The organism is Giesbergeria giesbergeri (genome assembly GCF_054779375.1).
This window is the reverse complement of the sequence record NZ_BAAGYJ010000001.1, coordinates 824,679-882,349: the sequence shown is the minus strand read 5'-3', so window position 1 is coordinate 882,349 and position 57,671 is coordinate 824,679. Positions and strand designations below refer to the sequence as shown.

Here is a 57,671-nt window from a genome sequence, read left to right as displayed (position 1 = left end):
CAGTGCCTCTAGTGGCGTGGGCACCGCGCTGGCTGTGGGGTGGTGTGCCATCAGTTGGGCAACTCCAGCCTTGAGGCCGGGCATCGATTCGGTCAGTACCACTTGGGCACCCAAGGCGTAGGAGGCCATGTCGCCGGTATTCAGGGTCAGGGCATCTTGCTGTTTGCCCAGGGTGTCGAGCACCAGTGGCAGGCGGCTGGTTAGCAGCTCAAAGGTGGCATCCAGTTCTGGATCGACGTTCAGCCGATAAACGCGGGCACTGGACTGCACTACCCCCAACATGGCATTGATGGCACCGTTCAGTACCGCAAAGCGCCGCTGTGGAGTGGCGCTGCTGTCGAGTTGTTGCACTTGTTGCCAGCGGTTGTGCAGTTGCGCCCAAGGCCCATCTGGGGTTGCCAGCGGTGGGGGGGCCAGTGGGGTGAGCGCCTGGGTAACCTGGGGCAGTGATGTCAGTGTGGTGCCGCGCACTGCCTGATCACGCAACTGCACCATTTGTGCCAGCACCTCGGCTTGGGCAGCAAAGGCCCGCAAACCCGCACGTTCCGTATCGGCGGTTTCGCGGGCTTGGCGGGCTTGTTGCCACAGTGGCATGCTCAACGAAGCCATTGCCAGCAGCACCACGATCCCGATCAGCAGGTATTTGCGGGAAAAGGTCAAGCGCCCGGACAGCCAGATGGCCGGGGCAAACAAACGCAGAGCCAGCCGTGCCGCACGGCTGGCCCATAAGCTGTCCAAGGGGCGTTGCACTGTGGGCTTACGGGGTTGAGTGGGGGTCTAACACTACCTTCACATTCCCTTCGGCACTTTTTCTGTCGATGTAGCCAATGGCGCCAGGGGTTGCTTGAACGGCCTTGCTGACATCGGCAGCGGTGGCCACTTCGCGCGGCGGAAATCCCATGCCAGTAAACGCCTGCCGTGCCCAATAGGCCCGCAATTGGCCTGGGCTACGCCCAGTCACTTTGGAGTAGAACTCCATGCGCAGGGGGGCACCTTCTTTGATATCAATAGGCTGAATGGGCTTGCCATCAGGCCAAGTCTGCACCTGTTTGAGAAAGATCTGTGTCGCTTGGCTGGGGTCGAGTTTTTCTACCGGCACAGCACGGTGGGCAATGACCACTACCGAGCCTTGTGCCAATGCTGGCAAGGGGGGCGTTAAGGCCATACTCAGAAGCGCAATATGCAAGGGTTTCATAGCCAAACCTTAGAAAACAACATCCAGCACCACACTCACCAGGTTGATCCGGTTGTTGATCGGCAGCCTCAAATTGGCAAACGGCCCGGGGTGATAAGGGTTGGGGGTTTTGAAACGGTCGTATTGCACTTTGAGGGCCATGTTGTCATGAAAATCCCAGCGCACGCCCACGGTGGCGGAACGGGAGGATTTTTGTGTGCCCGAGGCAGCCTCATCGAGGCTGCCTTTGAGTTGTGCCAGCCCTGCATCCAGTTGGGGATGCAAGCCAGTAGGCCCAAGGGCGCTGGTATCGAGGACAGGCGTTTTGCGCTGCTGGCGGGCTATGCCCACATAGGGCGTGAAATCGCCAACGCTGCGGCCCACGCTCAGGTGGTAGCTGTCGGCCCGGCCCAACATGGCCGATCCAGAGTGAAACCGTGCCCATTCTCCCATCACGGCCCAGCCATCCCAGTTGGCGTTGAAGCCCACACTGGTATAAATGGGCGAGCTGTCAAAGGGGTTGGTATAGCCCAAGGCGGCTTGGGCCTTGTTGTTGAGACTGGTACGCAAGGGGGCTGGTAGCATGGGGTTGGCAGCCAAGGCCGACAACCCGCCCGCCATTTGTGCCAGACCGGCATTGAGCTGATCTACCTGGGATGAGCGCAGTGTGGTGCTGTTGACCCAAGTGCGCGAGGCACGCAGCGTGACATGGGGCAGGGTGACACTGGCGGCCAAACCCTTGAGGCCGCTGAGTTCGTTGTCAGACTCAATCACCGGGTTGGCGCTGTTGAAGCGGATTTTGTAACTGCTGCTACCAGCATAGCCTTGCAGCAGCAATGCGGTATTGCCTAAAGAGTGGCGCCATTGCACATCGCCACCATCAATGGCAATGACACTGTTGGCAATCCAGTACACGGGCAGGGGGGGGCGTACCGTCATGTTGGCGTAGCCGATTTCGGTGATGTCGGAATCAAAGTACAGCGGACTGCGGTAGCGGCCTACCCGCACGGCCAAGTCTGGCCCCAGTTGTTGGCGCACATAGCCCATGCGCAGTTTGGGCTCCATGTTTTCGCCAGCACGGCCCACTGCTTGCAGTACCGCCGAGGTGGACTCAGCCATTTGCCAGTTTAACTGCACCCCCAGCACGGAATCCAGATTGCCTGAGATGCCACGGTGGGCTAAGGATTTTTGGTCGAACGAGAACACCATGCCCACATCGTCATTGCGGTGGTGTGTTACGCCCAAGGTGGCAAACCCCGACAGTTTGAGCGTTGGTGGAAGGGGGCTGGTCGTTTCAGACTCTTGTGAATATGCGGGTGCCAGTATGGTCAGTGACAGCAACAGGGCACTCAGAGCCAGATGGTGCGGGAGCTGTCGTGCGGAGGTTTCCTGCATGGGCGGTTTGGTGGAAAGAGGCGGCAGAGGGCAACCAGAAAGTATTGGAGCAGCGGAGACTGTAGAAAATATACGGGGCCAGCCCCACCTTGGCTAGCATAATTTGGCTACAGAATGCACACGAACCTGTGGCTGTAGCCGGTGGATGTCGTGGGGTTGGGCCAAACGGGTTCCCCCAGACAGCAGGGCCGCCGTGCCCCCAGCTACCCCCCAAGCCAGTGCCTGGGCTGGGGGGTGGTCTTGTGCCAGCGCCCAGACCAGCGCCGCCAGAAAGCAGTCACCAGCACCCGTGGTGCCCTCATCGGTAGGCACTGTCAGGGCCGCTGCTTGCCAAACGCCTGCAGGGGTGGCTAGCAAGGCGCCTTGTTCGCCCAATGACAACGCCACCATTTGCGCTTGCCCTTGCGCTACTAGGCTGTGCGCTGCAATAGCCCATTGCGCTGGCTGTGCCAGTGCTTGTCCAGTCAGTTCGCGCAGTTCGCGCAGACTGACCTTGAGCAGACCAACCCCTGCCTGCAAGGCACTGCTTAGGGCCGGGCCTGACGTGTCCAGCACCAACTGCTGGTTTTGGTGGCGGGCCTGTCGTGCCAACTGGGCGTAAAAATCATCAGGCACCCCCGGTGGTAGGCTGCCGCTGGCTACCAGCCACTGTGGTCTGGGTTGCACAGCGGCCAGGCCATGCAGGCAGGCTTGCCATTCGGCGGTTTGCACTTTGGGGCCAGGCAACACGAAGCGAAATTCCTGTCCGGTGCTGTCTTCTATGACCGAAAAGTTTTCGCGGGTTTGCCCGGCAATGGGTTGGGCTTGGGTCTGCACCCCTTCTGCTTGCAACAGGGTTTGCAAACGCTCGCCGGTGGGGCCACCTGCCAAATACCATGCCTGTACCGGGCTGCCCAGTCGGTGCAGCACCCGTGCCACATTGATACCGCCCCCGCCGGGGTAGTGCTCTGCGGTGGTGCAGCGCAGTTTGTGGGTAGGCCGCACTTGTGGGGTGCGGGTCGCCATGTCTAAGGCAGGATTGAGGGTGAGGGTCAGGAAGGTGCTCATGCCGCAGAAGGGGGGGCTGGTGCCAGCGTGTGGTGGTGGGAAATATCAAACCCTGACCAAAGCCGGATCAAATCAGGAAAGTGCCATTGTTCTGGGTCTTCTCGGGCAGTGATTTTTTCGTTGCAGCCAGGTTGACTCAGGTCTATGGTTTCTGGGGGGATACGTTGTTTGGTGCGGGTGCAGTAGAACACTTTGACCCACGGCGCTGTCAGGGTGCTCCGGTTCTGGTCAGTCACCACCCCCAGTCGCTCGGAACTCAGCCGAACCAGAGAGCCCGCCGGATAAATGCCGATGCTCTTGACGAAGGCATGAAAAAGTTGGAGGTCGAAATGGCCTTCGCTCCACTGGGCCATGCGCCGCAGCGACTCGGCGGGGTCCCAACCCGCCTTGTAGGGGCGGTTGGAGGTGATGGCATCGTAGACATCGCAGATGGCCGTCATTTTGGCGATCAGGTGGATGTGCTCACCTGTGAGTCCGTCTGGGTAGCCTGTGCCATCAATCTTTTCATGGTGGTGCCGACAAGCGTCCAGCACGGCCACATCGGTTTTGCCACCTTGGCGCAGCATCTCCCAACCCGCCACCGGGTGGTGGCGCACCACGGCAAATTCAGCATCGGTGAGCTTGCCGGGTTTGTTCAGCACATGCAACGGAATGGTGGCCTTGCCCAGATCGTGCAGCAGTCCTGCCATGCCAGCAATGCGGGTCTGTTCTGCATCCAGTTGTAGTTGGCGGGCCAGTGCAACCATCAGCGCACACACGGCCACCGAGTGCATGTAGGAATAGTCATCCGCCGTTTTGAGCCGTGCCAAGCTGATCAGTGCGCCGGGGTTGCGAATGACAGAGGAGGAGATGTCTTCCACCAGATCGCGCATGCGGTGGGTGTCGGTGGCCTTGCCCAGCCGTGCCTCGTTGAACATGGAGGCGACAGCAGTTTTGGACTGTCGGCAAATGGCCGCGGCCGTCTCCAGTTCTTGCGCCATGCTGGTGGGACGCTGGTCACGCAGTGCGGACGGTGGTGGCACAGAGGCCCGCGTTTCGGTGGTGACCGGCCCATCGTTCAGGTGCTGGAAGGTGTTTTCGACCTGGGCTTCAGCCTCTGCTTGCGAGGTGGACGCAATGCCTGGGGCAACGTCTAGCCCGCGCCCTACATCGATCCAGACTTCCTTGATGGTGGTGGCTCGGATACTGGCCAGATCTTTGGGGTCTGTCAGGGTGAACTGGGTGCGCCAGAAAGGATGCTCCATCCATGAGCCACAAAACTCATGGATGTGCATTCCCAAGGTGAGATGCTGAACATGGATGCGTTTGAGCATGGCAATTTTCTTCGGGTACGAACAGGCAGGACTTTGGGGGCATTGTGGCGCGAAAATAACAAATTGTTGCATTTGGAGCGCCATTGAATGCCAACAGAGTACTGGCCCATACGGCAGATTGTGGTGGTAGCCACCGTGGTGGTTGCTGCGCACAATTCAGGTGGCCATCGCCACTGCTTCAGCATAAGTCCATATGGTCGGGTTTGGACATCCTCTCCCCCCTAAAAGATGGCGATTCCTACGGTGGGATGGCGATGTCCCGCCGCGAGAACGTTCTGTGTTGCATTCGTATCGTGCCCCGCAGTCGCTATGGGGTCAGCAATATGGCGGTTGCGCTACCTGCTATCGGTCAGAATCTCTGTATGCCTGCCGCGCCCTCTGCTCCTGCCCACCCATCCCCTGCGCCTGCAACCTTGAGCGGGCCGCAAAAAGCGTTGCGCAAACTCGGGCTGGTGCGCTCTATTGATTTGGCGTTGCATTTGCCCCTGCGTTATGAGGATGAAACCCGCATTGTTCCATTGAGCCAAGCCCGTGATGGTCAGACGGTACAGATCGAGGCCACGGTGACCACGTCAGAAATTGTGCTGCATCCACGCCGCCAGTTGCGGGTGTTGGTCGATGATGGTACGGGCACCTGTGAGCTGCGTTTTTTCACCTTTTATCCATCGCAACAAAAGACCATGGCGGTGGGGGTGCGCTTGCGGATTCGGGGTGAAGTCAAAGGGGGCTTCTGGGGTCGGCAAATGCTGCATCCAGCCTTTCGGCTGGCGGGGGGGGAGCTGCCGGTGGCCTTGACGCCAATTTATCCGACCACTGCGGGCCTGCCCCAGCCATACCTGCGCCGCGCCATTGTTATGGCGTTGGGCCGGGTAGACCTGTCTGAAACTTTGCCCTCTAGGGCACCCTCTCCCCCTTTGCAATGGCATGACCCTATCGGTAGTGGTCAGGCTCTGTGGACTTTGCGTGAGGCACTGGTGTTTTTGCACCATCCGGCACCGGATGTGGCATTAGCCACATTAGAAGACCACAGCCACCCGGCTTGGCAACGCCTCAAGGCCGAGGAGTTGTTGGCACAGCAGCTTTCACAGGCACAGTCCCGCCGTGAACGGGCGCAGTTGCGTGCTCCGGTGTTACAGACCCGTGGGGCCGGGCCACAGACTTTGTCTCTGCCCGAGCAGCTGTTGGCGGTCTTGCCCTTTGCGTTGACGCCAGCCCAGCGCCGTGTGGGGGAAGAAATTGCCCGTGATTTGGCCCGCCCGGTGCCCATGCACCGGCTGTTGCAAGGCGATGTGGGTTCGGGAAAAACCGTTGTGGCCGCGCTGGCCGCCACCATTGCCATCGATGCGGGTTGGCAGTGCGCCCTGATGGCACCGACCGAAATTCTGGCCGAGCAGCACTTTGCCAAACTGATTGGCTGGCTAGAGCCGATTTTGGCAGCACGTGGTCAATCGGTGGCTTGGCTGGTGGGTGGGCAAAAAAAGAAAGAGCGCACAGCCATGCTCGAGCGTATTGAGAATGGAGAGGCGGCCTTGGTTGTTGGCACCCATGCTGTGATTCAGCAACAGGTGCGTTTCAAAAATCTGGCATTGGCCCTGATTGACGAGCAGCACCGTTTTGGCGTGGCCCAGCGGTTGGCATTGCGGCAAAAGTTGGCGGCGCATGGCATGGAGCCACATTTGTTGATGATGACGGCCACCCCCATTCCGCGCACTTTGGCCATGAGTTACTACGCCGATTTGGATGTATCGGTGATGGACGAGCTGCCGCCAGGGCGCACACCCATTGTGACCAAAACCATTAGTGATAGCCGCCGTGATGAACTCATTGCGCGTTTGGGGGCGCAGATTGCCGCTGGGCGGCAAGCCTATTGGGTGTGCCCGCTGATCGAAGAAAGCGAGGCACTCGACCTGTCTAATGCCACGGCCACCCATGCCGATTTGTCTGCGGCCTTGCCAGGGGTGCAGGTGGGGCTGCTGCACTCACGCATGCCCAGTGCCGAGAAAAAAGCAGTGATGGCCGCTTTCAGTGCTGGACAGATGGGGGTGTTGGTGAGCACCACCGTGATTGAGGTGGGCGTAGACGTGCCCAATGCCAGCCTGATGGTGATTGAACACGCCGAGCGTTTTGGCTTGAGCCAGTTGCACCAGTTGCGTGGCCGGGTGGGGCGGGGGGCAGTGGCTTCGGCCTGTGTGTTGCTTTATTCCACCGGCGACAGTGGCCGCTTGGGTGAGGTAGCCCGTGAACGTTTGCAGGCGATGGTTGAGACCAACGATGGCTTTGAAATTGCCCGCCGCGATTTGGAGATTCGTGGCCCTGGCGAATTTTTAGGCGCGCGCCAATCTGGGGATGCCATGTTACGCTTTGCCGACCTGCGCACAGATACCCTGCTGTTGGATTGGGCCAGAGCATTAGCACCACAGATGCTGGAGCAACACCCCGAGTTGGCCCAACGCCACATTGCCCGCTGGCTGGGTGGTAAGGCTGAGTTCCTTAAAGCCTAATGCGTGGCAGGGTTGCCCACCATGTCCCATGGTGCGGCTGCATGTCTTGTTTGCAACGCTGGGTTCAATAGGCAATCGCAGTTGGGGAGTCAGCGCAGGCCTCACCCCTTGGGCAAAGAGGTGAAGCGGTGGGCAAGTGTGGGGCTCAGCCGTCGGCGTTAATGCGCTGAATCAGCGTTTGCAACACAGCATCGGCTTGGTCGTTGCTGATTTGGCAGGTGCCCGCCGCGTTGTGACCACCGCCACCGTATTCCAGCATCAGGTTGCCCACATGGGTTTGGCTGCTGCGGTCGAGGATGGATTTGCCAGTGGCCAGAACCGTGTTTTGTTTTTGCAGTCCCCACATCACATGGATGGAGATGTTGGCGGTGGGGAACAGCGCATAAATCATGAAGCGGTTTACCGCCCAGATGGTGTCTTCGCCCCGCAAATCGAGCACGACCAAATTGCCGTGTTGGGTGGCGCAGCGCAGAATTTGTTCCTTGGCCTTTTCGGCGTGGTCAAAATACAGTTCTACCCGCTCTTGCACATCGGGCAGCGCCAGAATCTGTTCAATGCTGTGGTCACGGCAGTATTTGATCAAGTCCATCATCAGCTGGTAATTGCTGACGCGAAATTCCCGAAAGCGCCCTAGCCCGGTGCGTGAGTCCATCAGGTAGTTGAGCAGTGTCCACTTTTGTGGATTGAGCACGTCTTCGCGCGAGTATTGCGCCGAGTCGGCTTGGTCGACCGCCAGCATCATCTCGTCGGTCACGCGCGGGAAGGCAGCCTTGCCACCAAAGTGGTTGTACACCACCCGTGCTGCCGAGGGGGCATGGGCCTCAATGATGTGGTTGGCGCGTTCGCCAGTGTTGCGCACGGTTTCAGACTCGTGGTGGTCAAACACCAAGTGTGCTGCTGCCACATAGGGCAGGTTGGTGGTGATGTCACGGTTGGTGATTTCGATTTTGCCGTCCTGCATGTCTTTGGGGTGGACAAACAGAATGTCGTCAATCATCTCCAGCTCATTGAGCAGTACGGCACAGACCAAACCATCAAAATCGCTGCGGGTAACCAGTCGGTATTTGGGGGAACTCATGGTGGCATCTCCTGGAAAACAAAGAAGGGTTGTTTAAAAAACAATGTCTGTCACTGTATCGTGCCTGTAGCGCAATGGTGAGGAAACACAGTGGTTTGGCATGGCTGCCAGAGGGCTTCAAAATTGCTCGTGTGGCCCTAGGTAGCGCCATTGGCCCACAGGCAGGTTGCCCAGTACCACCCGGCCAATGCGGATACGCTTGAGGCCCACCACTTTCAGGCCGACCAGTTCGCACATGCGCCGAATCTGGCGTTTTTTGCCTTCAGTCAGGATAAAACGCAATTGCTCAGGGTTTTGCCATTCCACCTTGGCGGGTTGCAGCATCTGCCCGTCCAAACTCAAGCCATGGCGCAGGCGTTGCAGCTGCGCCCGTGGAAACACGGCCTGCACATTGGTGCTGACCGGGTCGTTTTCATGGATTTCTAGCAAGGGAGCGGCCCGCTCGTCAGGGGAGAGGGGCCGCAGTGGCCCCGGCCCTTGGTACACCACACGCACCAGGTACTCTTTTTCCATCACGGAGTCCTCCCCAATGATTTGCCGAGCCACGCGGCCATCTTGTGTGAGTACCAGCAAACCCACTGAGTCGATATCGAGCCGTCCCGCAGGTGCCAAGCCCCGCAGGTGCGGTGGCGTAAAGCGCAGGCCGCTGGCATCTTGGCGCCAGTGCGTGCGGGGGTTGATGAGGGCTACAGCAGGTTGGTGGCCATCTTCTGCTTGGCCCGATACATAGCCAATGGGCTTGTTCAGCAAGATGGTGACACGGCTGTCCTGTTGGCGCTGGGCAGCACGCTCCACAGCCACATGGTCGTGGGCGGTGACTTTGGTGCCCATGGCAGCCACCTGACCATTGACCAGCACCCAGCCTTGGGCAATCCAGTCGTCGGCCTCGCGGCGTGAACACAAGCCCAGTTCGGCCAGTCGTTTGTTCAGGCGGGTGCCTTCTGTGGTGGGCTGGGAGGCGCCAGCAGGACGCGCGGGTGGAGCCGAACGGCCAGATGGTGGCGCAGCGGCGGGCGAAGGTTTGACCGGTGCAGAGAGCACTGGGCGGCGCAACACTGGGCGGGCAGCAGTGCTGGGACGGGGCGGGCCCGAAGGGCGGGAAGTATCAGAAGACATGAACGATGGCTAAGGCTGTGCCCTCAACGGGCGGTTTCCTGGGCCCAGGCACGCTGGGCGTGCCAAGACAGGAAGGCATCCACCGGCAGTGGGCGGCTAACATGGTAGCCCTGGGCCTCGTCGCAGCGCAGGGTGCGCAGGCGTTCCAGGATGGCAGCATTCTCCACCCCTTCGGCCACCACGCTCAGGCCCAGATTGTGCGCCAGATCGATGGTGGAGCGCACAATCATGGCGTCATCTTGATCGCTCTCCATGCCCATGACAAAAGACTTGTCGATCTTGAGCTCATCCACCGGCAGTCGCTTGAGGTAGCCCAGCGAGGAATAACCCGTGCCAAAGTCGTCAATCGAGAGTTTGAAGCCCTGCTGTGACAGACGATTGAGCATGGCCTCGGCCCGTTGCGGATCGTCCATGATGGCGCTTTCGGTGATTTCGAGGCAGAAGTCGTGGGGTTGTACGTTGTGCCGTGCCAACATGGCTTGCAGGCGCTCGCACAATTCGGGGTCTAGCAGGTCGCGCGTAGAGAGGTTGACCGATACCCGCAGTCCGATGCCTTGGGTACGGGGGTCGGCCAGCAGCCGTGCCGATTCTTCAAACATCCATAACGTAAGCTGGCGCACAAAACCCGTCTGCTCGGCAAAAGGAATAAAGTCCATCGGTGGAACCAAGCCGCGCTGTGGGTGCTGCCAGCGCACCAAGGCTTCGGCGGCCATGCCGGGGCGGCCTTGCAATGGCACCTTGGGTTGCAGGTACAGGCGCAACTCATCACGTTCAATGGCGCGGCGCAGCTCGGTCAACAGCGACAAGGTTTGTGCGCTGGACGAGTCCATGATCGGGTCATAGACTTGTGGGCCGTCGAGTTTGCGTTTGGCCACATACATGGCAATCTCAGAGCGGTTGAGCAGCGTGTCTACATCGTTGGCATCGTCGGGCCAACAAGCAATGCCAATGCCTGCACTCAGGTCCACCATTTGGTCACCAAATGCCAAGGGACGCTCAAAAGATTGGGTAATGCTGCGCGCCACCACCATGGCCGCACTGGCATTGGTGCGCCGCAACAGCAGTGCAAATTCATTGCCTCCCAGTCGGGCCACCATGTCGCCATGGGCCATGATTTGCTCTCGCAGGCGCTTGGCTACGGCTTGCAACAGTTTGTCGCCAAAGGCATGGCCTAGCACATCGTTGACATGTTTGAAGCGGTCTAAGTCCAGCGTAATGACGGCCAAGGTGGTGGCCTCGGGGCCATAGTCGGCATGGGCTGCAATGGCGGCCAATACGGTGTTGCGAAATCGCTCGCGGTTGGGCAGGCCAGTCAGGCGATCCCAGTAGGCCAGATGGCGGATTTCTGCTTGTTGTTCGGCAATGTCAATGCGCATCCGATCAAAAGAGCGGGCCAGCAAGCCGATTTCGTCACGGCGGTTGGTGTGTTCGACGGGCATGTCGTACTCACCGCGTGAAATGCGCTGTGTGCCCAGCACCAGCGAACGCAACGGTGTAGTCACCCAGCGTGCCATGAGGCCATGCCCCAATGCAAACAGCAGCAGGCCCGTCAGGGTGATGCCTGCCAGCAGCCATTGCAATTGCCGGTACGGTGCCACCACGGCATCTACCGAACGCAGTAGCAGGGTTTGTGCTTGCTCGGGGCCATCCCGACCCAGAGCAATCGAGCGCACCAGCAGGGTATCGTGACCATTGGTCAGTTCAGTGATGGGGCCATGGTGTTGGCGCAGTGCCGCCAGTGCATCGTCCCCTAGGGTGCTGACCGGTACAGTCCATTGGCTGTTGTTGTTGCCATGCACACGCAAGGCCACTTGCACAGCCAGCAATTGCTGCATCTCGTCGGCCAAGGTCTGATTGATCGGAAACCCCATCAGCACCCAGCCCATGAGCACTGGCGCCCGCATGGGCACCAACACGAACTGGTATGGCAAGCCATTGACCGTGGTGATTTGGCTGTTTTGTTGCCCTGCGGACAGGGCCGGTAGCACCTGTGCCAGAGCACGGTCAAAGGCGCCCATGCCCTGCCCACTACTGACGCTGCGCACTTGCAGTTTGGTGTCTAGCAGGGCCGCCACTGCAGCGCCCATGCGTTGACCGTGGTTTTCTAGGGCAGACTGTATGGTGCGCTGATCCCCAGAGCCTACTGCAGCCCGAAAACCGTAATCTGCAGCCAGCAGTGTGGCACCTTGGCGCAAGCGTTCGGCGTTTTGCTCGAGCAAGCGGCGCCAAACGTTTTCGTCGGTGTCCAAAGTGTGGGCAATTTGGCTGCGGGCATTGCGGTCAATGCTGTTGCGCACCACGGCAAAGCCAGCTATTTGCACCATCAACAGCAACAAGAGTGAGATTCCGACCAGCCGTGCAATCAGGCTGCGAGACCAAGTAGCCAAACGCCAGTTCAAGGTGTTAACTCCTGCAACTGGACGGTGGCCGAGACGGTGTCGGTAGCTCCCACGGTGAGTGCTTGGTCTGTGGCTGGGGCATCTATTGGCAGGCGGGGGTGCCAAACCCGCAGTCGATAGTTGCCTGCAGGCACATGGTCGATTTGCACACGGCCTGTGTGGGCCGCCGTTTGTCCGTAGTATGGGGTTTCCACTACAACGATCCAGCCCACCATCTGGTCGTGGATATTGCAGCCCAGCACCACCACACCTGGTTGTTCAAAGCGTACCGGATCGGCGGGGGTGCCACTGTAGAGTTTGAGTTCGAATTTCTTGGCCGCCGAAAACGAGTACACATGGTGGCGCACGGTGTCTTGGTTGGGAAAGGAGACCTCGCTGCCCACGGGCACTACCAGCACCTGCGGGACGAAGCGTTTTTTCTCCTGTGCCATCTCCAGTCGGGGCAGTGGTTTGACCTGCCGCCGGGCTTGGGCAGACTCGAGATAGACCACGGCTTGTGCCAAAGGCAGGCCGGTAGGTGATTGCACCTCTATGTGCACACTGCCCGCTTGCGCATACCCGATGCCCAGAGTGGTGGCCCATAGCAGTGCAGTGCCATAGCGGGCGGTTTGAGGCCAAGCCTTCTTCATGGCACGATGGCGATGCCTAGCAGCGCCTCTCCATCACCCACCACTCCCAACGCTCTGGCCCGACCTGTGGCCAGGTCAATCTGGTACAGCCGGGTTGGTGCCGAGGGCGAGAGGCTGCGTATGGCAGCCAGTGCTTGGTTGGATACATCAGAGATATCCAAGCTGGCTTCAGCCAGCGCCCCCAAACCCAAGGGGCCCACCGTGTGCAGCTGCCCAGTGTTGGGTGATATGACCGGCTGGGTAGCCTCCAACGAACCCAAGACAGCCAGCGTGCCCAAGGTTTTGTCGATGGCGTAATTGGTGGTCAGTTTTTCATTTTGTTGGTTGTAGGTGTAGGCGACGGCAGTGATGTCGGGCAGCCGCCCCGCGTAGGTGTCACCGGGGGCGTAATGCAGGCGCCCATCGGTTTGCAGGCCGGGTTGGGCTGGGTCGCCATCCACCACGGCCCCTGTGTCTGGGTGCAAACGCAGGTTCAGACCATCGGGGCCAGTCACCCGCAGCCTATCGACGGTGGGGTTGAAATCAAGGCCAAAACTGCCCGTGGGCAGAGCCAACGCAGTGGAGCCGACGGCTTGCAGTGTGGCCCGTTGTGGGTGCAAGGTATAGAGCTGCCCTTGTTGTGACAAGGCATAAAGCACACCGCGAGCCACCCGAAAATCGATTCCTACCAGTGACTGGCCTGTAGGCAGCCCTTGGATGCGCTGGCGCTGCACGATCTGCCGGGGCTGGTCGGCCTGAAACCGAATCAAATCCATAGACGCCGTCACAGCCAGCAACTCTGGCGCACGCCCGAGTGGACGGGTTGGGGCGGGATTGACAGAGGCACTGCGCCCAGCATCTGCCTCGGTAGAGGGAGGAGAGTTGGCACAACCAGCCAGCACCCAAGGCAGCACAGTCAGCCAGAGCAGGCGAGATGGGGGCAGGGATGTCCGTGTCATAGGCAGAATCTATATCTTTGGCAAAGGCGTTTGTTATAACTCTTAAAGATCGACTCTGCAAACCAGTGTCCTGTGGATGTGCTCAGCGTTTTCTGCGATGGGCCTTGCGGTGTTCTCCCGCCTGAAAGACATGCCAACGCAAGGCAGCCAAATCCAACACCCGCAACCCTCCGTATTCCACCTGAATGGCCCCTTGTCGCTCTAGGGCCGTTAGGGCTTCATTGACCCGTTGGCGTGACAGGCCCACCAGATAAGCCAATTCTTGTTGTGTGATGTGTAGCACCTGCCCCACACTGGGATACAGCACCGGATTGAACAGGGCTGCCAGGCTGCGTGCCACGCGCAAATCTGGGCTGTTGAGCCGGTCAATCTCGCGTGCGGCAATAAATTGGCCCAAACGCTCATTGAGTTGGTTCATCACAAAGCGGTTAAAACCAATCGAGTGGTCCAGCAACCAGTGGAAGGTGTCAATCGGCAGTCCAGCGACTGCGCTGTTGCGCAGTGCTTGTACGTTGTAGCGGTATGGCTCGCGCTTCATGGCTGTGCCCTCACCAAACCAGCCTCCAGGGGGGAGGCCCGCAAAGGTCATGGTACCCCCATCGGGGTTGTCGTTGCTCATCTTGAGCAATCCCTCCACCACGCCAAACCAGTAGGTTACAGGGCGGCCTACCCGACAGACGTAATCGCCAGGGCTTGCATCTCCCACCTGCAGTGCGTCAATAGCCCGTTCGCGCTCACTGGTTTGCAAAGAGGCCAGCCAAGGAATGCCTTGAATTTCTTCGGTGGTGGGGGGGCGGCGGCGTTGGTGCAGAGACAATTCGTGGGTCATGGGGTAGTGGCTGGGGTCAACGGTCGATGCGGGATTTCCACGAGACACATTGTCGGCATAAAGACAGCTTTTGCTTGCACACTGGCCGATGATGCAAGACCCGTGTATGTGTTGTGGGTCACGATGCAGTCATCCCCCACCCTTCCTACCGGCAAGACCTTTTCCCTCCATTGTGGAGCTGATATCACCATGACATCCCAAGCAATTACCGAGACAGTTTCCCAACATATTCCCGTTCATTTGGCCCGTCGCCGTTTTTTGGCCGCCGCGATGGCCCTGCCGGCTTGCGCTGCCCCTGCTGTGTGGGCACAGGAAGGTGCGCTCAAAATTTGCCAATCGGTTGCATTGACGGGCCCATTGGGTGATCTGGGTTCGGCATTGCACCAAGGGGCAATGGCGGCTTTTCAGAGTATCAATGCACGCGGCGGTATTCATGGACGCCAGATCAAGCTCGAGAGTTTGGACGATGCCTACGAAGTGCCCAAGGCCATGCTGAATCTGGAAAAATTCTTGAACGATCCAGACTGCTTTGCACTGTTCAATTGTTTTGGCACGCCCATGGTGGAAGAGATGTTGCCCCGGCTCAAGGATGGCAACATCCCCTTCTTTGCGCCGTTCACCGGCGGGCAGGTTTCGCGCGTAGCGGGTGCCCGCCACCTGTTCAATATCCGTGCGAGCTATGCTGACGAGGCCGACAAACTGGTGCAACACTTGGCCACGATTGGCATTCGTCGGATTGGCATCGTCTACCAAAACAACACCTTTGGCCGGGAAGTGTTTACTGGGGCAGAACTGGCCATGCAACGGGCCAAACTGCCTGAGCCGGTAGCCACCACGGTCGAGAGCAATGCCTCCGATGCCGAGAAAGCCGCCACCTTGCTGGCCGAGGGCAATCCAGAGGCCGTGTTGGTGGGGCTGGCGGGCAAGCCGGGGCTGGAATTCATCAAGCATTTCCGCAAGTTGCGCCGGGGTGTGAGTTTGTATGCCCTGTCGGTGTTGGGCACCCCCACCAACATCAAGACCTTGGGAGCCGATGCCAAGGGCATGGCGATCTCACAGGTAGTGCCATTGCCTACCAATGCCACGACTGCGGTGGCCCGCGATTTTGTCAAGGCACTCAAGAACCTTGATGCCAATGCTGAACCCTCACACCAAGCCTTAGAGGGTTATATCAATGCGCGGGTGTTTGCCGAAGTGTTGCAACGGGCAGGCAAAGGGGCGACGCGCAGTGCGTTTATTGATGCCAGTTGGGGGCTGAAAAAGTTTGATTTGGGGGGGTTTGAGGTTCACGCCACCAGCCCAGACCGCAGTGCCTCGCGGTTTGTCGAGTTGACGGTGGTAGGCCGTGATGGCCGCCTGATTCGCTGAGACAAGCAACGAACAAGGGTTTTACCCACCAAGGATAAACCCTGCAATTGTCGTCGCAAAGACAACCTGACGTCAAATTGCTCCCTACCATTCCGGTGAAACTTGCAGGCACCCGTGGCCTGCCAACGTTGGCCCCCACCGGCCATCCCTTGAACCTTTTAGGACCCGGAATGAAGACCACGTTTCCGCAACTGCTACTTCAGCACGCTGCCGAGCGCCCCGATGCCGCGGCACTGCGCGAAAAAGAATATGGCATCTGGCAGACCCACACTTGGGCTGCCTTGGCCCGTTTGGTAGAACAGGTGGCCGCAGGCCTGCACCAGGCTGGTTTGGCCCGAGGCGAACACATGGTGGTGATCGGTGCCAATCGGCCCCATCTCTATGCCACCATGTTGGCTGCCCAATCGTTGGGGGCGATCCCGGTACCGTTGTACCAAGATGCGGTGGCCGCAGAGTGTGTCTACCCCCTGAACAATGCCGAAGTGCGCTTTGCAGTGGTGGAAGACCAGGAGCAGGTGGACAAGCTGCTGGAAATCCGTGACCGTTGCCCAGCCATTTCCCATATTTATTACGATGATCCCCGTGGCTTGCGCAAATACAGCGAGCCCGGCTTGGCCTCGTTCGATGCCCTGATCGAAGCGGGTGCTGCTTTTGCCAGCCAAAATCCACAGTGGTTCCGCAACGAAGTGAGCAAAAGCCAGCCGCAAGACGTGGCGGCCATGTTCTTTACTTCCGGCACCACGGGCAACCCCAAGGGCGTGGTGCATACCCACAGCACCTTGCTAGACCGTGCCACTGCTGGGGCCGAGTTTGACAAGCTCAATCACACCGAAGAAGTGCTGGCCTATTTGCCGTTGGCATGGATTGGGCAAAACATCTTCAGCTATGCCCAGTGGCTGGCTTGTGGCTATGTGGTGAACTGCCCTGAGTCGGCCAGCACCGTCAATATCGACCTCAAAGAGATTGGCCCCACCTACTACTTTGCGCCGCCGCGGGTGTTTGAAGGGCTGCTCACCAGTGTCACCATCCGCATGGAAGATGCAGGCAGCTTCAAGCGCAAAATGTTTGAATCTTGCATGGCACTGGCCCGGCGCGTTGGCCCGGCACTGATGAATGGCGAGAGCGTGAGCGCCATCGACAAGCTCAAGTACGCTTTGGGTGACTGGCTGGTGTATGGCCCGCTACGCAACAACCTGGGCTTCTCGCGGGTGCGTGTGGCCTACACCGCTGGTGAGGCCATCGGCCCCGATTTGTTCACCTTCTACCGCTCTATTGGTATCAACCTCAAGCAGCTCTACGGTTCCACCGAAACAGCGGTGTTTGTTTGCCTGCACCCCGATGACCAAGCCCGTGCCGACACCGTGGGCGTGCCCATTCGTGGCGTGCAAATCAAGGTGGCTGACAACGGCGAGATTTTGGTCAAGTCGGCTGGGTTACTTAAAGAGTATTACAAAAACCCCGCTGCCACAGCAGAAGTGCTCACCCCCGATGGCTGGTACCACACCAGCGATGCGGGCTTCTTGGATGCCCACGGCCACCTCAAGATCATCGACCGCGTCAAAGATGTGGGCCGCCTCAAGGGGGGCGCTCATGACGGAGCCATGTTCGCTCCCAAGTATGTGGAGAACAAACTCAAGTTCTTCCCGCATATTAAAGAAGTGGTGGCTTTAGGCGATGGCCGCGACCGCGTCTGCGTGATGATCAACATTGACTTTGAGGCCATGGGCAACTGGGCCGAGCGGCGCAATTTGCCTTATGCCGGTTATACCGATTTGGCACAAAAGCCCGAGGTCTATGAGTTCATCCGTGAGTGTGTAGAAAAGACCAATGCCGATCTGGCCAGTGATGCCCTGCTGGCAGGCAGCCAGATCAGCCGCTTCTTGATTCTGCACAAAGAGTTGGACGCCGACGATGGCGAACTCACCCGTACCAATAAAGTGCGCCGGGGCTTTATTGCCGATAAGTATTCTGTGTTGGTGGATGCGCTGTATGCGGGCCGCACCGAGCAATTTATCGAGACCGTGGTCAAGTTTGAGGATGGTCGCACTGGCAGTGTCAGTGCCACGCTCAAGCTTTCGGATGCCAAAACATTCACCCCGGTGAAAGCCGCTGCCTGAGGAAACCCATGAGCGATAAGAAGATTGGCGACGTCATCCTCGACATCCAGAACATCAGCCTGCGTTTTGGCGGCGTCAAGGCGCTGACCGATATCTCGTTCAATGTGCGTGAGCATGAAATCCGCTCCATCATTGGCCCCAACGGCGCTGGCAAGAGCTCCATGCTCAATTGCATCAACGGTGTCTACACCCCCACCGAAGGCTCCATCACCTTCCGGGGACAAAAGTTTGACCACATGAACAGCCGCCAAGTGGCGGAGATGGGCATTGGTCGCACGTTCCAGAACTTGGCATTGTTCAAGGGCATGAGCGTGATCGACAACATCATGACCGGGCGCAACCTCAAGATCAAGAGCAATCTGTTGATGCAGGCGCTGCGCATTGGCCCCGCCCAGCGCGAAGAAGAAAAACACCGCGAGTTTGTCGAACACATCATCGACTTTCTCGAAATTCAAGCCTTCCGCAAAACCCCTGTTGGCCAGTTGCCCTACGGCTTGCAAAAGCGTGTGGACTTGGGCCGCGCCTTGGCGATGGAGCCGCAAGTGCTGCTGCTTGATGAGCCGATGGCCGGTATGAACGTGGAAGAAAAGCAGGACATGTGCCGCTTCATCTTGGACGTGAACGATGAATTTGGCACCACCATCGTGCTGATTGAGCACGATATGGGTGTGGTGATGGACATCTCTGACCGTGTGGTGGTGCTGGACTACGGCAAAAAAATTGGGGACGGCCAGCCGCAAGAAGTGCGCGACAACGAAGACGTGATCCGCGCTTATCTGGGCACCAGCCACTAACCGCAGGAAGAATAAAAAATGGCCTTTTTTCTTGAAACCCTGATTGGCGGCCTGATGGCCGGCATGTTGTATGCGCTGGTGGCTCTGGGCTTTGTATTGATCTACAAGGCTTCTGGGGTGTTCAACTTCGCCCAAGGGGCGATGGTGTTGTTTGCTGCTTTGGCAATGGCACGTTTCTCCGAGTGGATTCCTAAATGGCTGGGTTTAGACAACATGCTGGTGGCTAACCTGCTGGCTTTTGTCATTGCCGGGGCCTGTATGTTTGTGGTGGCTTGGGTGATTGAGCGGTTGGTGCTGCGCCATCTGGTCAACCAAGAGGGGGCAACGCTCCTGATGGCCACATTGGGCATTACCTACTTTTTGGAAGGTTTGGGCCAAACCTTCTTTGGCAGCGACATCTACAAGATTGATGTTGGCATGCCTAAAGACCCCGTATTCCTGTTCGATTCGGTGTTTCCTGGTGGCGTGCTGGTCAACAAAGAAGACGTGATTGCTGCGGCGATTGCTGGTGGCTTGGTGATTTTGCTCAGTATCTTCTTTCAAAAGACCACCACGGGCCGCGCTTTGCGTGCAGTGGCTGATGACCATCAGGCCGCTCAGTCCATTGGCATTCCACTCAATCGTATTTGGGTGATTGTGTGGTGCGTAGCCGGTGTTGTGGCACTGGTGGCCGGGATGATTTGGGGTTCTAAGCTGGGTGTGCAGTTCTCACTGACCACCGTTGCGCTGCGGGCTTTGCCTGTGGTGATTTTGGGTGGTCTTACATCGGTGCCCGGTGCCATTATTGGTGGCTTGATCATTGGTGTGGGCGAGAAACTCTCTGAGGTCTACCTTGGCCCCTATGTGGGCGGTGGTATCGAAATCTGGTTTGCCTATGTGTTGGCACTGGTGTTTTTGCTGTTCCGTCCGCAAGGTCTGTTCGGCGAGAAGATCATCGACCGCGTGTAAACAACAAGAAAAAAGAAAAGGAGACTTTCCATGTTTTACCGCGAGAACGGCCAGTTCAAAACGTCCTACCGGGCCGACCAGCAGATTTTCCCAATCGCCCAAGACCGCATTGCCTTGGCAGTCATGTTGGCTATCGCCTTCTTGGTGGTGCCCATGTTGGCTACCGATTATTTTTACCGCGCCATTTTGATTCCACTGGTCATCATGTCGATGGCGGCGCTAGGGGTGAACATTTTGGTGGGCTACTGCGGCCAGATTTCACTCGGTTCGGGGGCGTTTATGGCGGTGGGTGCCTATGGTGCCTATAACTTCTTTGTGCGCTTTCCGGGCTTGCCACTGATTCCGGCCCTGATTCTGGGCGGCCTGTGCGCTACCTTCTTTGGCATTTTGTTTGGGCTGCCTAGCCTGCGCGTCAAGGGTTTGTATTTGGCAGTGGCTACGCTGGCGGCCCAGTTCTTTAGCGACTGGATGTTCCTGCGCATCAAGTGGTTTACCAACAACTCTGACTCGGGTTCGGTGTCGGTCAACGGCCTGCAAGTGTTGGGCATGCCCATTGAGAGTGCTACCTCCAAATACCTGTTCTGCTTGGCCCTGTTGGTGGTGATTGCGCTGTTGGCTAAAAACTTGGTGCGCGGTGCGATTGGCCGCGAGTGGATGGCGATTCGTGACATGGACGTGGCCGCCAGCGTGATTGGTATTCGCCCCATGTATGCCAAGTTGAGTGCGTTTGCGGTCAGCTCCTTCATTATCGGCATGGCTGGTGCGTTGTGGGCTTTCGTTCACCTGGGTTCTTGGGAGCCAGCTGCGTTCTCGGTCGAGATATCGTTCCGCCTGTTGTTTATGGTGATTATTGGTGGCTTGGGTTCGATCATGGGCAGCTTCTTTGGTGCCGCCTTCATTGTGCTGTTGCCCATCGTACTCAACCAGTTCCTGCCTGCTTTGATGGGCCTGTTCGGCATCGAAATCTCTACAGCGGGTGTGTCCCATGCTGAACTGATGATTTTTGGTGGCCTGATCGTTTGGTTCCTGATCGTCGAGCCGCACGGCTTGGCCAAACTGTGGTCGATTGCCAAACAGAAGCTGCGCCTGTGGCCCTTCCCGCATTGATCATTTCCCCGTACTCTGCACTCTTCACATTTCACACCAAGGAGACATCCATGAAGCTTTCGAAAATCGTGATTGCCGTGGCCGTTCTGGCCGCAGGGGCTACATCGGTCACCAGTGCTGTTGCGCAGGCAAAGGAGCAGTTCTTCCCGCTGCTGTCTTACCGCACCGGCCCTTATGCCCCTAATGGCACACCTTGGGCCAATGGCAAGCAGGATTACCTGAAGATGATCAATGCCCGCGATGGCGGTATCAATGGTGTCAAGATCACTTTTGAAGAGTGTGAAACGGGCTATGCCACCGACCGTGGTGTGGAGTGCTACGAGCGCCTCAAGAGCCGTCCCGGCGTCACCATGTTTGATCCACAAGCCACCGGGATCACTTTTGCGCTGACTGAAAAAGCCCCTGTGGACAAAATTCCGCTGATGACGCTGGGCTATGGCCTGTCGGTGGCCCAAGATGGTATGGCCTTCAAGTGGAACTTCCCCTACATGGGCAGCTACTGGACGGGCGCAGATATTTTGGTGCAACACATTGGCAAAAACGCTGGTGGCCTAGACAAGCTCAAGGGTAAGAAAATTGCGCTGGTGTACCACGACAGCCCGTTCGGTAAAGAGCCCATCCCGCTGCTGCAAGAGCGCGCCAAGATGCACGGCTTTGAGCTGCAACTGTTGCCCGTCACAGCACCCGGCGTAGAGCAAAAAGCCACCTGGCTGCAAGTGCGCCAAAGCCGTCCCGACTATGTGATGCTGTGGGGTTGGGGCGTGATGAACTCTACGGCCCTGAAAGAAGCCCAAGCCACCGGCTTCCCGCGTGACAAGCTGTATGGCGTGTGGTGGGCTGGTGCCGAACCCGATGTCCGTGACGTGGGCGATGGTGCCAAGGGCTACCAAGCACTGGCTTTGAATGGCTATGGCACCCAGTCCAAGGTCATCCAAGACATCCTCAAACATGTGCATGACAAGGGCCAAGGCACAGGCGCCAAAGATGAAGTGGGCTCTGTGCTCTACACCCGTGGCGTGATTATTCAGATGCTGGGTGTAGAAGCCGTGCGCCGTGCCCAAGAGCGTTTTGGCAAGGGCAAGGTCATGACCGGCGAGCAAGTGCGTTGGGGCATGGAAAACCTGGCCCTCGACCAGAAGAAACTGGATGCACTGGGCTTCAATGGCCTGATGCGCCCCCTCTCGACCAGCTGCTCAGACCACATGGGTTCCACTTGGGCACGCGTGCAGACTTGGGATGGCAAGAAGTGGGGCATCACTTCCGACTGGTACCAAGCCGACGAGCAAATCATCAAGCCTTTGGTCAAGTCTGGCTCGGACAAATATTTGGCCGACAAGAAGTTGACCCGCCGCGACGCTGCCGATTGCCAATCTTGATGGCATGACACCCTTCCAGCGCGGCGCAAGCCGCGCTGGGTTCTGGCGGCTGCCAGTGCAGCCGCCAACCGGCAGGGCTGGCCCGCACAGTCCTGCCGATTGGCACAGAGAGAGAAACCTTATGGAAAACCGAAACATTGTCCTGAACGTCAACGGTATCGAGGTCATTTACAACCACGTGATCTTGGTGCTCAAGGGGGTCTCGCTGCAAGTGCACGAGGGTGGCATCGTCGCCATTCTGGGCGGCAACGGCGCAGGCAAGACCACCACGTTGCGCGCCATCTCCAACCTGTTGGCGGGTGAGCGCGGTGAAGTCACCAAGGGCAGCATTGAATTTCGTGGCGAACGCATCGAAAACCTCTCGCCCGCCGATCTGGTCAAGCGTGGTGTGGTGCAGGTGATGGAAGGGCGTCACTGTTTTGCCCACTTGACCATCGAAGAAAACCTGCTGACTGGTGCCTATACCCGTGCCAGCAAAGCCGAGATCGCAGCCAATTTGGAGAAGGTCTACAACTACTTCCCGCGCCTCAAAACACGCCGCACCAGCCAAGCGGCCTATACCTCGGGTGGTGAGCAGCAAATGTGTGCCATTGGGCGCGCCATCATGACCAACCCCAACATGGTGCTCTTGGACGAGCCCTCGATGGGTTTGGCGCCGCAGATTGTGGAAGAAGTGTTCAACATCGTCAAAGACCTCAACACCAAAGAAAAGGTCACTTTCCTGCTGGCCGAGCAAAACACCAACATGGCCCTGAAGTATGCCGACTATGGCTACATCATGGAGTCGGGCCGGGTGGTGATGGATGGTACGGCAGCCGATCTGACCAGCAATGAGGACGTGAAAGAGTTCTACCTCGGTGTGGGCGGTGGTGAGCGCAAGAGCTTCAAAGACGTCAAGAGCTACAAGCGCCGTAAACGCTGGTTGGCCTAAAGGCGGTTTGTTTTTTTCCTACGCACCCACCCACCTCGCCCCACACCACCATGACCTCTTTTTACGATACGCTGGAAACCCGTACCCCTGCCGACCGTGAAGCCGCACTGTTGGCCGCGCTGCCAGCGCAGGTGGCCCATGCGCGCAATGCGGCCCCTGCCTTCGCGGCGATTTTGGCCGATGTAGATCCGGCCAGCATCACCAGCCGTGAAGCCCTGGCCCGCTTGCCTGTGACGCGCAAATATGAGCTGCTGGAGCGCCAACAGGCACACCGTGCCGACAATGTTTTTGGTGGCTTCAGTGCCGTAGGCTTTGGTGCGGCCATGCCGCGCGTGTTCTCCAGCCCTGGCCCTATTTATGAGCCAGAAGGCAAGCGTGCTGATTACTGGCGCATGGCCCGTGCTCTGCATGCGGCAGGTTTTCGGGCTGGGGAGTTGGTACACAACAGCTTTAGCTACCATTTTGTGCCTGCAGGCTCCATGATGGAAAGCGGTGCCCATGCGCTGGGTTGCACGGTGTTTCCGGGGGGCACGGGTCAAACCGAACAACAGGTGCAAGCGATGGCCGAGCTGCGCCCCGCAGGCTATATTGGGACACCCAGCTTTCTGAAGTTGATTTTGGAAAAGTCGGTGGAACTGCAACAGCCTATCTTGAGCATGAACAAGGCACTGCTGTCTGGGGAGGCCTTTCCGCCCAGCCTGCGCGATTGGTTGGCTGAGCGTGGGGTGCAGGGCTACCAGTGCTATGCCACGGCAGATTTGGGTCTGATTGCCTACGAAACGGCTGCCCGCGAGGGCTTGGTGCTGGATGAGGGCGTGATGGTGGAGATTGTGCGCCCCGGCACCGGCGACCCTGTGCCCGAGGGCGAAGTGGGCGAGTTGGTGGTGACCACGCTCAATCCCGACTATCCGCTGATCCGTTTTGGCACTGGCGATTTGTCGGCTATCTTGCCAGGCCAGTGTCCCACTGGGCGTACCAACACCCGTATCAAGGGTTGGATGGGTCGTGCGGATCAAACCACCAAGGTGCGCGGCATGTTTGTCCATCCGGGCCAAGTGGCTGCCATTGCCGCCCGCTTTCCGCAAGTGCTGCGCGCGCGCTTGGTGGTCAGCGGCGAAATGGCGAACGACCAGATGGTGCTACAGGCCGAAACAGCCGAGTTTGCCAGCGGCTTGGCCGAACGTTTACAAGACACTATCCGCGAGGTGACCAAACTGCGCGGCGAGGTAGAACTGGTTGCCCCTGGCACCTTGCCCAATGATGGCAAGGTGATTGAAGACGCACGCAGTTATCGCTAACCAGCTGCTGTTGCACCACTGAAGCCGCCTGCGTTGTGCAGGCGGCTTTTTTCGTTGGCAAGAACACCCGCATTGGCGATGCAACTCGGTGCTTGCAACGCACTGTCTTGGTGCGTTGCTGCTGCTAAGGCGTGCGGTCTCTCGGGGTGTTTAATAGGAAAAAACTATCAAAAAAACTAAATAACTTTTAGAAACCCCTTATGCAGTTTTTCTGCATATCAGGGTAAACCCCAAATTCATCTATGGCATGAAAGCTGCTGTTCCTGTCTGTTGTAAGGACATGTAAAGGAATCGGCATGAAACATCTGCATATTGCCCAACAGTTGGCTATTGGGTTTGGCTTGCTGCTCCTGTCGTTGATAGGGGTCAGTGTTTTTTCGGTGTACCAGCAAGACAAGCTTGGGGCGCTCATGGTGGCGGAGTTCAAACATCCTTTTGCCGTTACGAATGCCATTACGCGGGTGGATGCCAATATTGCCCGTATGGCACGCGCCATGCGCGATGTCACGATGGCTGAAAATGAGGCCGACATCCAAAAGTTCACCACGGATGTGCAAGCCTTAGAGCAGAAGGTTTTAGATGACATGGCACTGGTCAAAGAACGTTTTCTGAGCGACAAGGGGCATTCGGATGCGTTGGTGGGCAAGATTCGCTCATGGCAACCGATTCGTGAGCAGGTGCTTCAACTGAAGAAGGCAGGCCAGTCTGCCGAGGCGGCCCAGGTGGTGCGCACACAGGGTGTGGCTAAAGTGGCTGAAATTAATGCCGCCATCACCGAAATCCATGACATTGCTTGGAAAAAGGCCGAAGGTTTTCAGGCCAATGCTGTGCAAGTGCAACAGACTGGACGTTACATCTCGATTGTGGTCAGTGTTCTCTTTGTGGTGTTGGGGGCGGTAACAGGTGTCTTCATCACCCGCTCGCTCACCGGCCCTATCCAGCAGGCCGTGGAGGTGGCCCGCACAGTGGCTGCGGGTGATTTGAGCCACCGCTTTGAAGTGCAGGGTAAAAATGAAACGGCACAACTGTTGCAAGTGCTGCAAGAGATGCAGTGCAGCTTGGGCGGGGTGGTGCTGGCTGTGCGTACTGGGTCGGAGAGTGTGGCCTCGGCCAGTGGCCAGATTGCCTCGGGTAACCATGATCTGAACCGGCGCACCGAAGAGCAAGCGGCGATGCTGCAACAGACAGCCGCATCGATGGAGCAGTTGAGTTCTCAGGTGCAGCAAAACGCTGACAGTGCCAAGCAGGCCAACCAGTTGGCACAGGGCGCCAGCAGCGTGGCTATTCGGGGTGGCGAGGTGGTGGAGCAGGTGGTAGACACCATGAAGGGCATCAACGATGCCAGCAAGAAAATTGCCGACATCATCCAAGTGATTGATGGTATTGCTTTCCAAACCAATATCTTGGCCCTGAATGCAGCGGTAGAAGCCGCACGCGCGGGTGAGCAGGGGCGCGGCTTTGCCGTGGTGGCCTCGGAGGTGCGCAATCTAGCAGGCCGCAGTGCCGAGGCAGCCAAAGAAATCAAGGGTCTGATCCATGCCAGCGTGGAGCGGGTAGAGCAAGGGGCGGCCTTGGTCGATCAGGCGGGGGTTACCATGACCGAAGTGGTCAGCGCCATCCGCCGTGTGACGGACATGGTGGGTGAGATCACCGCTGCCAGCCATGAGCAAAGCGATGCGGTGCAGCAAGTGGGCGTTGCGGTGACGCGCATGGATCAAGTCACGCAAGAGAATGCGGCCTTGGTCGAAGAAATGGCAGCAGCCGCTGGCGGCCTGCAAAAACAGGCGCAAGAGCTGGTCGATACCGTGGTGGTGTTCAAGTTAGAGGGCCAGCCCTTGGCCGCATCTACTGTACAGCCCTTGGTGCGTGCCCACTGTCTCCAGCTCAGTGCTTAAACGCCCCGCGCCCGTTCTGCCTTAAAGCGGGCGCGGAAGGCAGAAAACTGGCCTGCATCCAGTGCCTCGCGCACCTCGCGCATCAGGTTCAGGTAGTAATGCAGGTTGTGTACCGTGGTCAGCATGGGGCTGAGCATTTCGCCACAACGGTCGAGGTGGTGCAGATAAGCCCGTGAGAAGCCGTCGCGTCCGCCTTGATCCCAACTCACGCCACTGCTGCCCGCACAGGCATAGCAGGTGCAACTGGTATCCAGCGGCTGGTGGTCGGTTTTGTGGCGGGCGTTGCGGATTTTCAAATCACCATAGCGGGTAAACAGCGTGCCGTTGCGCGCATTGCGCGTGGGCATCACGCAGTCAAACATATCCACACCGCAGGCCACGCCTTCGACCAAATCTTCGGGCGTGCCCACGCCCATCAGGTAGCGCGGTTTGTGGGCGGGCAGCCGGTGCGGCGTGTGCGCCATGATGCCGAGCATTTCTTCTTTGGGTTCTCCCACACTCACGCCACCAATGGCATAGCCGGGGAAATCCATCTCCACCAACTGCTGCAAAGACTCTTCGCGCAGGTTGAGGTACATACCACCCTGCACAATGCCAAACAGCGCGTTGGGGTTTTGCAGCCGCTCAAACTCGTTTTTGGAGCGCACCGCCCAGCGCAGGCTCATCTCCATCGAGGTGCGCGCTTCGCGTTCGGTGGTCAGGTGGCCTTTGGTCTCGTAGGGTGTGCATTCGTCCAGTTGCATCACGATGTCCGAGTTGAGTATGGTTTGGATCTGCATACTCACTTCGGGCGACATAAACAACTTATCGCCATTGACGGGGCTGGCAAAGGTCACGCCTTCTTCGGTGATTTTTCGCATGGCCCCCAAGCTCCAGACCTGAAAGCCCCCCGAGTCGGTCAGGATGGGTTTGTCCCACTTTTCAAAGGCATGCAGGCCGCCAAAGCTCTGCATGATGTCCAGACCGGGGCGCATCCAGAGGTGGAAGGTATTGCCCAAGATGATTTGTGCGCCCATGTCGTGCAGGCTGCGCGGCATCACGCCCTTGACCGTGCCATAGGTGCCCACGGGCATAAAAATCGGGGTTTGCACTACGCCGTGGTTGAGCGTGAGCTGGCCGCGCCGGGCATGGCTGGCGGAGTCGGTGTTCAAGAGTTCAAATTGCAGCATGGTGGCATTTTCGGTGATGCTGCACCGCTACACTGATCCGTATTGATCCCCATAAGGAATTCCGATGCTCAAGATCCTGATTGCCATTGATGGCTCTGAATGTTCGCTCGATGCTGTGCAGCATGCGCTGAAGTTGGTACAAAAGGGTTTGCAAGCCCAGTTTGTGCTGGCTAACGTGCAGGAGCCAGCCTCACTGTATGAGCTGGTTACTTCGCGTGATCCTGAATTGATTGCTGCCGCCAGCCTAGAGGCTGGACACCATCTGATGGCTCCTGCGTTGGCACTGTTGCAGCAAGCAGGATTAGAGTGTGAGACAGAAGTGGGCATTGGAGACCCGGCACACACACTGGTAGACATCATTGAGGACACCGGCTGCGATTTGGTGCTGATTGCTGCGCGTGGGCAGGGAGCCATTGCCAGTGCGTTGTTGGGTTCGGTATCGCAAGAACTGGCCCATGCCAGCCCGGTGCCCGTGACCATTGTGCACGCTATCGATGTGGAACCAGCACCCGAAGAGCCGCTGGAAGGGGAGTCTGCTGCCGACTGAAGCCCTCTGCATACCGGCCAGGCTGCATGTGGCAGCCTGTAGCGGCAGCGGCTCAAGCTGCGCGGCGGAACTGGTGCGTGCCGCCTTGGCGTTGGAATTTGCCGTGGGGCAGGGTGGCTAGGCGCTTGAACAGGCGTTGCACATAGCCCCGAATCCACAGGCACTTGTTGATTTCTTCTACGGGAAGCGGCCCCGAAATAACCACGATGTCATTGGCTTGGGCCTGCGCACCGGCAGCGCGCAGACGCCGACGCGTCATGGTGGCCCAAGAATGAATGCGGGTGGGATTGCCATGCTGGTGGACCTCGCCGGTATAGAGATCAAACGCAATGGCCACCGTATCTGTTTTCAACTTGAAGCGGCGCTCCCCCGTGACGGCACTGGGCGTCTCGCGCATGTCGTACAGATAATAGCTGCCAGCCTTGAGCTGGTATTGCAGATCCATGGTGCTTCTCCGTGGCAGGATTGTCGTGCAGGTCGGTGCATTTCAGGCGTGGAATAAGCCGGGCAAAAGGGCATTTATACGCAAAAAGAAACTTACCGTGGTGGCGTGGTGGAGGCAGCTTTGGCTGCAAACTCAGCGCGCAAGGCCTTGAGTTTTTCGCGGTAGTCTTCTTGCACAGTGGCTTGGTCGAGCTTCATTTCTGCAATAAAGCGGCTGGGCTGTGCTTTGACCATCTCGCGCCCTTTTTTACGCTTTTTTGTCCAACCCACGGCCAAAGTGCGTTGGGCACGGGTAATGCCCACGTACATCAGGCGGCGCTCCTCTTGCAGGCGTTGCACGATGTCTGCGTCTGCATCGGGGTTGTTGCCGTGGTCGTCGTCGAGTTTGAAGGGCAGCATGCCCTCGGTGACTCCGGCCAAAATGACATGGGGCCACTCTAGCCCCTTGGAGGCATGCAGGGTTGAGAGCGTGACCATGTCTTGGTCTTTTTCGCGCTCCGAGATGGTGGAAAGCAGGGCGATGGTTTGCGCTACTTCGAGCAGGCTTTTGCTTTGTGTGGTGATGACATCGCCCACAGTCTCGTCAATTTGGCCGCCCGCACGCTGGGCCATCCAATCACAAAACTCCAGCACATTCGTCCAACGGGCAGCGGCGACTTTCTCGCTTTCTTCGCCATCGTAGAGGTGCTTTTCATAATCTATCTCTTGCAACCAGTCTTGCAAAAATGCGCGGGCCGCTTCGGCACCGTGGGTGTGGCGGGCGCGGTATTCCAACTCGTTGATGTAACGGCCAAACTCATGCAGCCCTTCCAAGGCCCGTTTGGCAATGGCGGCAGGCAACATGCTATTGAACAGTGCCTCGAACATGCTTTGCTTGTGTTGGGTGGCAAAGTGGCCTAGTTGGCCCAGTGTGGTGTGTCCAATACCGCGCTTGGGGCTGCTGATGGCGCGCAAAAAGGCTGGATCGTCATCCGAGTTGATCCACAACCGAAACCAAGCGCACAGGTCTTTGATTTCGGCACGGTCAAAAAAGCTGGTGCCGCCCGACACTTTGTACGGAATATTGGCTTTGCGCAGTGCCTTTTCAAACGGTTTGGCTTGGTGGTTGGCACGGTACAAAATGGCAAAGCTGCGCCAGTCTGGCGGTGGGTTGCTGGCGGCGCGTAGGCTTTGGATGCGCGCTACAGCGCGCTCGGCCTCGTGCTCTTCGCTGTCGGCACCTACTACGCGCACCGGTTCACCCTCGCCCAATTCCGAAAACAGTGTTTTGGGAAACAACTTAGGGTTGGGCTCAATCACATTGTTGGCAGCGCGCAAGATGGCGCTGGTCGAGCGGTAGTTTTGCTCTAGCTTGACCACTTTGAGGGTTGGAAAGTCTTGCGGCAGTTTTTTCAGGTTGTCTAGGGTGGCGCCGCGCCAGCCGTAGATGCTTTGGTCATCATCGCCCACAGCGGTAAAGTGACCACGCTCGCCTACCAAGAGCTTGAGCAGCTCGTACTGTGTGGCGTTGGTGTCTTGGTATTCGTCCACCAGCACATGGCCCAAAAGGGTTTGCCATTTGGCGCGTACCTCTGCAAAGTCACGCAGCAGTTTGAGCGGCAGACTGATCAGGTCGTCAAAATCCACGCTTTGGTAGGCGCTCAGGCGCTCTTCGTAGCGTGCCATCAGCACGGCGGTGCTGCGCTCTTGTTCATCTTGTGCTTGGGCCAAGGCCTGCGCGGCGTTCAGACCTTGGTTTTTCCAGCGGCTGATAGTCCATTGCCATTGCCGGGCGGTGGCGGCATCGGTGGTGCCCCCAGCGGCATCTTTGAGGATGCTGGTGACATCGTCGGTATCCAAAATGCTGAATTGGGGCTTGAGGCCCAGCATTTGGCCGTCTTCGCGCACCATGCGCACACCCAGCGCATGGAAGGTGCAAATCAGTACCTCTTTGGCGCGGCGGCCAATCAAACCTTGGGCGCGCTCGCGCATTTCGGCGGCGGCTTTGTTGGTAAAGGTGATAGCGGCGATGCGGCGCGGCTCTAGCCCGTGCTCAATCAGATGGGCAATTTTGTGTGTAATGACACGGGTTTTGCCCGAGCCAGCACCCGCCAGTACCAAACAGGGGCCGTGGGTGTAGTGGACAGCCTGAAGCTGAGCGAGGTTGAGACCGGCAGACATGGAAAGAAAAGGAGCGGGGCAGGCGGGAGCGCGCGCAATGATACCGAGGCCCATCTTGTGTGCTTTTTGCCACGGTGCAAAAAATCACTGTTACGTTACGTGACACCGGATTACATTGTCAGAGATTGCTTTTTATAGGCACTCGGTGCCTGTGGGGTAGTCGTTTTCTATCGCTTTACTATTAACTTACCGTCTTCTTTTCAGAAGTATTCTCATGAAAAAGACCATTGCACTGACCGCATCCGCCTTGTGGCTGGTTTTCAGCAGCAGCGCCTTTGCCGCCACCAGCTACAACCGCCCACCGGCCGATGACGCCCAGTACCGCCAGTGTCTGCGCTACGCGGCCAAACTGTATGAGGGCGGCGATGAGGCCAGCCCCGTCAAAGGCCAAACCAAGGCCCAAGCGTGGTGCACTTGTATGTGGAATGAAACCCCCGACGATTTTGGTGGCAACTTGGTCAAGTACTCTGAATCGTCCAAAGGCAAAGCCACCAACAAGCTGTGCGAAAAGCACGCTGACTGGAGCGAATAAGACGCTGCAACCCCGGTGCTGGGTCTGACCCAGCACTGGCAGGCGGCGTCAGTCCGCCAAAAAATGGGGCGTTGGTGCCAAAGTGCTCAAGGGCAGTTGGTGCAGTTCGTGCAGCAGTTGCGCCAGTGCTTGGGCAGCGCCCTGCACCACGGCACGTCCTTTGTCTGCACTAGCGGCTGCGGCATTGCCCACGGCGCCTGCTGGATGGTAGTCTTGTATGGCCCAGCCCAGTTTGGCGCTTTTGCCGTTGCCCAGCAAAGCATAGTGCTGGGAGCGTTCGTACGAGGTAGACGGAAAGTTTTGTGCCCGCTCCATGTGTACGGTTTCTGGTGCCAGATGCAGCATCATCGAGGTCTCAATCTCCCCCGCATGGATGCCAAAGCGGTGTTCGTGGGCGCTGAACTGTCCTGCCACGCTATCGGGCAGGGGCAAGCTGAACCAGCTTGCGCTGTACACCAGCAAATTGCACTGTTGGCGCAACTGCCGAGCCACGATGTCCATCACGCTCACTTGGCCCCCGTGGCCGTTGAGGAGCAGCAGTTTCCGAATGCCTGCACGGGCTACGCATTGACCTATCTCTGTCCAAAGCGTGATCAATGTGGTGGGTGACAGGGTCAGGGTGCCTGCAAAGGCGGTGTGCTCGGTGCTGAGGCCTATATTTTGCGGTGGCAGAAACAGCACGGGCAGATCGGCGGGCAGTTGTGCCAGTGCGGTGTCAATCACCCCTTGCAACAAAGTGGCATCCACCGATAGCGGTAAATGTGGCCCATGCTGCTCTATGGCTGCCACTGGTAGCACAGCGATGATCTCATCGGTAGCGCCCGAAGCCTGAAGTTCGGCAAAGTCATGGGTAGACAGCTCGGCCCAAAAACGTGAGGGCAAAGCAGGGGCAGGGGTGAAGGGGGCAGGGCGACTCATGGGGGGGATTGTCGGCCCTCCGCTACCATGCGGCTCCCCAGAGAGTCGTGCAGCCGGAACCAAAGCGGCCCATTCGGCTCCGACCTATCACCATGCTGCATCCATTTATTTTTCGCCTTTTCTCGGTTGTGTTGTGGCTGACGGCCAGTGTCTTTAGCACGGCGGCGCTGGCCCAGACAGGTTTGTTGGTTACTGGCAGCGTGGTCACTACGCCCCATGTGCGCGCTGAATTGGTGGCCCAAGCTCCACAAGGCATTGCGCCGGGCCAGCCGCTGTGGTTGGGGCTGCAACTTACGCACCAGCCCGACTGGCACAGCTACTGGAAGAACCCGGGCGATTCGGGGCTGCCTACCGAATTGCGCTGGGAGTTGCCTGCTGGGCTGGAGGTGGGCGAGGTGGTTTGGCCTGTGCCCCATCCTATTCCAGTGGGGGAGTTGGTCAACTACGGCTATGAGGGAGAGGTATTGCTGGCTGTGCCGGTGCAGGTGACGCCGCTGTTCCAGCCACCAGTATCGGGTGCAGGTGACATCACCGTACGGTTGCGGGCCAGTTGGTTGGTGTGTCGCGTGGAATGTATCCCCGAGGAAGGTCAGTTTACTTTGACGGTGCCAGTGCAGGGCTCTACCGCTTTGCACAGTGCCGCCTTTGCTCGGCAGTGGGCTACCCAGCCGGTTGCTTTGGAGGGTGAGGCCCGCGCTCAGGTGGATGGTGAGCACCTGCAAGTGCGTGTTGCGGGTTTGCCTGCCTCGGTCAGGGGGCAAAGGCTGTTGTTGTTGCCAGAGATGCCAGCCGTGTTACAGCACTTGGCACAAGCCGCACAGGGTTGGACGCAGGCTTGGGAGGGAGAGGTTTGGACAGCCCGCGTGCCTTTGTCTCCAGACCGGGGAGAAAACATCAGCAGTCTGCCCTTGCTTTTGGTGCCTGAGGGGCGCAGTCAGCACCGTGGTGCCTTGGCGGATGTGGCGGCTTGGCGCACCGTGGCCTCTGTGCAAGGCCAGTGGACTCCTGCCGCCCGTGCCGAGATTTCTCCCGCTTTGGCCGCAGTGCTGGCGGCCAAGCCAGCCGCGCCCGCATCGGCACCTGCTCAGGTGCCGGGGTCTTGGTGGTTGGCATTGCTTGGTGGGCTGGCCGGGGGCATGTTGCTCAATCTGATGCCCTGTGTGTTTCCCATTTTGGCTTTGAAACTGGTGGGTTTTGCCCGCCACGGCCATGCCTTGCGGGCGCAGCGGTGGGCCGGTGGTGCTTATGCTGCTGGTGTGGTGCTCTCGTTTTTGGCTTTGGGGGGCTTGTTGTTGGCACTGCGTGCTGCCGGGGAGCAACTGGGCTGGGGTTTTCAGTTGCAATCGCCTGCCGTGGTGGCCGGGTTGGCGGTGTTGTTTACCCTGATGGGGCTGAATTTGGCTGGGCTGTTTGAGTTTGGTCAGGTGCTGCCGTCTGGCTTGGCCAGTATGCAGGCGCGCCATCCGGTAGCCGATGCTTTTTTGTCGGGGGTCTTGGCCGTGGCCGTGGCATCGCCTTGCACCGCACCGTTTATGGGGGTGTCGCTGGGCTTGGCGGTGGCCTTGCCCACCGGGCAGGCACTGGCTGTGTTTGCAGCCTTGGGTGTAGGGATGGCTTTGCCTTATTTGCTGGCGACCTGGGTGCCAGGGGTCGTGCGTTGTCTGCCTGCTCCTGGTGTTTGGATGCAGACTTTCCGGCAGGCACTGGCCTTTCCGATGTTTGCCACGGTGGTGTGGTTGGTGTGGGTGTTGGGCCAACAAAGCGGCATGGATGGTGCGGGTGCGCTGCTGGCGTTGTTAGTGGCGCTGGCGGCGTTGGTGTGGTCGTCGACCTTGCAGGGGCGCACCCGCTGGTGGACAGTGGCCGTGCTGCTGTGGCTCAACGCTTGGCTGCTGGTAGTGATTGGGCCTTATGTGACCCAGCCAGCGCCTGTTTCTTCCAGTAGAGACAGCGCAGCCACCGTGGATGGCGTGCGCCAACCACAGTGGCAGCCTTGGTCTGCCCAGCGGGTGGCCGAATTGACGGCGGCCGGTCAGCCGGTGTTTGTGGACTTTACGGCTGCTTGGTGTGTGACCTGTCAATACAACAAGCGCACAACTTTGGCCGATGCCACGGTGCTTGCCGACTTTGCCGCACACAAGGTGGCGCTGTTACGCGCCGACTGGACGCTGCGTGATCCGGCCATTACCGCAGCACTGACCCAGTTGGGCCGTAATGGGGTGCCGGTGTATGTGCTTTACGCTCCAGGCCGTGCGCCCGTGGTGCTCACAGAAATCTTGAGCGTGCCAGAGGTGCGAACGGCATTGAGCGCACTGTGATGAAGCACCACGCTACCATTGTCGTATCAACCCTGTGAAGTTTCGCATGTCCAGCCCTGATCTGTTGTGCGCCGCTCTGGCGCAATGTCGCACCATTGCCGTAGTGGGCCTGTCCCCCAAGCCACACCGTGACAGCTACCACGTTGCGCAGTATTTGCAGCAACAGGGCTATCGCATCGTGCCGGTCAATCCGGTGGTGGCCGCCCAAGGCGACCAGATTCTGGGCGAGCCGTGTTATGCCAGCCTGAGCGATGCCGCCCAAGCACTGGCGGCACAACAGTTGCGCATAGACATGGTGGATGTGTTTCGCAACAGTGCCGATGTGCCGCCAATTGCCGAGGAGGCTATTGCTATTGGTGCCCGATGCCTGTGGTTGCAACGTGGTATTTGCCATGAGCAGGCCGCAGCCCATGCCCATGCGGCAGGTTTGCAGGTGGTACAAGACCGTTGCACTTTGGTGGAGCACCAGCGCCTGCATGCAGCAGGGCTGCTTTGATGCTGGTTGGCTATGAGTTTTTTGTCTTTGCGGCCTTGGGGACGGTCTGCTTTTCTATGGCGGGGACGTGCCTTGCGCGCGGCTGTGGCAGGTTTATGGGCTGTGGCCATGAGCGCACCTGTCTGGGCTGTTCCACCCAATCCGGCCAAAATTCCGGCAGCAGCCTCTGTGGCATCAGAATGTCAGGCGCTGGTGCGCCGTTTGCCCAATGTCACGCTGGCGCAGTGCCAGCAGGCCGGTCTGGTAGTGAGTGCGGCCCGCTCGGTGCAGGGGCGGCGCATCTTGGTGCGTGATGTGCCCGATGCGCAGGCGCAGTTGCGGGTGTTGGTCATTGGGGGCATTCATGGTGACGAGCCTTCGTCAGCTTCGGTGGCTTTGCACTGGCTTGCTTTAGCCCGTGATAAAGCCTTTGACCTGCCCCAGCCAGTGCATTGGCGATTTATTCCGGCACTCAACCCCGATGGCCTGCTGATGGAGCGGCCCCGGCGTACGAATGCCAATGGTGTGGATTTGAACCGCAATTTCCCCACGCCCGAATGGTTGCGCGATGCCCCCCACTATTGGGCGCAGCGCACCGGGAAAGATCCACGCCGCTGGCCGGGCAAAGCGCCATTGTCTGAGCCAGAAAGCAGCTATCTGCACGAGGAGATGCAACAGTTCAAGCCCAACCTGATCGTGAGTTTGCACGCACCGTATGGCGTACTGGATTTTGATGGCCCCATCACGCCACCCTCGCGTTTGGGGCGGCTCTATCTGGATCAAGTGGGCATTTATCCCGGCAGCTTGGGGCACTATGCGGGCGTACACAAGGGGATGCCTGTGGTGACGGTGGAGCTGTCCAGCGCCAGAACGACCCCACGCGAGGCGGAGATGCGCCAGATGTGGGTAGACCTGTTGCGCTGGATGAGTGAGCGGCTGATGGCACCGGCCAACCAGCAGGCGGTGAACAAGTCCTGAGCCTGCGTTTGGGGGGCAATCATCAGCCTGCCAACTGCGCTTGCAAGCTCACATAGTCGGTTTTGCCCGAGCCTAAGACCGGGATTTGGTCTACCACCCGGATATTGCGCGCTACGGCCAGTTCTGGCGCCCCCAAGGCTTGGGCAGCCGTCACCAGTTGTGCCCGGTTCAAGGCTGCATCTGTCGTCAGCAACAGCAAACTCTCGCCTTTGGCCGGATCGGCCTGTGCCAACACCGCATGGTGGTGCAGCGGCGAAGCCTTCACCGCCACCTGCTCGGCCACATCCAAAGACACCATTTCGCCCGCCACCTTGGCAAAACGCTTGATGCGGCCTTCGATGCGGACAAAGCCATCGCTGTCTATCGAGACAATATCGCCCGTCTCGTACCAACCGGGGCGGCCCAAGGCTTGGGGCACTTCGAGCAGGCCGGGGTTCTCGTAGCGCAGATAGCCTTTCATCACGTTTGGGCCTTGCACATAGAGTGCGCCACCTTGGGCAATGCCGGGCACGGGTTCCAAATGGTATTGGATACCCGGCAGCAACTTGCCTACGGTGCCGCTGCGCGCTGCCATCGGGGTGTTGACCGCCAGCACCGGCGCACATTCTGTGGTGCCATAACCGACCAAAATGCGCACGCCAAACTTATCAAACCACAAATCGCGCACGGCATCCGACAGCTTTTCGGCCCCCGCCACGACATAGCGCAGCCGGGCAAAGTCAAATGGGTGCGCCAGCTTGCCATAAGCGCCCAAGAAAGTGCTGGTGCCAAACAGCACCGTGGCATCGCGGTCGTACACCAGTTCGGGGATGATGCGGTAATGCAGCGGACTGGGGTAGAGAAACAGTTTGCAGCCTGCCAGCACCGGCAGCAAAGCGCCACAGGTGAGGCCAAACGAGTGGAACAACGGCAGTGCCAAAAAGAACTTGTCGCTGGGTTTGAAGTCGGCACTGGCACGCACTTGGGCAATGTTGGCCAGCAGCGAGTTGTGGCTATGCACTACCCCCTTGGGTTTGCCCTCAGAGCCCGAGGTAAACAAAATCACGGCAGCGGCATCGGGGTTGCCGGGGGCAATCAGCCGCTGTGGGGCCACCATGCGGGCGGCAATCCACAGTTTGTCCGACAGGCCCATGCGTTCTTTGAGGTCTTCTACATACAAAATTTGATAATGTGGCTCCAGCCCAGCGATTAGTTTTTCCAGCCCGCCCTTGGCAATGAATTGGCGGCTGCTGACAATGGTTTTGACCTGTGCGGCATGGCAAGCGGCTTGCACACCGCCCACCCCGGCACTGTAGTTGAGTAAGGCGGGTATGCGCTCAAACGCCGTCAGACCCAAAATAGCGGCCAGCGTGCCGGTGCTGTTGGGCAACAACACGCCCACGGCCTCGCCGGGGCGGCTGTGCGGTAGCAGCAGACGCGCCGCACCCAAAGCCATCTTGAGCAGGGTGTTGTACGACTCCTCTTGCAGCCGCACATCTTCCACCAGCATATAAGCACCGCCAAAACGGGCGCGGGCTTGCAACAGGGCAGAAAACAGCGTGGTGCGTTCGCGCGACTCTAGCGTCATGTGCTGCATCACGCGGTGCAAGTCTTCTCCCGCTTTGCGCCGCGCCTCACGCGCACTGCCCTCGGCACGGGCAATGGTGTGTGGCGGGTGGATGGTCAGGGTAATTTTGGGAAACCAGCGTGTCGGAAACAGCCCTTTGACATAGCTGAAGGGGGTATGCAGTGCCCCCTCAATGCTGACGGGTACCACGCTGGCTTGGCTGCGTGCCGCCACAAAGCCGGTGCCGGGGTAAGTCTTCATCAACGAACCCGTGACCGAAATGCGCCCCTCAGGAAAAATTACCACCGGCTCGCCCTCATTGACCCGCGCCACCACGGTTTTCATGGCCAGCGGGTTGGTGGGGTCTACCGTCAGGTGGCGTGCCAAGCGCAACACTGTGCGGAAAAATGGTTTGTTGGCAATGCCCGTATTCACCACAAAGGTGGCATCTACCGGCAAAAACAGCGCCAGCAGCACCCCATCGAGCAGCGATTGGTGGTTGGCGACGATCAGGGTTTTGTCCTGATGCAAATGCCCCGGATGGCCCTTGACCTCCACCCGGTAAAGAATTCGAAAAACACCTCGCAAGGCGGTGCGCAGCAGTGGTTTGAGCATGTAGCAGAACTCCGTTGTCTGGGTATGGATGGTAGGCGAGCTGGGCTGGGCAGCCTGCGACAATGGCGTGCATGAATCCATCCGCCTTCGCCCCCCTTGTCAACGACACCTTTTTGCGCGCCTGCCGCCGTCAGGCCACTGATTACACCCCGCTGTGGCTGATGCGCCAAGCGGGCCGCTACCTGCCCGAGTACAAAGCCACGCGCGCCAAGGCGGGCAGCTTTATGGGGCTGGCTATGAATGTGGATTACGCCACCGAGGTCACCTTGCAGCCGTTGGAGCGGTTTGCGTTGGATGCCGCCATTTTGTTCTCTGACATTCTTACTGTGCCCGATGCCATGGGCCTGGGCCTGAGCTTTGCCGAGGGCGAAGGCCCACGCTTTGCCAAAACCGTACGCACCGAGGCCGATGTGGCCGCCTTGGCGGTACCCGACATGGACAAACTGCGCTACGTGTTTGATGCCGTCACCAGCATCCGCACCGCCTTACAGGGCCGTGTGCCGCTGATTGGCTTTTCTGGTAGCCCTTGGACGCTGGCTTGCTACATGGTTGAGGGCAAAGGCTCGGACGACTACCGTTTGGTCAAAACACTGATGTATTCACGCCCAGACTTAATGCACCGCATTCTGGCTGTGAATGCCGACGCCGTGGCCCAGTACCTCAATGCGCAAATTGATGCCGGAGCCCAAGCGGTTATGGTGTTTGATAGCTGGGGTGGTGTGCTGGCCGATGGTGCGTTCCAAGAATTTAGCTTGGCCTACACGGCCCGTGTGTTGGCACAGCTCAAGCGCACCGGTGTGGATGGGCAAGATGTGCCGCGCATTGTGTTTACCAAGGGTGGCGGAATTTGGCTGCCTGAGATGAAGCCGCTCGATTGCGAAGTGCTGGGGCTGGACTGGACGGCCAACCTCGGCCAAGCGCGGGCCATTGTGGGTGGTGATGTGGGCGGCCCCGGCAAAGCCTTGCAAGGCAATATCGACCCCAATGTGCTGTTTGCACCCCCAGCGCAGATTGAGGCAGAGGTAGCCAAGGTATTGCGCAGTTTTGGGGCTCCGCACACCGACCGCAACAGCACCGGCCCGACCCATATTTTTAACTTGGGCCACGGCATCAGCCAATTCACGCCACCCGAGCATGTGGCGGCCTTGGTTGAGGCGGTACACCGCCAATCACGGGCCATGCGCCAAGGGTGATTTAGCAAGGCGTTAGGTCGGGGTGCAGGCTCTGGCCTGCGCCACAATGTGCGTCAGCCCCTCTTGCAGTAGCTGCGTGCATTGTGCGGTGGGCACTGGACGGCTGAGCAGGTAGCCCTGTGCTTGGTCGCAACCAGCATCGTGCAGAAAGGCCAGATGGGCGGCAGTTTCTACCCCTTCTGCAATCACTTCCAGTTGTAGGGTGTGGCCCAACTGGATAATGGCTTTGACGATCGAGGCACCATCGTTGTCGCTCAGCATGTCGCGCACAAAGGACTGGTCAATCTTGAGTTTGTCCACGGCCAATTGCTTCAGGTAGGCCAAGCTGGAGTAGCCAGTGCCAAAATCGTCAATCGATAGTTTCACTCCCAAATCTTTCAGGCCTTGCAAGGTCTTGATGGTCTCGCTCACGTCTTGCAACAGAATGGACTCTGTGAGCTCCAGCTCTAAGCGGTCGGGTGATAAACCAGAGGCAGCCAACGCACTGGAGACCAGCTCCAGCACATTGCCCCGCTTGAACTGCACTGCCGAGAAGTTCACTGCCATCAGCGGTACATCCAAACCCTGTTCTTGCCAGCGGCGGCCTTGGCGGCAGGCTTCGTGCAAGACCCATTCACCAATTTGAATGATGTGGCCGCTGCGTTCGGCCAGTGGAATGAATTTGCCCGGTGGCACCATGCCATCGGTAGGGTGTTGCCAGCGCACCAGTGCTTCCACCCCCACAATCTGACCACTGCGGATATCGATTTGTGGTTGGTAGTGCAACAGGAATTGTTGTTGGCGCACGGCTTCGGTCAGGGCGCCGGTCAGGCGCATCTGGTCTAACAGCCCGGCATTCATGTCTCGGGTGAAGAAGCGGTAGGTGCGGCGGCCCGCCTCTTTGGCGCTGTCCACGGCTGTGTGGGCACGGTTGAGCAGGGCATCAAATTCTTCCCCGTCATTGGGAAACAGGCTGATGCCGATGGAGCAAGAAATATTCAGGGTGTGGTCGCCAATTTGCAGGGGGTTGGTCAGTGCATCCCGAATGGCGTTGGCCAAGGTGGCCGCGGTGGCTGCATCGCAGGGGTCGCTGCGCAGAATGACGAACTCATCGCTGTTGAGGCGGCTGATGGTATCGGTGGTGTCTACACATTGCTGTAGGCGCTGCACCACCTCTACCAGTACCTGATCGCCCACGGCATAGCCCAAGCTGTCGCTGATTTGCTTGAACTGATCCAGATCCAAGTACAACAAGGCCATCTCGGTTTGGCCACTGCGGGCTGCCAGTGCCGCATGTTCAAAGCGATCGCGCAGCAGCAGACGGTTGGGCAGGTGAGTGAGCGGGTCGAAATGGGCCAAGAATTCGAGTTGCTCCTTGGCCGCCGTGTGTTCGGCGCGGGCGCGCAGGGTCACGATGCCAAAGGCCAAATCTGTGGCCAGCTCTTCGAGCAGTTGCACCTCTTCTGGGTCAAAAGCATTGGCTTCGGCCGCATAAATGTTGAGTGCGCCTAGCACTTGGGTATCGCAGATCAGTGGCAAGGCCACACTGGCTTGGTAGCCCCGTTGGAGCGCAGCCTGACGCCACGGAGTCATGGCGGGGTTGTTCAGCACATTTTGGTTGATGCTGGTCTTGCCCGTGCGGATAGCGGTGCCAGTGGGGCCTTGGCCGCGCTCGTTGTTGCCCCAAGAGATAGAGATGCTGTCCAGATAGCCTTGTTCAAAGCCGCATTGCGTGAGAGGGCGCACACTGCGCCCCTCATTGTGTTCGGCATAGCCTACCCAAGCCAACAGGTAACCACCCCGCTCTACACAGAGGCGGCAGATCTCGGCCAGCAGCCGGTGCTCATCGGTGGCATGTACCAGCGTCATGTTGCAGGCGCTGAGCAGGCGCAAGGCACGGTTGAGCTTGCGCTGTGCGGCTTCGCTGTGCTGTAGTTCACGGGTCATGTCTTGGGCCAGCGCATTGGCATGTGCGCGACTGGCAACCAGCAGCCAGACCACCAGCGCCAGCAACAGGCTGATGAGGCTGCCCGTCATGGCGATGGCATTGGCCTTTTCGCTATTGAGCCGTGTATCAAAACTGGGCAGAGAATGGATGCCGATAGTCCACGGATGACCAAACAGCACGATCTGGCGCACATGGCTAAAGGCGCTGGTGTCGTGGTGGGTACGGTGGGTCGAGGAGAACATGCGCTGCTCGGCTTGAACGGCATGTCCATCGTAGATTTCCAGATGCACCGTGTCGCCCACCTCACCAAAGTGTTCCCCCAGAATGCCTGCCATCAAATCGTTCATCCGAAACGGGGCATAGGCCCAGCCCACCAATTGAGCGCGGCGCTCGGCCACGGTGGCTTGGACGTTGAACGACTGGTATACCGGCACATACATGAGAAAACCGGCTTGTATGTCTTGTTCGGTCTCCTGCATCAGTTGTACCCGGCCCGAAATTTGCGCCTTGTCCTCATCGCGGGCGCGTTCCATGGCCGCACGGCGCACGGGGTCGGCGTACATGTCGTAACCGATGGCCCGCTGGTTGCGCCAGGTGGAGGGCTCTAGGTAAACAATGGACGAGTAGAACGGGCGCTGCCCAGTGGGGTGGATGTCGTAGTGGCTGCTGCCAGTGGCGCGCACTTGGGCGATGTGGGCCTCTTTTTGTGCAGCAGTTATCCATTGCGAAAAGCCTACCCCTTGGATACCGGGGTATTTGCCCTCAAATTTCAGGCTGCGCACGTAATGGTTAAATTCTTCTGGCGTCACATGCCCCGAGGCTGCAAAAAGCCCCGCAGTGCCTTCCAGAATCTGTTCGTAACGGTCTAACCGCAGGCGGATGTTTTGAATGATTTCTTCGCTGCGGTAATCAAACTCTTCTTTGAGCGATTGGCGTACCGATTGGCGCGTGGTGTCCTGAAGCATCCATGTCAGCGCAAGCCCCACCACCAACAAGAGTCCGGGCAACAGCAAAAATTGGCGGGAAAGGTGTTCGCGGCGCAGCATGAGCCCACTGTAGCAAAACCCTTGCGGCGCGGGTCTTGGGCTGTGATAGGCTGGCCCACCTGATTGCACTGTGCCTGCCCGTGTCTTTGCCTTGCTTACCTGTTTTTCACGTTCCGGTGGTGGTTCACACACCTGTCCACAGTGCGGTGGGGGCAGTGCTGAGCTATGCCTGTGCATTGCAATTGGCGCCTGGAACGTTGGTGCGGGTGCCATTGGGTGCGCGCGAGATGCTGGGGGTGGTATGGGATGGCCTAGCCACCCCGCCCGATGGAGTCGCACTGCGCCCCATTGCAGCGGTGCTGGACGGTATTGCCCCATTGGATGGCCATTGGCGTCGATTGGTCGCTTTTGCTGCACGCTACTACCAGCGCAATCTGGGGGAGATTGCCTTGGCGGCCTTGCCACCCCAGTTGCGTGATTTGCAGCCCGAACAATTGAGCCGGCGTTTGCGCCGCCCCGCACCAAGCGATGCTGTTGTACAGGCCGCCGCACCACGGGTGGCCTTGACCGTAGAGCAGGAAGCAGCCCGGGCACAGATTGCCAACCAAGCAGGGCCGTTCCTGCTTTTTGGCAGCACTGGCAGTGGCAAAACCGAGGTTTATCTGCGCTGCGTGCAGGAGATGTTGGCTGCCGACCCCAGCGCCCAAGCGTTGGTCATGGTGCCCGAAATCAACCTGACCCCCCAGTTGGAGGAGCGTTTTACAGCCCGTTTTGGTGTGGCCAGCGTGGTGGCGCTGCACAGTGGCATGACCAATCCACAGCGTCTCAAGGGGTGGTTGGCAGCGCACAGTGGCCAAGCCCGCATTGTGTTGGGCACACGCATGGCAGTATTTGCCTCCATACCGCAGTTGCGGCTGATTGTGGTCGATGAGGAGCACGATCCCAGTTACAAACAGCAAGAAGGCGCACGTTACTCCGCCCGCGATTTGGCTATCTGGCGCGGGCGTGAGCAAGGGGCCAAGGTGATTTTGGGCAGCGCCACACCATCGCTAGAGAGTTGGTATGCCAGCCGCCCTGCTACCACAGACGACCCCGGTGGGCGCTATCTGCGCCTGCACATGCCCAGCCGTATTGGTGCTGGGGCTTTGCCGCGTCTGCGCGTGGTCAATATGAACCATCAGCCTCGGCGCACAGTGTTTTCGGCCCCATTGCTGGCAGCATTGCAAGAGCGGGTAGAGCGCGGCGAGCAGTGCATGATTTTGCTCAACCGCCGTGGTTATGCCCCAGTGTTGCACTGTGCCGACTGTGACTGGAAAAGCGATTGCCCGCATTGCAGTGCGCACCAAGTCTTTCACAAGGCAGACCGCACCTTGCGCTGCCACCATTGCGGCTTCACCGTACGGGTGCCGTGGGCCTGCCCTGGCTGTGGCAGCCCCGATATTGCCCCGATGGGCCGGGGCACCGAGCAGCTGGAGGAACAATTAACTGCCTTGCTGGCCGGGGTGCATCGCCCCGACGGCAGCCCGGTGCGCGTGGCCCGCATAGATGCGGACACCACGCGGGCCAAAGGGGCGCTGGAGGCACAACTGGCACAAGTGCATGCCGGCGAGATTGATGTGTTGGTGGGCACGCAGATGATTGCCAAGGGCCATGATTTCCGGCGCATTACGTTGGTGGCAGCGGTGCAGCCCGATGGGGCATTGTTTTCCAGTGACTTTCGTGCCCCTGAGCGGTTGTTCTGCCTGCTGATGCAGGCCGGCGGCCGTGCCGGGCGCGATGCCCAATACATCCAAACGCAGGGCAGTCGCAGCGAAATGTGGCTACAAACCTTCCACCCTGAGCACCCGATTGTGGCGGCCTTGCGCCAGCACGACTACACAGCCTTTGCCCAACAACAGTTGCAGGAGCGGCGCGATGCCGCGATGCCGCCTTTTGCCTTTCAGGCTTTGGTGCGGGCAGACGCCCGTACCCAAGAGGTAGCGCAAGGCTTTTTGTCTGCGGCCAGTGAGGCGGCCCATGCCTTGGGCTTGCCGGGCCTGGGCGACCATGTGACACTCTACCCCCCCGTGCCGTTGGCTATTCAACGGGTGGCTAATGTGGAGCGGGCACAGATGCTGTTGGAGAGCGATAGTCGGCCCGCTTTGCAGCATTTTTTAGCAGCATGGCAACCTGTATTGCTGGCTTTGCGCAGCCAACCTGCACACAAAGGATTGGTGCGGTGGCTGGTAGATGTGGACCCTTTGGCGATTTGAAACCACCAGAGAGAGGCATCCTCTGGGTCTGGTGCTGCTAAATTGGGGGATGTTTCTGTTTCTGCTCTGGATACAACCGATGGGCGTTGAATCTCTCTAAAGGCCTTTTCATGTCGCTTTCTGCACCGATGGCTACTGCCACCCCGGCAGACCACAGAACCCTGCCTCAGCGTTTTTTGGCTTTCTTTCCCGCCCATTTCAATACATCGGCACTGAGTGTGGCGATGTTTGCCGTGCTGGTATTTGGCGTTCACCTGAGCAGCCATTACAGCTATCTGTTGTTTCACAGTGTGGCTGAGTTTTTCAGTATCTTCATTGCGGTCACGCTGTTCATCATTGCCATCAACTGCGCAGCCTCCATCCGCAACCAGTACATCCTGTTCATCGGACTGTCTTACCTGTTTGTGGGGCTGATCGATTTTCTGCATACCTTGGCGTACAAGGGCATGCCCATTTTCACGGACTACGACTACTACGCCCCCCAGTTTTGGATTGCTGCCCGCTATATGGAGTCCATCAGCATGCTGGTGGCCTTTGGTTTTCTGGGGACGCGGCGCCAGGTTCACATCCCCCTGACATTGGCCGTTTTTACCCTCATCACCACATTGCTGGTGGCGTCTATCCTGTATTTCAAGATTTTTCCAGTCTGCTTTGAAGCGGGCAAGGGGCTGACCCCCTTCAAGGTGGTCAGTGAATATGTGATCTGTGCCTTGCTGCTGGGCAGTGTCTACCTGCTGTATTTGCGTCGGCACCTGTTTGACAGCCGGGTGTACCACTGCTTGCAGTGGTCTTTGGTGTTGATGATTGCCACCGAGCTGTGTTTCACACTCTACGTCTCCGACGCCATGAGTGATGCCTTCAACCAGATCGGCCATATCTGCAAGATTGCCGCCTTCGCCCTGATTTACCGGGCGGTGGTGGTGACGGGGCTGCGCGATCCGGTCAACCTGTTGTTTCGTGAAATCAAGCAACGCGAGGCCAGTTTGATAGAGGCACAGACCATCGCCAATTTGGGGCGTTGGTCTTGGACGTTGGGCGATGGTGTGTGGGAGTGGAGTGGGGTGGTGTTTCGCAGTTTTGGCATTGCCGAGTCGGGGCAACAAACCCTCCACGAAGTGCTGCAAACCTTGCATCCGCAAGACAGGGCCGCTTTTGTGCAGGCGCTGGACAATGCGCGCCTGCACGCACAGCCTTTCATGCTCAAAGTGCGGGTGCTCAATGGAGACCGCTGTATTTTTGTTCAGGTACGTGGCGAAAGCGTGCAGCGAGAGGATGGGCAGGTGGAGCGCATTGTGGGCACGGTGCAGGATGTCACTGCCCAAGAGCACATGATGGAGGAGCTACAGCAGGCCAAAGTCGAGGCAGATCAGGCCAATGCGGCCAAAAGTGCTTTTTTGGCCAATATGAGCCACGAGATCCGCACGCCCATGAATGCCATTCTGGGCCTGACCCACCTGATGCGCCGCGATGCTGTGTTGCCTCAGCAATTTGAACGCTTGGACAAAATCACCGATGCGGCCCAGCACCTGCTCAGCATCATCAACGACATTCTGGATTTTTCTAAAATCGAAGCGGGCAAGTTGACGCTGGAAGTGGCCGATTTTCCGCTGGAAGGGGTTTTTCACAGCCTGCATAGCCTGATTTGCGACAAGGCCGAAGCCAAAGGCGTGGAGGTCATTAGCCGCATTGATCCAGCCTTGCCCCGCATGGTGCGTGGCGATCGCATGCGCCTGTCGCAAGTGCTGCTCAACTTTGCGACCAATGCAGTTAAGTTTACCGAGTCGGGTGCCATTACTCTGCGGGCCCGGTCGTTGCCATCAGAGTCCGATGCGGTGCGAATCCGTTTTGAGATCAGCGATACCGGCATTGGTTTGAGTGCTGAGCAGCAGGGGCGTTTGTTCCAGCCCTTTGAACAGGCCGATCCATCCATCACCCGCAAATTTGGTGGCACGGGGTTGGGGCTGGCCATCAGCCATCGGTTGGCGGTGCTGATGGGGGGGCAGGTGGGGGTAGACAGCACCTTGGGACTGGGCAGCACCTTCTGGCTCGAACTGTCTTTGCGCACAGGTGACGCTACGGCGTTGGAGCACAGCCCCCCCCGCACCTTGGAGCGTGAACTGGAAGTGTTGGTGGTGGACGATTTGGAGGAGGCCCGCGAAACCTTGGCCGATATGCTGCATACACTGCGTTGCCGCACCACCTTGGCTGAATCGGGGGCTCAGGCATTGCAGATGATGGCCCAAGCCACCAGCAATGGTCGTCCATTCGATTTGGTGCTGTTGGATTGGAAGATGCCGGGTATGGATGGCATCGCCTTGGCTAAAGAAATTCAGGCCCGTTACCCCCAGCCCCGTCCGGGTGTCATTTTGGTCACGGCCTATGGCCGCGAATGTTCAGAGTCGGTATTCAAAGAGGCGGGCATTGCGGCCGCCTTGCCCAAACCCGTGACACCATCGAACCTGCTTGACACCATTGTTGGATTGGTGACTGGGGAGGCGGTGCAGCACACAGTTGCCAGCGCGTCTGTCAGCCCCAGCTTGCACCAGCCCAACTTGCAGGGCTACTACATCCTGCTGGCCGAAGACAATCTGGTGAATCAGGAAGTGGCGCTGGAGTTGTTGCGCAGCGTGGGCCTGCGGGTAGACGTGGCCGATGATGGCCAGATCGCCGTCGATCTGGCCCGTGAGCATGCCTACGATCTGATTCTGATGGATGTGCAAATGCCCCGAATGGATGGTCTGGCCGCTACGGCTGCTATCCGCAAAATGCCTGACCGGGCCAAGGTGCCGATTTTGGCCATGACAGCCAATGCCTTTGCAGAAGACCGCGAAGCCTGCATGGCCGCTGGCATGAACGACCACCTGAGCAAGCCCGTGGATCCGGACAAGTTGTTTGCTACGTTGCAGCATTGGCTACTGCGTCCTGCCCATGCCTCTCTGGCCCGCCCTGCTGCGGCTTCGGCGGCATTGCCAGCCTTGATGGATGCGGGCTTGCACGACCGTTTGGCCGGCATTGCCCAGCTCGATATAGCGGCAGGTCTGAAGGTGGTGTGTGGCAAGTTGCCTACTTACCGTCGAATTTTGGGGCTGTTTGCCGACAGCCACGCCGATGATGCTGCCCGTTTGCAGGCTTTACTGGCGCAGGGCGATTTTGCCCAAGTGCGGCAATTGGCCCATGCACTCAAGGGGGCGGCAGGCAACATTGGTGCCCAAGGTATCCGCGAGCAGGCGCTGGCGCTGGAGATGGCCGCTGAGCGCGGCCATGCCGAGCAGGCCCAGCAGCCGATGCAAGCGTTATTGCACGATCTGCCTGCCTTGGTGGGCGCCTTGCGGGCTGCGGTTGTGCCGCCTTCACTGGCGGCGGTCGTACCTGTGGTGGCCTCTCCAGTTCCAGCGGGCGCCACCTCGGCACCATCTTTGTTGGCACCGTTGGCCGCTGATTTGCAATCTTTGCACCATTTGTTGAGCAATGACGATCTGGAGGCTCGTCGTCTATTTCGTCAATTGCAGCCCGCGTTGGCGAGTCAGTGGTCAGCCACAATGTTGGAGCCTTTGGCTACCGCTATCGAACGTTTTGATTACGCCCAAGCCCTTCATCTGTTACGCCAATACCATGCACCTGCCCCATGAGACTGTCTTACTGGTGGACGACCAGCCCGAAAACCTGAGCATTCTGGCCGATCTGCTAGAGCCTTACTACCGGGTCAAGGTGGCCGACTGTGGCGAGCGGGCGTTGCGGGCTGCCGTGTCAGAGCCCCGCCCCGATCTGATCTTGCTGGATGTGATGATGCCTGATTTGGATGGTTATGCGGTGCTCTCGCGCTTGCATGCCAATGCCAGCACCAAAGATATTCCCGTCATTTTTGTCACGGCCCGCGACAGCGCCGAAGATGAAGAGCGGGGCTTGGAATTGGGGGCGGTGGACTATATCGTCAAGCCCATTCGCCCGTTGGTGGTGTTGGCCCGTGTGCGCACCCATCTGGAAAATCGCCGCGCCCAGCACCTGTTGGCCGACCAAAACAAGTTTCTGGAAGCAGAAATCGCCCGTCGCATGCACGACAACGAGATCATCCAGAGTGCCAGTCTGTCCGCTTTGGCGATGTTGGCAGAAATGCGTGACACCGACACGGGCAACCATATTTACCGCACGCAAGGCTATGTGGAGGTGCTGGCCCGTGCCCTGACCCAACACCCAGAGTATGCCGATCAGCTACCGCCTGAGCAACTGATGAGGGTGGTCAAGGCCGCCCCCTTGCACGATATTGGCAAGGTGGGTATCCCCGACCGGATTTTGCTCAAACCTGGCACCCTGACCGAGGAAGAGTTTGCCATCATGCGCACCCATGCCACCATTGGCAGCGAGGCCATTGCGCAGGCCATGACCAAGGTGCAGGCAGCCGACCATTCCAGCTACCGCAGTGACTCCCGGCCGTTGGCTTTCTTGGATGTGGCACGCCAGATTGCCCAGTCACACCATGAGCGTTGGGATGGCACAGGCTACCCTGAGCGCAAACAAGGCACGGATATCCCGTTGCCCGCACGAATCATGGCCTTGGCCGATGTGTTTGACGCCCTGACCACGCGCCGGGTCTACAAACCTGCATTGACCACAGAGCAGGCTACCGACATCATCTGCCAGGGGCGGGGTAAACATTTTGATCCCGACATTGTTGATGTGTTTTTGCAAGAGCGCGAACAATTCATCCGCATTGCTCACCAGTATGCCGACGATTAAACCGCGAGAGGGCCGCTGCCAACCGACTTAGTTGCGGGTGCGCGGCACTTCTATCTCTGAGAGCATACGCAACAGTGCGCGGTTCACTTCTTCAGGGTGCAGTTCATTGTCTTCGCACAATTGGCGGATAGCCACCGCATTGTCCGACTCCAGCAAAGAGGCTAGCTGCAAACTTGGTGCATAAGGGCCAGTACGCTGCACGATGGCATCGTAAATGCGCTCTGACAGCGGGATGCGATTGAGAATGTTGCTCATTGGCTCGCGCAGCAGTAGATCCAACTGTGAGAATAGTCCGCACAGGTAGACTTCGCGGCGCAATTCGTTTTCGACACCGGCATCCAGCAGGCGTGAGGTCAGTTGTGCCCGCATCACCATCGATTGGTACACCGGCTGCAAGTCGGGTTCGGTGCTGGCATGGGGTAATTGGCTGCCCAACCAACGCTGAATAGAGCCATAGCCCATCATCACCAGCCCCCGGCGCAACGAGTCAATGCCAGTGCGCAGACCCAGCGCCGCTGAGTTGGTGTAGTTCATGAAGCGGTAGGCCAAAATCGGGTCTTCGCTCAGAATGTCTTCAAAAGTCTCTAGCGATTGTTCGGCATCAATCGCGCGCATCAGCTTAGCCAGCGTGGCGTGGGCTGGTTTGGCATGGGTGTTGCGCAGGCTGTAGAGCACGTCTTCGGTAGGCCAGCCAGCCATGGCCAGTGCATTGCGCTGGTCTAGACAGTGCTGCATGACCAAACGGCTGGCAATGCCCTCATACATCTGCCCTGCCAGTACCGGGCTACTGTCGGGGCCAGCGCGCAAGGCAGCCAACGCCCCCTCGGGGCTCAGGCTGAGCAAACTGCTGGTGAAGTATTGGGCCACGTCGGCCGGTGGCAGCATGCTCAAATCGCCGCGCCAGACCAGTCGTTGCCCGCGTGCATGGGCTGTGCGCACTTGGGCCAAGATGTCTGGGTTGAGCAGCCAGCGCCCTTGCACCTCTATCCACGGCGTACCGGGATGGGCATGCCGCAAGAACTCCAACAGCAGCGATGGCTGTTGTGGAGAGAGCAACACTGGCGGCGAGTTTTCCGACCAGATTTCGCGCAGGGTACGCAGCAGGTGCGGCAAATTCAGCGCCACATTCTCATCAATGGCATGCACATAGAGCTGCACGCCCATCAGCCGTCGGGCGCGGCCCCAAAGAGGGCGATATCCCAGCGTTAGGCTGCCCAGGACTGATTGCACCATGAGCGATCCAACCTTTTAGGCCATGTAGTTGAACAGCGAGGTCTTCTGCACCATCGAATAAGATTTGAGTGCCGCTTCGTAGCCAGTTTGTAGGCCTTGAAATTTGGAGATGCCACTGATCATGTCCAAATCTTCGGCCCGCGAACGATCGGCTTCTAGCTGGATCGAGCGGTCTTCTTGGTCTCCCATGATACGGTCGGCACGGTTGAGCAATTCACCAGCATAGCCGCGCACGATATGCAGGCGTTCCATCGACTTGTCCAAGTTGCCCAAGGCTTGTGCGCTGGCCTGGATGGCGGCATTGTTGTCGGTGGCACCCTTCAATTCGGCAATCGCGGTATCGATCACGCCAAAAATGCTGTTTTGGGGCTGCAAACTAAAAGTATCTCCATCGGCAGGGGCCAAGGTGATAGTTCCGTCAACAGCCTTGGTGGGCGTGGCGTCGATGGTGAATTTGACACCGGGAATGTCCAACACCTCCACACTCAGGGGCTTATCTGCCGGAAAATCGGGCAGCGTGACGGTGTTGATGGTTGCACCGGCAGAGTCGGTCACGGTATAGGTGGCTGTTAAGGTGCCAGCGGTCGCACCGGGCCCGACCGCACTGAAGGTAATGTCATAGCTGTCACCTGTGACCAGTGCCCGATCCACTACCTCGATGGTGCTGGTGCCGATTTTGCGGTTGGGCGTCACGCTGGGGGTGCTGCCCGTGGCGGCACCGGGGGCCAATTCGGTCAGGGTGCTGGCCTGAAAGGCCGCGTGGTAGACGCCATCACGCGCTGATTTGAAAGTAAAGGCAGCATCGCCATCCAGCGCAATTGGAATATTGGTGCCGTTGGCTGCCACCTGTCCGGGCAGGCCGTCAAACTCATAATCCAAGCCCGATGATTGTGGCCCCAACAGCGGTGACAAGCCACTGCCCAACGCGGCAAACAAGGGCTGACCATTGGCATCTTTACGGCTGGTCAACTCAAACATCTGGTCACGCAGGCTTTGCAGCTGGTTCGCCAAGGTTTGGCGGTCTTTGGGCGTGTGAATGCCATTGCCCGCATTGACCAAGATTTCGCGCATTTCTTGGCCCAAGCTGACGGCTTGGCCCAAAGTGGATTCGGCTTGGGCAATCGAGTTGCGTTGCAAATCTAAAGCGCGTTGCTCGGTTTGGATGCGGCTGATGCGCGTCAGGGCTCGCTCGGCTTGGGCCGCGGCTACTGGGTCATCGCTGGGCTTGACCACCCGTTTGCCCGAGGTTAAGTTTTCTTGCAGATCGGTCAGCTCGCTGTGGCGTTGCGTAATGTTACGCATGGCGCTGTCGTATTGGTTGGCAGTACCGACGCGGTAGATAGAGGTGCTCATGGCGGACTCCGTGCAGTGCGGGCTTAGCGGCCTACGGTTTGAATCAGGTTGTCAAAGATGTTTTGCGCGATTTGGATCATCTTGGCCGAGGCTTGGTAAGCCTGCTGGTACTGAATCAGCCGGGCCGCTTCTTCGTCCAAATTGACGCCCGATACCGCTGCGCGCTCGTTCTCCAAATTGCCCGCAATGGTGGTGGACAACTCGGCGGCAAATTGGGCGCTTTGGGTGCGAGTGCCGATCTGGGCCATCGCGCCGGCAAAACCGTCGGTCAGGCTGGCGCCATCAAAAATCTTGGCATCACGCAAATTCATCAAGGCTTTGGCATTGCCAGAATCGCGCAGGTAATAGTCGCCATATTGCGGATCGGAGGCATTGCCCACCACCACGGTGTCGCCGGTTTTGGGCACACCATTGAGGGTGATTTCCCAGCCGTCAATGCTGATGGGCTGGCCAGGGGTGTAGGTGAACGGGGCTGTCAGTGCGGTGGGCGGGTCGGTCGACAAATCCATTGGGGGGTTGGTGTTGCCCGTGGGGGTGAAGGTCATGGGCGAGCCGGCGCTGAAGGTCAGCGTAACGCCTTCGCCAGTGGCGGGTGGCACAGGCGAGGGTGGCAACACCAAGGCAGGATTGCCCGTGGCGCGCAGCGTCACCAATTGCAAAGAGCCATCATTGCTGGGCCCCATTGCGGCATTGATCGCATTGGCAGCGGCCAAATTGCGTGGTGAGAACTGTGCTGCCTGCATTTGGCTGGCAGCGTTTTGCAGTGGGTTGATCAGGAACTGGTCGCCGTCACTGGCCCCCGGAAAATCAGCAGCAGGGGTGGCGTTATCGGTCAAGCGCAAACCTTGGCCCAGCATCAGGGTATTGAGCTCCGTGGCGTCGGCAAAACTAAACACCTTGCCATCGGCCTGCCGGGTGACGGTGCCACCACCACCAATAAAGCGCACCACATAGCTGGAGGCTTGCAATTTGCTGGGGTCGGCCACTTCCAGGCCCATCGTCAAAGTGGGGTCGGCGTTGCGTTGACCAGAGATGGCATTGTCTAGCTCGATAGGGCTGAACAGGTTGTCGCCCAACTCACCATCCAAGGTCAGACCTTGGCGGTTTTGCTGGTTCAGGGTTTCGCTGATAGAGACGGCCAAGCGCCCTAGCAGATTGCGGCCTTCGGCCAAATCGCTGTTTTGAAAACGCATCAGCGCGGACACTTCTCCGCCACCTAATACGTTTTCATTGAGTTCAATTTTTTGTGTGCTACCAGCCGGAGTGAACAGCAGTTTTTTCTGAGCGCCATTGGTATTGAAGTCTTGTGGATCGCCCACAGACAAGCTACCAGCCCGCTCGCCCATGACCAAGGGCTGGCTGTTGGCGACAAACAGCGTGATCGAGCCATCATCGGCGGCCACCTGCGATGTTTGCACATATTGGTTGATGTCACGGATGAGCTGGTCGCGTCGGTCTAGCAGGTCATTGGGCTGCTGGCCCTTGCCTCGGGCCAAAACAATCTGACGGTTTACCTCGGCCATGTCTTGGGCCAAGTTGTTCACCACATTGATGCCGCCTTCGATTTGGTACTCCACCGTGGCAGAAATTTCGTCGATGCGGCTGGAGGCATCGCGCATGCGTTTAGCAGTCTCGTCCATGCGGGTCAGTACCACGCCCCGTGCTGTTAAATCAGTGGGTGCATTGGCTACGTCTGAGAGCGCATTCATCATGTCGTTGATGGCTGCGCCCAGGCCCGAAGTGCCGCCAGTAAACACATCTTGCAATTGCTTGATGCGATCCAGCCGCACAGCATCACCGGCTTGCACCGAGGCGGCGGCGCTGGCTTGGCGTGTCAACAATTCGCTGTGGTTGCGCAAGATGCCCTCAACGTCCACCCCTTTGCCGATATAGCCATCGGTGGTGTACTGGCTGGGCATGGTGCCCAGCGTGACGGTCTGGCGTGAGTAACCTGCCGTGTTGACGTTGGCAATGTTGTGGCCAGTGGTCTGGATGGCAGTCTGGTTGACTTGTAGGGCGCGGGCGCCAACGTTCAAGAGGCTCATGGTTCAGCTCCTCAATGGGGTTCAAGCCTGATCGCGCTGTTGCGCGCGCAGGGCACTTTGGATGGCGCCGCTGAGCTTGCGGGCATAGGCGGGATCGGTGGCGTAGCCTGCTTTTTGCAGGGCGCTGGCATAGGCTTCGGCAGAGCCAGTTTGGGTGCGTGCTTGCTCGTAGCGCGGGCTGTTGTTAATCAGGCGGGCGTAATCACGGAAAGACTCCTCGTAAGAGTCATAGGCCCGAAATTTGTCTACCACCTTGCGCGGCACGCCATCAACGTATTCGGTGGTCACGATTTCGGCCACCTTGCCTGTCCAGCCTTTACCGGCCTTGATGCCAAACAGGTTGTAGGAGTTGCTGCCATCGCTGCCGCGAATTTCGCTTTTGCCCCAGCCCGTTTCGTGGCCTGCTTGGCCCAACATAAAGCTGGCGGGAATGCCGCTTTCTTGGGCTACCCGTTCAGCAGCGGTTTCATGGAACTGTACAAATTCATCGCGCCCTTTGGGCGCCGGGCCAGTGCTGGCTACTGGATTGCTGTTGGTAGCGGTGGCCGAGCGCACATTGGCTGTGGTCTGGCTGCTGCGGGCTAAACTGAGCGTAGAGGGAACAGCCAGCGTGGCCGAGGCTCCCCCCATTTGTTGGGACAGTTGGCGTGTGATGGCTTCGGACAGGCCACCAGGCAGCCCCGACATGCTGACCGACAATTGCTGATCGAGCAGATCAGTGCCCAGATCGGCTTGGGAGCTCTCGAGCAGGCCCGATTTCATCGTGGCCTCGCGCATGCTCTTGATCATTTCACGCATGAACAGCGATTCAAACTGTTTGGCGGCTTCTTTGGTGGCTTCAGCACTGTTTTGCCCAGCTTGGTACTTGAGCTGGTTGAGCGAGCGTGCATCAGCGGCCAGGGCATTGGTGCCTAAGGACGTGCCCGACGAGGAGGGGGTGAGTGCCAGTGCCATGATCAGATAACCTCCAATTCAGCATTGAGCGCACCAGCGGCCTTGATCGCCTGCAAAATAGCCAGCAAGTCTTGAGGGGTGGCACCCAGTTGGTTCAAAGAACGGATCACATCGGCCAATTGCGCCGAAGGCGGCACTTGGATCAGTGCGCCCGGCTCTTGGGTGATCCGGATGTCGGTTTTTTCTGTCACTACCGTTTGGCCTTGCGACAGCGGGTTAGGCTGGCTGACCTGCGGTGTAGAGCTGATGGTGATAGACAAGTTGCCGTGGGCAATGGCACAGGGCCCCAGCGTGACGGCTTGGTTGAGCACGACCGAGCCAGTGCGCGCGTTGATGACGACTTTGGCTGCTGGGCTGCCGTTGTCAATGGCCAGTTCTTCCAGTTCGGCAATAAAGTTGACTCGGCTGCCAGGGTCGGTAGGCGCTTGCACTTGCACGGTGCGCCCATCCAAAGCGGTGGCCCGGCCTGTACCCATCCGATTGTTGATGGCTTGGGCCACCTTGCGGGCTGTTTGGAAGTCTGAACTGTTCAATCCCAATGTGATGGAATTGCCCTGGTGCAAAGGGGTGGGTACTGCGCGCTCTACCTGTGCCCCTTGCGGAATGCGTCCAGCACTCAGGTGGTTAATTTGTACTTTGCTGCCGCCTTGGGAGGCTCCTGCACCACCAATCACCAGATTGCCTTGGGCCAGTGCATAAATTTCACCATCGGCACCTCGCAAAGGCGTCACGATCAATGTGCCGCCCTTGAGCGACTTGGCATTGCCCATCGACGAGACACTGACGTCGATCATTTGACCTGGCTGGGCAAAGGCGGGCAGTTGGGCGGTAACCACCACAGCGGCCACATTTTTGAGTTGCAGTTGTCCAGCCGCATTGGCTGGCAGACTGATCCCCATTTGTTGCAGGTAGTTCTGCATCGCTTGGGTGGTGTAGGGCATTTGGGTGGTTTGGTCGCCGGTACCATCCAAACCCACCACCAAGCCATAACCAGTGAGTTGGTTGCTGCGTACGCCTTGCACGGCAGCCACTTCTTTGATGCGCAATGCGTGGGCAGGCAGTGCAGTGCACAACGCCAACATCAGCACACCCAGCCAGCCAGGGGCAGCCAAGCGCGGGAACAGAGAGGGAGTGGTGACAGCGTTCATGCCGTCAATTGTGGGAGTGCCCCCCCTGCACAGAATGCTGGAAAAGCAGGGACTTGACCGGTCAATTGACAGCCTCAGTCCTGTCCGAAATTGTGCTGATTAGCCTGCCAACGCGTTGGCCCAGCACCCTCTGGCCTGAGACCAGGTTTTGCCGTGAAGGGCTGAAAAGGACGGGTAACTGCAGGGTACTTACCGCGTAAGTCCCCTATCGAGGTCGTTATAGTGGCCCGGATAGATGCTATCGGGGTGTCGTAAGTGGTTGCAATTTTTGGCTTTATTTTGCCAACATTCAGCCGATACTGTCTCTGATGCTAAAGTGAGCGTTCGCTTGTTCTACCCATTCTGCGCTGGGGCTGCCCTGCTGTTAGTCTGAACTGTGCAGAGTTTTTGCTCTTCGAGGGGGCTGTTATGTCTTTTGTCACTGTTCTTACACCACAACAAATCGCCAGTCTGAGCTCCAGCCACATCGCTGAGTTCACTACTACACAGATTCAAGCCCTGACGACAGGGCAGATACCTGCACTGACCACGGCACATATAGTGGCTCTTAGTAGTGATCAGACCAAAGCATTGACTACCCGTCAAGTGGCGATGCTGACGAGCAATCAGTTGCGTGCGCTGCAAACGCAAGACTTTGCAGCCTTGGGCACAGCGCAATTGGCTGTGTTGGGTTCGGCGCAAGCACCGGGCCTAACCACAGGCCATTTGACGACCTTGGAGACTGCAGAAATTGCCAAGCTGAGCACGGCTTTCTTCAAAACTTGGAGTACCGCTGCTATCGCTGGCTTGGATACCCACCAAATTGCGAGTCTGGGCACTGGACAATTGGCTGCTTGGACAGAGTCGGCACAAATCCGTGCGTTGGAGACGCGGGACATTGCCCAACTGAGCAGCGCGCAATTCAAGGCCTTGAGCAGCGCGCAGGTGGGCTACCTGAGCTCGGCACAAATGGCCGCGCTGAGTGCTGAAGCGGCAGCGGCGCTGGGCACCGCCACCCTCACGGGTTTGAACAGCGCCGGCATCCGTGCGCTGACTACAGCGCAGGTGCAAGGGCTGAGCACAGCGCAAATCAAATCCCTGAGCAGCGCACAGGTGCAATGGCTAGAGACCAGCGACATTGCGGTGTTGAGCAGCGCGCAAATCATGGCGTTGGACACCGCAGACGTGGCAGCCTTGACCACCATGCAAATCGTGGCGCTGGGCAGCGACCAAGTGAAGGCGCTGACCACGGGTCAAATCGCGGCGCTGAGCAGCAACCAACTGCGGGCCTTGCAAACGCAAGACTTTGCGGCCTTGGGCACAGGCCAGCTGGCGGCCTTGAACTCGGTACAAGCGCCGGGCCTGACCACAGGCCAATTGGCGACCTTGGAGACCGCAGAGATTGCCAAGTTGAGCACCGGGTTTGTGAAAAACCTGAGCACCGCGGTGATTGCAGGCCTGAGCACCGACCAAATTGCGGGCCTGAGCACCGCCCATTTGATGAGCTGGACAGAGTCGGCACAAATCCGTGCGTTGGAGACGCGGGACATTGCCCAACTGAGCAGCGCGCAATTCAAGGCCTTGAGCAGCGCGCAGGTGGGCTACCTGAGCTCGGCACAAATGGCGGCGCTGAGTGCTGAAGCGGCAGCGGCGCTGGGTACCGCCACCCTCACGGGTTTGAACAGCGCCGGTATCCGTGCGCTGACCACAGCGCAGGTGCAGGGGCTGAGCACAGCGCAAATCAAATCCCTGAGCAGCGCACAGGTGCAATGGCTAGAGACCAGCGACATTGCGGTGTTGAGCAGCGCGCAAATCATGGCGTTGGACACCGCAGACGTGGCAGCCTTGACCACCATGCAAATCGTGGCGCTGGGCAGCGACCAAGTGAAGGCGCTGACCACGGGTCAAATCG

At 58.7% G+C, this 57,671-nt stretch carries 41 protein-coding genes and 1 pseudogene (1 of these 42 only partly in view); 20 read left to right on the top strand and 22 right to left on the bottom strand.

Annotated features, from left to right (window positions below; all coding sequences use genetic code 11):
- The 5 genes from ACYVB2_RS03950 to ACYVB2_RS03930 all read right to left on the bottom strand — a co-directional run.
- Positions 1–750 carry the 5' portion of a PP2C family protein-serine/threonine phosphatase gene (locus ACYVB2_RS03950; RefSeq protein ID WP_382428819.1) on the bottom strand. The gene continues 1,248 nt to the left of window position 1, outside the view, so 750 of the gene's 1,998 nt are visible here — the first part of the coding sequence; its start codon is at positions 748–750; its stop codon lies beyond the left edge, outside the window.
- A gap of 7 nt (positions 751–757) precedes the next feature.
- Positions 758–1,195, bottom strand: coding sequence for a phosphate ABC transporter substrate-binding protein (locus tag ACYVB2_RS03945; protein WP_382428821.1), 438 nt, complete (start codon positions 1,193–1,195; stop codon positions 758–760).
- 9 nt (positions 1,196–1,204) lie between these two features.
- Positions 1,205–2,569, bottom strand: coding sequence for a porin (locus ACYVB2_RS03940; RefSeq protein WP_382428823.1), 1,365 nt, complete (start codon positions 2,567–2,569; stop codon positions 1,205–1,207).
- 93 nt (positions 2,570–2,662) lie between these two features.
- Complete coding sequence (locus ACYVB2_RS03935) at positions 2,663–3,616, bottom strand: 1-phosphofructokinase family hexose kinase (RefSeq protein WP_382428825.1); 954 nt, start codon at positions 3,614–3,616, stop codon at positions 2,663–2,665.
- Positions 3,613–4,929, bottom strand: coding sequence for an HD-GYP domain-containing protein (locus ACYVB2_RS03930; protein ID WP_382428827.1), 1,317 nt, complete (start codon positions 4,927–4,929; stop codon positions 3,613–3,615). Before ACYVB2_RS03930 ends, ACYVB2_RS03935 begins: the two co-directional genes overlap by 4 nt.
- Before the next feature lie 362 nt (positions 4,930–5,291).
- Here ACYVB2_RS03930 and recG point away from each other — a divergent pair, with 362 nt between their 5' ends.
- Positions 5,292–7,430, top strand: coding sequence for an ATP-dependent DNA helicase RecG (gene recG / locus ACYVB2_RS03925; RefSeq protein WP_460535344.1), 2,139 nt, complete (start codon positions 5,292–5,294; stop codon positions 7,428–7,430).
- 145 nt (positions 7,431–7,575) lie between these two features.
- On the opposite strand, the gene ACYVB2_RS03920 is transcribed toward recG, so the two are convergent.
- The 6 genes from ACYVB2_RS03920 to ACYVB2_RS03895 all read right to left on the bottom strand — a co-directional run bounded on the left by ACYVB2_RS03920 (position 7,576) and on the right by ACYVB2_RS03895 (position 14,419).
- A complete protein-coding gene (locus tag ACYVB2_RS03920) occupies positions 7,576–8,508 on the bottom strand; it encodes an exopolyphosphatase (protein ID WP_382428831.1) in 933 nt (310 codons plus the stop codon).
- Between the two features lie 117 nt (positions 8,509–8,625).
- Entirely contained in the window at positions 8,626–9,624 is a 999-nt protein-coding gene (locus tag ACYVB2_RS03915; protein WP_382428833.1) for a pseudouridine synthase, read from the bottom strand.
- Positions 9,625–9,647: 23 nt separating this feature from the next.
- Complete coding sequence (locus tag ACYVB2_RS03910; protein ID WP_382428835.1) at positions 9,648–12,023, bottom strand: putative bifunctional diguanylate cyclase/phosphodiesterase; 2,376 nt, start codon at positions 12,021–12,023, stop codon at positions 9,648–9,650.
- Complete coding sequence (locus ACYVB2_RS03905) at positions 12,020–12,652, bottom strand: methylamine utilization protein (protein ID WP_382428837.1); 633 nt, start codon at positions 12,650–12,652, stop codon at positions 12,020–12,022. The genes ACYVB2_RS03910 and ACYVB2_RS03905 overlap by 4 nt, the downstream gene beginning before the upstream one ends.
- Positions 12,649–13,590 carry a DUF4394 domain-containing protein gene (locus ACYVB2_RS03900; protein ID WP_382428839.1) on the bottom strand — a complete coding sequence of 314 codons (942 nt, stop codon included), beginning with the start codon at positions 13,588–13,590 and terminating at the stop codon, positions 12,649–12,651. Before ACYVB2_RS03900 ends, ACYVB2_RS03905 begins: the two co-directional genes overlap by 4 nt.
- Before the next feature lie 82 nt (positions 13,591–13,672).
- Positions 13,673–14,419, bottom strand: coding sequence for a Crp/Fnr family transcriptional regulator (locus tag ACYVB2_RS03895; protein ID WP_382428841.1), 747 nt, complete (start codon positions 14,417–14,419; stop codon positions 13,673–13,675).
- A 189-nt stretch (positions 14,420–14,608) separates the two neighbouring features.
- Here ACYVB2_RS03895 and ACYVB2_RS03890 point away from each other — a divergent pair, with 189 nt between their 5' ends.
- The 9 genes from ACYVB2_RS03890 to ACYVB2_RS03850 all read left to right on the top strand — a co-directional run bounded on the left by ACYVB2_RS03890 (position 14,609) and on the right by ACYVB2_RS03850 (position 26,253).
- Positions 14,609–15,787, top strand: a complete 1,179-nt coding sequence (locus tag ACYVB2_RS03890; RefSeq protein ID WP_382428843.1) for an ABC transporter substrate-binding protein — start codon at positions 14,609–14,611, stop codon at positions 15,785–15,787.
- A 170-nt stretch (positions 15,788–15,957) separates the two neighbouring features.
- Entirely contained in the window at positions 15,958–17,904 is a 1,947-nt protein-coding gene (locus ACYVB2_RS03885) for an AMP-dependent synthetase/ligase (RefSeq protein ID WP_460535336.1), read from the top strand.
- An 8-nt stretch (positions 17,905–17,912) separates the two neighbouring features.
- Positions 17,913–18,698 (top strand): ABC transporter ATP-binding protein, encoded by a 786-nt coding sequence (locus ACYVB2_RS03880; protein ID WP_382428847.1) that lies wholly within the window; start codon positions 17,913–17,915, stop codon positions 18,696–18,698.
- A gap of 18 nt (positions 18,699–18,716) precedes the next feature.
- Entirely contained in the window at positions 18,717–19,646 is a 930-nt protein-coding gene (locus ACYVB2_RS03875) for a branched-chain amino acid ABC transporter permease (protein WP_382428849.1), read from the top strand.
- A 30-nt stretch (positions 19,647–19,676) separates the two neighbouring features.
- The gene (locus ACYVB2_RS03870) at positions 19,677–20,753 is read left to right on the top strand and encodes a branched-chain amino acid ABC transporter permease (RefSeq protein ID WP_382428851.1); all 1,077 of its coding nucleotides are present in this window, start codon (positions 19,677–19,679) and stop codon (positions 20,751–20,753) included.
- A gap of 50 nt (positions 20,754–20,803) precedes the next feature.
- On the top strand, positions 20,804–22,129 hold the full coding sequence (locus tag ACYVB2_RS03865) for an ABC transporter substrate-binding protein (RefSeq protein WP_382428853.1): 1,326 nt from the start codon (positions 20,804–20,806) through the stop codon (positions 22,127–22,129).
- A gap of 121 nt (positions 22,130–22,250) precedes the next feature.
- Positions 22,251–23,060 (top strand): ABC transporter ATP-binding protein, encoded by an 810-nt coding sequence (locus ACYVB2_RS03860; RefSeq protein ID WP_382428855.1) that lies wholly within the window; start codon positions 22,251–22,253, stop codon positions 23,058–23,060.
- A 50-nt stretch (positions 23,061–23,110) separates the two neighbouring features.
- Positions 23,111–24,358: a phenylacetate--CoA ligase family protein gene (locus ACYVB2_RS03855; protein ID WP_460535329.1), complete on the top strand. Its 1,248-nt coding sequence runs from the start codon at positions 23,111–23,113 to the stop codon at positions 24,356–24,358.
- Between the two features lie 296 nt (positions 24,359–24,654).
- Positions 24,655–26,253, top strand: a complete 1,599-nt coding sequence (locus ACYVB2_RS03850) for a methyl-accepting chemotaxis protein (protein WP_382428859.1) — start codon at positions 24,655–24,657, stop codon at positions 26,251–26,253.
- Here ACYVB2_RS03850 and tgt read toward each other — a convergent pair.
- The gene (gene tgt, locus ACYVB2_RS03845) at positions 26,250–27,422 is read right to left on the bottom strand and encodes a tRNA guanosine(34) transglycosylase Tgt (protein ID WP_382428861.1); all 1,173 of its coding nucleotides are present in this window, start codon (positions 27,420–27,422) and stop codon (positions 26,250–26,252) included. The genes ACYVB2_RS03850 and tgt overlap by 4 nt on opposite strands.
- Positions 27,423–27,486: 64 nt before the next feature.
- On the opposite strand from tgt, the gene ACYVB2_RS03840 reads away from it, so the two are divergent.
- Positions 27,487–27,969: a universal stress protein gene (locus tag ACYVB2_RS03840; RefSeq protein WP_382428863.1), complete on the top strand. Its 483-nt coding sequence runs from the start codon at positions 27,487–27,489 to the stop codon at positions 27,967–27,969.
- A 52-nt stretch (positions 27,970–28,021) separates the two neighbouring features.
- Here ACYVB2_RS03840 and ACYVB2_RS03835 read toward each other — a convergent pair whose 3' ends face one another.
- Together ACYVB2_RS03835 and ACYVB2_RS03830 are read right to left on the bottom strand one after the other, a co-directional pair.
- Positions 28,022–28,414 carry a hypothetical protein gene (locus ACYVB2_RS03835; protein WP_382428865.1) on the bottom strand — a complete coding sequence of 131 codons (393 nt, stop codon included), beginning with the start codon at positions 28,412–28,414 and terminating at the stop codon, positions 28,022–28,024.
- 92 nt (positions 28,415–28,506) lie between these two features.
- Entirely contained in the window at positions 28,507–30,573 is a 2,067-nt protein-coding gene (locus ACYVB2_RS03830) for an ATP-dependent helicase (RefSeq protein ID WP_382428867.1), read from the bottom strand.
- Between the two features lie 214 nt (positions 30,574–30,787).
- On the opposite strand from ACYVB2_RS03830, the gene ACYVB2_RS03825 reads away from it, so the two are divergent.
- Positions 30,788–31,105 (top strand): hypothetical protein, encoded by a 318-nt coding sequence (locus tag ACYVB2_RS03825; RefSeq protein WP_382428869.1) that lies wholly within the window; start codon positions 30,788–30,790, stop codon positions 31,103–31,105.
- Positions 31,106–31,153: 48 nt separating this feature from the next.
- Here ACYVB2_RS03825 and ACYVB2_RS03820 read toward each other — a convergent pair whose 3' ends face one another.
- Positions 31,154–32,023 carry a creatininase family protein gene (locus ACYVB2_RS03820; RefSeq protein WP_382428871.1) on the bottom strand — a complete coding sequence of 290 codons (870 nt, stop codon included), beginning with the start codon at positions 32,021–32,023 and terminating at the stop codon, positions 31,154–31,156.
- Between the two features lie 92 nt (positions 32,024–32,115).
- On the opposite strand from ACYVB2_RS03820, the gene ACYVB2_RS03815 reads away from it, so the two are divergent.
- The 3 genes from ACYVB2_RS03815 to ACYVB2_RS03805 all read left to right on the top strand — a co-directional run bounded on the left by ACYVB2_RS03815 (position 32,116) and on the right by ACYVB2_RS03805 (position 35,794).
- Positions 32,116–34,341 carry a protein-disulfide reductase DsbD family protein gene (locus ACYVB2_RS03815; protein ID WP_382428873.1) on the top strand — a complete coding sequence of 742 codons (2,226 nt, stop codon included), beginning with the start codon at positions 32,116–32,118 and terminating at the stop codon, positions 34,339–34,341.
- 46 nt (positions 34,342–34,387) lie between these two features.
- Positions 34,388–34,837: a CoA-binding protein gene (locus ACYVB2_RS03810; RefSeq protein ID WP_382428875.1), complete on the top strand. Its 450-nt coding sequence runs from the start codon at positions 34,388–34,390 to the stop codon at positions 34,835–34,837.
- Positions 34,838–34,945: 108 nt separating this feature from the next.
- Entirely contained in the window at positions 34,946–35,794 is an 849-nt protein-coding gene (locus ACYVB2_RS03805; protein WP_382428877.1) for a DUF2817 domain-containing protein, read from the top strand.
- A 22-nt stretch (positions 35,795–35,816) separates the two neighbouring features.
- On the opposite strand, the gene aas is transcribed toward ACYVB2_RS03805, so the two are convergent.
- Complete coding sequence (gene aas / locus ACYVB2_RS03800) at positions 35,817–37,955, bottom strand: bifunctional acyl-ACP--phospholipid O-acyltransferase/long-chain-fatty-acid--ACP ligase (RefSeq protein ID WP_382428879.1); 2,139 nt, start codon at positions 37,953–37,955, stop codon at positions 35,817–35,819.
- Between the two features lie 71 nt (positions 37,956–38,026).
- Between aas and hemE the strand changes: the two genes are divergently transcribed.
- The gene (gene hemE, locus ACYVB2_RS03795) at positions 38,027–39,148 is read left to right on the top strand and encodes a uroporphyrinogen decarboxylase (RefSeq protein ID WP_382428881.1); all 1,122 of its coding nucleotides are present in this window, start codon (positions 38,027–38,029) and stop codon (positions 39,146–39,148) included.
- A gap of 12 nt (positions 39,149–39,160) precedes the next feature.
- Here the strand turns inward: hemE and ACYVB2_RS03790 are convergent, their stop codons facing one another.
- On the bottom strand, positions 39,161–42,121 hold the full coding sequence (locus ACYVB2_RS03790; RefSeq protein ID WP_382428883.1) for a bifunctional diguanylate cyclase/phosphodiesterase: 2,961 nt from the start codon (positions 42,119–42,121) through the stop codon (positions 39,161–39,163).
- 86 nt (positions 42,122–42,207) lie between these two features.
- Here ACYVB2_RS03790 and priA point away from each other — a divergent pair, with 86 nt between their 5' ends.
- From priA to ACYVB2_RS03775, 3 genes are all read left to right on the top strand, one after another.
- Complete coding sequence (gene priA, locus ACYVB2_RS03785; protein WP_460535394.1) at positions 42,208–44,313, top strand: replication restart helicase PriA; 2,106 nt, start codon at positions 42,208–42,210, stop codon at positions 44,311–44,313.
- 110 nt (positions 44,314–44,423) lie between these two features.
- The gene (locus tag ACYVB2_RS03780) at positions 44,424–47,942 is read left to right on the top strand and encodes an MASE3 domain-containing protein (RefSeq protein ID WP_382428887.1); all 3,519 of its coding nucleotides are present in this window, start codon (positions 44,424–44,426) and stop codon (positions 47,940–47,942) included.
- A complete protein-coding gene (locus ACYVB2_RS03775; RefSeq protein WP_382428889.1) occupies positions 47,926–49,047 on the top strand; it encodes a response regulator in 1,122 nt (373 codons plus the stop codon). The genes ACYVB2_RS03780 and ACYVB2_RS03775 overlap by 17 nt, the downstream gene beginning before the upstream one ends.
- A 27-nt stretch (positions 49,048–49,074) precedes the next feature.
- Here the strand turns inward: ACYVB2_RS03775 and ACYVB2_RS03770 are convergent, their stop codons facing one another.
- Genes ACYVB2_RS03770 through ACYVB2_RS03750 form a run of 5 tightly spaced genes read right to left on the bottom strand, consistent with a single transcriptional unit; the run spans position 49,075 to position 55,714 of the window.
- Positions 49,075–50,280 (bottom strand): HDOD domain-containing protein, encoded by a 1,206-nt coding sequence (locus tag ACYVB2_RS03770; RefSeq protein ID WP_382428891.1) that lies wholly within the window; start codon positions 50,278–50,280, stop codon positions 49,075–49,077.
- Positions 50,281–50,295: 15 nt separating this feature from the next.
- A complete protein-coding gene (gene flgL, locus ACYVB2_RS03765; RefSeq protein WP_382428893.1) occupies positions 50,296–51,633 on the bottom strand; it encodes a flagellar hook-associated protein FlgL in 1,338 nt (445 codons plus the stop codon).
- 23 nt (positions 51,634–51,656) lie between these two features.
- Positions 51,657–53,678: a flagellar hook-associated protein FlgK gene (gene flgK / locus ACYVB2_RS03760; RefSeq protein ID WP_382428895.1), complete on the bottom strand. Its 2,022-nt coding sequence runs from the start codon at positions 53,676–53,678 to the stop codon at positions 51,657–51,659.
- Positions 53,679–53,699: 21 nt separating this feature from the next.
- A complete protein-coding gene (gene flgJ / locus ACYVB2_RS03755) occupies positions 53,700–54,632 on the bottom strand; it encodes a flagellar assembly peptidoglycan hydrolase FlgJ (protein WP_382428897.1) in 933 nt (310 codons plus the stop codon).
- Between the two features lie 2 nt (positions 54,633–54,634).
- On the bottom strand, positions 54,635–55,714 hold the full coding sequence (locus ACYVB2_RS03750) for a flagellar basal body P-ring protein FlgI (protein ID WP_382429763.1): 1,080 nt from the start codon (positions 55,712–55,714) through the stop codon (positions 54,635–54,637).
- 474 nt (positions 55,715–56,188) lie between these two features.
- On the opposite strand from ACYVB2_RS03750, the pseudogene ACYVB2_RS03745 reads away from it, so the two are divergent.
- Positions 56,189–57,671: pseudogene (locus ACYVB2_RS03745) on the top strand (heme utilization protein); the annotation flags it as partial.

Bases quoted from the DNA above. Each gene is read 5' to 3' on its own strand.
- ACYVB2_RS03780 (WP_382428887.1), top strand. From the start codon at position 44,424: ATGTCGCTTTCTGCACCGATGGCTACTGCCACCCCGGCAGACCACAGA.
- flgK (WP_382428895.1), bottom strand. From the start codon at position 53,678: ATGAGCCTCTTGAACGTTGGCGCCCGCGCCCTACAAGTCAACCAGACT.
- ACYVB2_RS03770 (WP_382428891.1), bottom strand. From the start codon at position 50,280: ATGGTGCAATCAGTCCTGGGCAGCCTAACGCTGGGATATCGCCCTCTT.
- ACYVB2_RS03810 (WP_382428875.1), top strand. From the start codon at position 34,388: ATGTCCAGCCCTGATCTGTTGTGCGCCGCTCTGGCGCAATGTCGCACC.
- ACYVB2_RS03805 (WP_382428877.1), top strand. From the start codon at position 34,946: ATGAGCGCACCTGTCTGGGCTGTTCCACCCAATCCGGCCAAAATTCCG.
- flgJ (WP_382428897.1), bottom strand. From the start codon at position 54,632: ATGGCACTGGCACTCACCCCCTCCTCGTCGGGCACGTCCTTAGGCACC.
- ACYVB2_RS03825 (WP_382428869.1), top strand. From the start codon at position 30,788: ATGAAAAAGACCATTGCACTGACCGCATCCGCCTTGTGGCTGGTTTTC.
- aas (WP_382428879.1), bottom strand. From the start codon at position 37,955: ATGCTCAAACCACTGCTGCGCACCGCCTTGCGAGGTGTTTTTCGAATT.
- ACYVB2_RS03885 (WP_460535336.1), top strand. From the start codon at position 15,958: ATGAAGACCACGTTTCCGCAACTGCTACTTCAGCACGCTGCCGAGCGC.
- ACYVB2_RS03870 (WP_382428851.1), top strand. From the start codon at position 19,677: ATGTTTTACCGCGAGAACGGCCAGTTCAAAACGTCCTACCGGGCCGAC.
- ACYVB2_RS03905 (WP_382428837.1), bottom strand. From the start codon at position 12,652: ATGAAGAAGGCTTGGCCTCAAACCGCCCGCTATGGCACTGCACTGCTA.
- ACYVB2_RS03865 (WP_382428853.1), top strand. From the start codon at position 20,804: ATGAAGCTTTCGAAAATCGTGATTGCCGTGGCCGTTCTGGCCGCAGGG.
- ACYVB2_RS03920 (WP_382428831.1), bottom strand. From the start codon at position 8,508: ATGAGTTCCCCCAAATACCGACTGGTTACCCGCAGCGATTTTGATGGT.
- ACYVB2_RS03790 (WP_382428883.1), bottom strand. From the start codon at position 42,121: ATGCTGCGCCGCGAACACCTTTCCCGCCAATTTTTGCTGTTGCCCGGA.
- ACYVB2_RS03945 (WP_382428821.1), bottom strand. From the start codon at position 1,195: ATGAAACCCTTGCATATTGCGCTTCTGAGTATGGCCTTAACGCCCCCC.
- ACYVB2_RS03890 (WP_382428843.1), top strand. From the start codon at position 14,609: ATGACATCCCAAGCAATTACCGAGACAGTTTCCCAACATATTCCCGTT.
- ACYVB2_RS03835 (WP_382428865.1), bottom strand. From the start codon at position 28,414: ATGGATCTGCAATACCAGCTCAAGGCTGGCAGCTATTATCTGTACGAC.
- ACYVB2_RS03915 (WP_382428833.1), bottom strand. From the start codon at position 9,624: ATGTCTTCTGATACTTCCCGCCCTTCGGGCCCGCCCCGTCCCAGCACT.
- ACYVB2_RS03750 (WP_382429763.1), bottom strand. From the start codon at position 55,714: ATGTTGGCGTTGTGCACTGCACTGCCTGCCCACGCATTGCGCATCAAA.
- tgt (WP_382428861.1), bottom strand. From the start codon at position 27,422: ATGCTGCAATTTGAACTCTTGAACACCGACTCCGCCAGCCATGCCCGG.
- ACYVB2_RS03880 (WP_382428847.1), top strand. From the start codon at position 17,913: ATGAGCGATAAGAAGATTGGCGACGTCATCCTCGACATCCAGAACATC.
- ACYVB2_RS03855 (WP_460535329.1), top strand. From the start codon at position 23,111: ATGACCTCTTTTTACGATACGCTGGAAACCCGTACCCCTGCCGACCGT.
- recG (WP_460535344.1), top strand. From the start codon at position 5,292: ATGCCTGCCGCGCCCTCTGCTCCTGCCCACCCATCCCCTGCGCCTGCA.
- ACYVB2_RS03820 (WP_382428871.1), bottom strand. From the start codon at position 32,023: ATGAGTCGCCCTGCCCCCTTCACCCCTGCCCCTGCTTTGCCCTCACGT.
- hemE (WP_382428881.1), top strand. From the start codon at position 38,027: ATGAATCCATCCGCCTTCGCCCCCCTTGTCAACGACACCTTTTTGCGC.
- flgL (WP_382428893.1), bottom strand. From the start codon at position 51,633: ATGAGCACCTCTATCTACCGCGTCGGTACTGCCAACCAATACGACAGC.
- ACYVB2_RS03875 (WP_382428849.1), top strand. From the start codon at position 18,717: ATGGCCTTTTTTCTTGAAACCCTGATTGGCGGCCTGATGGCCGGCATG.
- ACYVB2_RS03840 (WP_382428863.1), top strand. From the start codon at position 27,487: ATGCTCAAGATCCTGATTGCCATTGATGGCTCTGAATGTTCGCTCGAT.
- ACYVB2_RS03775 (WP_382428889.1), top strand. From the start codon at position 47,926: ATGCACCTGCCCCATGAGACTGTCTTACTGGTGGACGACCAGCCCGAA.
- ACYVB2_RS03900 (WP_382428839.1), bottom strand. From the start codon at position 13,590: ATGACACGGACATCCCTGCCCCCATCTCGCCTGCTCTGGCTGACTGTG.
- ACYVB2_RS03930 (WP_382428827.1), bottom strand. From the start codon at position 4,929: ATGCTCAAACGCATCCATGTTCAGCATCTCACCTTGGGAATGCACATC.
- ACYVB2_RS03860 (WP_382428855.1), top strand. From the start codon at position 22,251: ATGGAAAACCGAAACATTGTCCTGAACGTCAACGGTATCGAGGTCATT.
- ACYVB2_RS03935 (WP_382428825.1), bottom strand. From the start codon at position 3,616: ATGAGCACCTTCCTGACCCTCACCCTCAATCCTGCCTTAGACATGGCG.
- ACYVB2_RS03830 (WP_382428867.1), bottom strand. From the start codon at position 30,573: ATGTCTGCCGGTCTCAACCTCGCTCAGCTTCAGGCTGTCCACTACACC.
- ACYVB2_RS03940 (WP_382428823.1), bottom strand. From the start codon at position 2,569: ATGCAGGAAACCTCCGCACGACAGCTCCCGCACCATCTGGCTCTGAGT.
- ACYVB2_RS03815 (WP_382428873.1), top strand. From the start codon at position 32,116: ATGCTGCATCCATTTATTTTTCGCCTTTTCTCGGTTGTGTTGTGGCTG.
- ACYVB2_RS03850 (WP_382428859.1), top strand. From the start codon at position 24,655: ATGAAACATCTGCATATTGCCCAACAGTTGGCTATTGGGTTTGGCTTG.
- ACYVB2_RS03895 (WP_382428841.1), bottom strand. From the start codon at position 14,419: ATGACCCACGAATTGTCTCTGCACCAACGCCGCCGCCCCCCCACCACC.